This is a genomic window from Stenotrophomonas maltophilia group sp. Smal17 (assembly GCF_030237045.1).
Lineage (GTDB): Bacteria > Pseudomonadota > Gammaproteobacteria > Xanthomonadales > Xanthomonadaceae > Stenotrophomonas > Stenotrophomonas forensis.
On record NZ_JASJSU010000037.1, the window covers coordinates 1 to 43,821 of the forward strand.

The 43,821-nt window shown below is 66.8% G+C and carries 40 protein-coding genes and 1 riboswitch; of the genes, 13 read left to right on the forward strand and 27 right to left on the reverse strand.

Features of this window, described 5'->3' with window-relative positions; all coding sequences use genetic code 11:
• Positions 1–79 precede the first annotated feature (79 nt).
• Complete coding sequence (gene ribB / locus QRO93_RS11655; protein ID WP_285304221.1) at positions 80–1,180, reverse strand: 3,4-dihydroxy-2-butanone-4-phosphate synthase; 1,101 nt, start codon at positions 1,178–1,180, stop codon at positions 80–82.
• Complete coding sequence (locus QRO93_RS11660; RefSeq protein ID WP_180878748.1) at positions 1,177–1,812, reverse strand: riboflavin synthase; 636 nt, start codon at positions 1,810–1,812, stop codon at positions 1,177–1,179. Before QRO93_RS11660 ends, ribB begins: the two co-directional genes overlap by 4 nt.
• Before the next feature lie 74 nt (positions 1,813–1,886).
• Positions 1,887–2,031: riboswitch (FMN riboswitch) on the reverse strand.
• A gap of 230 nt (positions 2,032–2,261) precedes the next feature.
• Between QRO93_RS11660 and QRO93_RS11665 the strand changes: the two genes are divergently transcribed.
• The 6 genes from QRO93_RS11665 to QRO93_RS11690 all read left to right on the forward strand — a co-directional run bounded on the left by QRO93_RS11665 (position 2,262) and on the right by QRO93_RS11690 (position 7,005).
• A complete protein-coding gene (locus tag QRO93_RS11665; protein WP_053448782.1) occupies positions 2,262–2,882 on the forward strand; it encodes a hypothetical protein in 621 nt (206 codons plus the stop codon).
• 269 nt (positions 2,883–3,151) lie between these two features.
• Positions 3,152–3,598, forward strand: a complete 447-nt coding sequence (locus QRO93_RS11670; protein ID WP_258010928.1) for a PAAR domain-containing protein — start codon at positions 3,152–3,154, stop codon at positions 3,596–3,598.
• Positions 3,595–4,428, forward strand: coding sequence for a DUF4123 domain-containing protein (locus QRO93_RS11675; RefSeq protein WP_285304222.1), 834 nt, complete (start codon positions 3,595–3,597; stop codon positions 4,426–4,428). Before QRO93_RS11670 ends, QRO93_RS11675 begins: the two co-directional genes overlap by 4 nt.
• A gap of 12 nt (positions 4,429–4,440) precedes the next feature.
• Positions 4,441–5,193, forward strand: coding sequence for a Tox-REase-5 domain-containing protein (locus QRO93_RS11680; RefSeq protein ID WP_180878749.1), 753 nt, complete (start codon positions 4,441–4,443; stop codon positions 5,191–5,193).
• Positions 5,190–5,951, forward strand: a complete 762-nt coding sequence (locus tag QRO93_RS11685; protein WP_180878750.1) for an Imm52 family immunity protein — start codon at positions 5,190–5,192, stop codon at positions 5,949–5,951. Before QRO93_RS11680 ends, QRO93_RS11685 begins: the two co-directional genes overlap by 4 nt.
• Positions 5,952–6,120: 169 nt before the next feature.
• On the forward strand, positions 6,121–7,005 hold the full coding sequence (locus QRO93_RS11690) for a hypothetical protein (RefSeq protein ID WP_180878751.1): 885 nt from the start codon (positions 6,121–6,123) through the stop codon (positions 7,003–7,005).
• Positions 7,006–7,046: 41 nt separating this feature from the next.
• Here QRO93_RS11690 and QRO93_RS11695 read toward each other — a convergent pair whose 3' ends face one another.
• Entirely contained in the window at positions 7,047–8,144 is a 1,098-nt protein-coding gene (locus tag QRO93_RS11695; RefSeq protein WP_180878752.1) for a hypothetical protein, read from the reverse strand.
• A gap of 521 nt (positions 8,145–8,665) precedes the next feature.
• Between QRO93_RS11695 and QRO93_RS11700 the strand changes: the two genes are divergently transcribed.
• From QRO93_RS11700 to QRO93_RS11710, 3 genes are all read left to right on the forward strand, one after another.
• Positions 8,666–8,992, forward strand: a complete 327-nt coding sequence (locus tag QRO93_RS11700; protein WP_219626160.1) for an energy transducer TonB — start codon at positions 8,666–8,668, stop codon at positions 8,990–8,992.
• Between the two features lie 104 nt (positions 8,993–9,096).
• Positions 9,097–9,759 (forward strand): hypothetical protein, encoded by a 663-nt coding sequence (locus QRO93_RS11705; protein ID WP_180878753.1) that lies wholly within the window; start codon positions 9,097–9,099, stop codon positions 9,757–9,759.
• Complete coding sequence (locus QRO93_RS11710; protein ID WP_053448776.1) at positions 9,756–10,529, forward strand: hypothetical protein; 774 nt, start codon at positions 9,756–9,758, stop codon at positions 10,527–10,529. Before QRO93_RS11705 ends, QRO93_RS11710 begins: the two co-directional genes overlap by 4 nt.
• A 39-nt stretch (positions 10,530–10,568) precedes the next feature.
• Here QRO93_RS11710 and ribD read toward each other — a convergent pair whose 3' ends face one another.
• From ribD to QRO93_RS11750, 8 genes are all read right to left on the reverse strand, one after another.
• Complete coding sequence (ribD, locus tag QRO93_RS11715) at positions 10,569–11,687, reverse strand: bifunctional diaminohydroxyphosphoribosylaminopyrimidine deaminase/5-amino-6-(5-phosphoribosylamino)uracil reductase RibD (RefSeq protein ID WP_258010930.1); 1,119 nt, start codon at positions 11,685–11,687, stop codon at positions 10,569–10,571.
• A gap of 45 nt (positions 11,688–11,732) precedes the next feature.
• Complete coding sequence (gene nrdR, locus QRO93_RS11720) at positions 11,733–12,254, reverse strand: transcriptional regulator NrdR (protein WP_004154186.1); 522 nt, start codon at positions 12,252–12,254, stop codon at positions 11,733–11,735.
• Positions 12,255–12,348: 94 nt separating this feature from the next.
• Complete coding sequence (locus QRO93_RS11725) at positions 12,349–12,780, reverse strand: hypothetical protein (protein ID WP_180878754.1); 432 nt, start codon at positions 12,778–12,780, stop codon at positions 12,349–12,351.
• 113 nt (positions 12,781–12,893) lie between these two features.
• Positions 12,894–13,331 (reverse strand): hypothetical protein, encoded by a 438-nt coding sequence (locus tag QRO93_RS11730; RefSeq protein WP_180878755.1) that lies wholly within the window; start codon positions 13,329–13,331, stop codon positions 12,894–12,896.
• A 96-nt stretch (positions 13,332–13,427) separates the two neighbouring features.
• Positions 13,428–13,850, reverse strand: a complete 423-nt coding sequence (locus QRO93_RS11735; protein WP_180878756.1) for a hypothetical protein — start codon at positions 13,848–13,850, stop codon at positions 13,428–13,430.
• A 27-nt stretch (positions 13,851–13,877) separates the two neighbouring features.
• Positions 13,878–14,297, reverse strand: coding sequence for a hypothetical protein (locus tag QRO93_RS11740; protein WP_164087430.1), 420 nt, complete (start codon positions 14,295–14,297; stop codon positions 13,878–13,880).
• Between the two features lie 67 nt (positions 14,298–14,364).
• Positions 14,365–15,618, reverse strand: coding sequence for a serine hydroxymethyltransferase (gene glyA, locus QRO93_RS11745; RefSeq protein WP_053509807.1), 1,254 nt, complete (start codon positions 15,616–15,618; stop codon positions 14,365–14,367).
• A 173-nt stretch (positions 15,619–15,791) separates the two neighbouring features.
• Positions 15,792–16,265 (reverse strand): RcnB family protein, encoded by a 474-nt coding sequence (locus QRO93_RS11750; protein WP_008267952.1) that lies wholly within the window; start codon positions 16,263–16,265, stop codon positions 15,792–15,794.
• Between the two features lie 256 nt (positions 16,266–16,521).
• Here QRO93_RS11750 and ettA point away from each other — a divergent pair, with 256 nt between their 5' ends.
• From ettA to QRO93_RS11765, 3 genes are all read left to right on the forward strand, one after another.
• Positions 16,522–18,186, forward strand: coding sequence for an energy-dependent translational throttle protein EttA (gene ettA / locus QRO93_RS11755; RefSeq protein WP_005412220.1), 1,665 nt, complete (start codon positions 16,522–16,524; stop codon positions 18,184–18,186).
• A 243-nt stretch (positions 18,187–18,429) separates the two neighbouring features.
• A complete protein-coding gene (locus tag QRO93_RS11760; protein ID WP_164087429.1) occupies positions 18,430–19,119 on the forward strand; it encodes an outer membrane protein in 690 nt (229 codons plus the stop codon).
• 63 nt (positions 19,120–19,182) lie between these two features.
• Positions 19,183–20,499, forward strand: a complete 1,317-nt coding sequence (locus QRO93_RS11765; protein WP_164087428.1) for an NCS2 family permease — start codon at positions 19,183–19,185, stop codon at positions 20,497–20,499.
• A 39-nt stretch (positions 20,500–20,538) separates the two neighbouring features.
• Here the strand turns inward: QRO93_RS11765 and bcsZ are convergent, their stop codons facing one another.
• From bcsZ to QRO93_RS11830, 13 genes are all read right to left on the reverse strand, one after another.
• The gene (bcsZ, locus tag QRO93_RS11770) at positions 20,539–21,681 is read right to left on the reverse strand and encodes a cellulose synthase complex periplasmic endoglucanase BcsZ (RefSeq protein WP_180878757.1); all 1,143 of its coding nucleotides are present in this window, start codon (positions 21,679–21,681) and stop codon (positions 20,539–20,541) included.
• Complete coding sequence (gene bcsC / locus QRO93_RS11775; protein ID WP_180878758.1) at positions 21,665–25,246, reverse strand: cellulose synthase complex outer membrane protein BcsC; 3,582 nt, start codon at positions 25,244–25,246, stop codon at positions 21,665–21,667. Before bcsC ends, bcsZ begins: the two co-directional genes overlap by 17 nt.
• Positions 25,246–27,615, reverse strand: coding sequence for a cellulose biosynthesis cyclic di-GMP-binding regulatory protein BcsB (gene bcsB, locus QRO93_RS11780; RefSeq protein ID WP_180878759.1), 2,370 nt, complete (start codon positions 27,613–27,615; stop codon positions 25,246–25,248). Before bcsB ends, bcsC begins: the two co-directional genes overlap by 1 nt.
• The gene (bcsA, locus tag QRO93_RS11785; protein ID WP_180878760.1) at positions 27,612–30,236 is read right to left on the reverse strand and encodes a UDP-forming cellulose synthase catalytic subunit; all 2,625 of its coding nucleotides are present in this window, start codon (positions 30,234–30,236) and stop codon (positions 27,612–27,614) included. The genes bcsB and bcsA overlap by 4 nt, the downstream gene beginning before the upstream one ends.
• The gene (gene bcsQ / locus QRO93_RS11790) at positions 30,236–30,991 is read right to left on the reverse strand and encodes a cellulose biosynthesis protein BcsQ (protein ID WP_180878761.1); all 756 of its coding nucleotides are present in this window, start codon (positions 30,989–30,991) and stop codon (positions 30,236–30,238) included. Before bcsQ ends, bcsA begins: the two co-directional genes overlap by 1 nt.
• Positions 30,988–31,167, reverse strand: coding sequence for a cellulose biosynthesis protein BcsR (bcsR, locus tag QRO93_RS11795; protein WP_040008936.1), 180 nt, complete (start codon positions 31,165–31,167; stop codon positions 30,988–30,990). Before bcsR ends, bcsQ begins: the two co-directional genes overlap by 4 nt.
• Positions 31,167–32,798 carry a cellulose biosynthesis protein BcsG gene (bcsG, locus tag QRO93_RS11800; RefSeq protein WP_040008938.1) on the reverse strand — a complete coding sequence of 544 codons (1,632 nt, stop codon included), beginning with the start codon at positions 32,796–32,798 and terminating at the stop codon, positions 31,167–31,169. The genes bcsR and bcsG overlap by 1 nt, the downstream gene beginning before the upstream one ends.
• Entirely contained in the window at positions 32,795–32,974 is a 180-nt protein-coding gene (bcsF, locus tag QRO93_RS11805; RefSeq protein ID WP_180878762.1) for a cellulose biosynthesis protein BcsF, read from the reverse strand. The genes bcsG and bcsF overlap by 4 nt, the downstream gene beginning before the upstream one ends.
• The gene (bcsE, locus tag QRO93_RS11810; protein WP_180878763.1) at positions 32,971–34,509 is read right to left on the reverse strand and encodes a cellulose biosynthesis protein BcsE; all 1,539 of its coding nucleotides are present in this window, start codon (positions 34,507–34,509) and stop codon (positions 32,971–32,973) included. The genes bcsF and bcsE overlap by 4 nt, the downstream gene beginning before the upstream one ends.
• Before the next feature lie 213 nt (positions 34,510–34,722).
• Positions 34,723–35,760, reverse strand: a complete 1,038-nt coding sequence (locus QRO93_RS11815) for a fimbrial protein (protein WP_164087420.1) — start codon at positions 35,758–35,760, stop codon at positions 34,723–34,725.
• A complete protein-coding gene (locus QRO93_RS11820; protein ID WP_053448764.1) occupies positions 35,751–38,315 on the reverse strand; it encodes a fimbria/pilus outer membrane usher protein in 2,565 nt (854 codons plus the stop codon). Before QRO93_RS11820 ends, QRO93_RS11815 begins: the two co-directional genes overlap by 10 nt.
• Before the next feature lie 92 nt (positions 38,316–38,407).
• Positions 38,408–39,139 (reverse strand): molecular chaperone, encoded by a 732-nt coding sequence (locus QRO93_RS11825; protein ID WP_180878764.1) that lies wholly within the window; start codon positions 39,137–39,139, stop codon positions 38,408–38,410.
• 85 nt (positions 39,140–39,224) lie between these two features.
• A complete protein-coding gene (locus QRO93_RS11830) occupies positions 39,225–39,764 on the reverse strand; it encodes a fimbrial protein (protein ID WP_004154162.1) in 540 nt (179 codons plus the stop codon).
• A 459-nt stretch (positions 39,765–40,223) separates the two neighbouring features.
• Between QRO93_RS11830 and QRO93_RS11835 the strand changes: the two genes are divergently transcribed.
• Positions 40,224–40,589 carry a hypothetical protein gene (locus QRO93_RS11835; RefSeq protein WP_053448763.1) on the forward strand — a complete coding sequence of 122 codons (366 nt, stop codon included), beginning with the start codon at positions 40,224–40,226 and terminating at the stop codon, positions 40,587–40,589.
• 22 nt (positions 40,590–40,611) lie between these two features.
• On the opposite strand, the gene pncB is transcribed toward QRO93_RS11835, so the two are convergent.
• The 3 genes from pncB to QRO93_RS11850 all read right to left on the reverse strand — a co-directional run bounded on the left by pncB (position 40,612) and on the right by QRO93_RS11850 (position 43,588).
• Positions 40,612–41,793, reverse strand: coding sequence for a nicotinate phosphoribosyltransferase (gene pncB / locus QRO93_RS11840; protein WP_008264910.1), 1,182 nt, complete (start codon positions 41,791–41,793; stop codon positions 40,612–40,614).
• 107 nt (positions 41,794–41,900) lie between these two features.
• A complete protein-coding gene (locus QRO93_RS11845; RefSeq protein WP_180878765.1) occupies positions 41,901–42,740 on the reverse strand; it encodes a glycosyltransferase family 2 protein in 840 nt (279 codons plus the stop codon).
• Positions 42,737–43,588: a glycosyltransferase family 2 protein gene (locus tag QRO93_RS11850; protein WP_049456281.1), complete on the reverse strand. Its 852-nt coding sequence runs from the start codon at positions 43,586–43,588 to the stop codon at positions 42,737–42,739. The genes QRO93_RS11845 and QRO93_RS11850 overlap by 4 nt, the downstream gene beginning before the upstream one ends.
• Between the last annotated feature and the right edge of the window lie 233 nt (positions 43,589–43,821).

Consider the following 43,821-nt stretch of genomic DNA (forward strand, 5'->3'; position numbering starts at 1 on the left):
GTCGGCACCCACCGGTAGTGCCGGCCGCTGGCCGGCACTACCGGGGATGCGGTTGCCGGCCAACGGCCGGCACTACCCATTACAGGGTGACCGTCTCCACCACTTCCAGGCCGTACCCGGCCAGGCCGACCTGGCGGCGTGGGGTGCCCAGCACGCGCAGCTTGCCCAGGCCCAGGGCGGACAGGATCTGCGCGCCGGCACCGTTGCGGCGCCACTGGCCCACATCCTTGTCCTTGCCCGGCACCACCGGCGCCGGCTGCTGGCGCAGGCGGGCCAGCAGGGCCTCGCCGTCGCGCGGGGCCGACAGCACCACCATCACGCCCGCCCCTTCGGCATCGATCGCACGCAGGGCATCGGTGGCGGCCACGCCGAAATCGTCGCGGCGCCAGTGCAGCAGGTCAGCCAGCGGGTTTTCCACCTGCACGCGCACCAGCGTGGGGCTTTCCGCGTCCGGGGTGCCGCGGACCAGGGCGAAATGCAGGTCGTGGGCGATGCGGTCGCGGTAGGTGACCAGCTTGAACGGGCCGAATTCGGTGTCGATGTCGCGCTCATCGACGCGCTCGACGGTCTTTTCGGTGGCCAGCCGGTAGGCAATCAGATCGGCGATGGAGCCCATCTTCAGGCCATGCTCGCGGGCGAACACTTCCAGCTCCGGGCGGCGCGCCATGCTGCCATCCGGGTTCAGGATCTCCACCAGCACGCCGGCCGGCTCCAGCCCGGCCAGCATGGCCAGGTCGACGCCGGCTTCGGTGTGGCCGGCACGGGTCAGCACGCCACCCGGCTGGGCGATCAGCGGGAAGATGTGGCCCGGCTGGTGCAGGTCGGCCGGCTTGGCATTCGGCTTCACCGCAGTACGGATGGTGTGCGCGCGGTCGTGCGCCGAGATGCCGGTGGTGACACCCTCGGCGGCCTCGATGCTGACCGTGAAGTTGGTCTGGAACTGCGCGGTATTGGCCTGCACCATCGGCGCCAGGCCGAGGTCGGCGGCGCGGGTACGGGTAAGCGGCAGGCACACCAGGCCACGGCCGTGGGTGACCATGAAGTTGATGTCCGACGGCTTGACCAGCTCGGCGGCCATGATCAGGTCGCCTTCGTTCTCGCGGTCTTCGTCATCGACGATGACCACCATGCGGCCCAGGCGGATCTCTTCCAGGATTTCCGGAATCGGGGCGAAATTCATGCGGCATCTCCCTCTTCAGACGGTAGCTGCCGGCCGCTGGCCGGCAGGCTGACAAGCCTTTCCACATATCGAGCCACCAGGTCGATTTCCAGGTTCACCGCGCTGCCCACGCCCGAGGCGGAGAAGGCGGTGTTGGCCACGGTGTGCGGGATCAGGGCGACTTCAAAACCTTCGTCATCCACTTCGTTGACGGTAAGGCTGACGCCGTCCACGCAGATCGAACCCTTCTTGGCGATGTAGCGGCGCAGCGAGGCCGGCGCGGCGAAGCGCCAGCGCTGGGCGCGCGCGTCTTCGTGGATGGACAGCACCTGGCCGAGGCCATCGACGTGGCCGCTGACCAGATGGCCACCGAGGCGGTCGGTCGGGCGCATGGCGCGCTCCAGGTTGATGACCGCGCCCTCGTCCAGCTGGCCCAGCGTGGTCAGGCCCAGGGTTTCGGTGGAGGCATCGGCCTGGAAGCTGCTGGCGTCAAAAGCAATGACGGTGAGGCAGACGCCGTTGATGGCGATGCTCTCGCCCATCTGCACGTGGTCGAACGGCAGATTCCCGACATTGAAGGTGAAGCGGACATCGCCGCCGATGGACTCGCGTGCGGCCAGACGGCCGACGCCTTCGATGATTCCAGTAAACAAGTAACGTTCTCCGCGAAAAGTGAGCGAAAAACGCCGCAAGGCAAACAGGCGCGCGCAGGGCATGAGCCCTGTGGCACCGTCTTCTTTCATCCGGACTATGACCGTCGGCTCCGGCATTGGACCGGATCTGCTGACCCCCGGCGTGGGCCGGGGCGCTCGCGGGCTCGTGCTTGCGCACCTACCGCCGGTGGGGAATTGCACCCCGCCCTGAAGACGTTTGTGTACCGGCGAACCGGCACCGGTAGTGTACCAGTCGCCTTGCCGGGGTCGCGCAGGGCCGGGCCATCCCTCGTTCAGCTGTGACCGGCGTCGCGTTGCTGGCCACGGCTTCGCCCCGCAGCTCGCATTCTGTAAAATTTTCATTAAAATCCGTCGCCGGACGACATGAGGTCGCCACGGGCCGCCCGCAGGGCCGGCTCGCCAATGGACTGAAATTCACAGGAATTCCCATGCGCAAGATCCTGATCGTGGCCGCTCTGCTGGCCGCCGCCCCCTTCTCGGCTTCGGCTGACGCCCTGAGCTACACCTATGTGGAAGGCGGCTGGACGCAGGTCAAGGTTGACGACAACGCACTGGACGACCCCAAGGTCGACGGCGCCTATCTGCGCGGTTCGTTCGCACTCTCCGAGCAGGTGCACGTGTTCGGCGGCTGGTCGCGTACCCGCAAGACCTACCACTACAACGACGGTTCGCTGAAGCTGGAACTGGACCAGCCGGAGCTGGGCATCGGCTACCACATGCCGTGGACCGACCGCGTCGACTTCACCGCCGACGCCGCCTGGGTGCGCCAGAACGTTGAGCTGACCGATCGTTACTACGGCTACTCCGAGCGCTTCAAGGACCACACCAACCTGGGCCGCGTCACCGTGGGCCTGCGCGGCAAGCCCTCGCCCAAGACCGAAGCCTGGGTCAAGACCGGCTACATGGATGGCGGCAACAACTTCAAGGGCACCTGGGTGGGCACCCTGGGCGGCCAGATCAACTTCACCAGGACCTGGGGCCTGGTGGGCGAGATCTCCGGCTACCGTGACGTCACCCAGTACTCGGCCGGCGTGCGCGCCAGCTTCTGATCCAACGATCGCTCCTCGTCGTGCGATCGAACGGGCCCCGCAAGGGGCCCGTTTTTTTTGGCCTCCACCGCGACGCCGCGGTACGAGACGAAACGTGTGTCGCTTTCCGCAGCCCTGCACGCGCACTGCACTGAGCGGCGCTAGGAATAGTACGAAAGGCATTGCGGGCCACCGCGACGTGGCATTGCGGAAGACTTCAATGATCTCGGCACGTTAGCGATGTTGGCGACGCCTCTGGAGACATCACGGCAAACCGACGGCCTTGTCTGATGCCCACGCGGCGCCGCATGTTCTGCCGCAGGCAACGCAACCCGCATCGCGTCATGAAAAGACACTGGATCGTCGTAGGCGACAGCACCCGCAGCAACGGGCGCGTCATCACCGGATCGCCGCATACCGATATCGAAGGCAAGGCGGTAGCACGCGAAGGTGACCGCGCGACCTGCCCGCTGCATCAAGGCATCTTTCCGATCGTGCAGGGTGACCCTACCCTGCTCATCGACGGACATCCCGTCGCGCTGCACGGGCACCACCTCGCCTGCGGCTGTCCGCTGATTTCGACCCAGCAGCGATTGGTGTATGTCACCGATGCCACCTTCCGCGATGAACCCTCCACCCCGGCACCGATACAGCTGTCTGCGTTGAAACCTGCGGTCTGTCTGGAATGTCTGCGGGCTGCGGCCAGCAGTGCCGCCCCATTGCTGGTGCGTGCGTGAGCGGCCAATACGCTTATGCACTGCTGGACTGTGCGCCGGACGAGGGCCGCGAAGCGCAGCTGCATCACCATGCCGCGCAGAACGCATTGATGCATCGCTCACTGTTCACAGGACAACCCGAAGAAGACCTCCCATTCGCTTCACCGTATCTGCTCGAACTACCGATAGGCGCCATCGAACGGCCCATCCATCACTGGTTGCGGCAGCTCGGCCGGCAGCGTGCAGGGTCGACCTGCCTGTTCTCGGACGCACCGTTCGAGGAGCTCTTCCACCATCTGCACGCACAGCTCGACATCGCCCTTCCCGATGGATCGCTGGCGCTGATGCGCTACTACGACCCGCGCGCGTGGCTGCGTTACCGCGACGTACTGACGACGCAGCAACAACGGCAACTATTCGGACCGATCAACTCGTGGCAGATCACCATGGGCGGCCTGACATGGACGCTGGCCCGCAGCGAACTGGAGCTGCAGGCGCCAATGATGCTGACACTGAGCGTTGAACAGTACGCGATGCTCTGTCTGCCGGACGCGGCCACATTCTGCAGACCACTCTCGGACGAGACACGTAGCGAATTTCCCGATGAAACTGCACATCTGAACGATGCAGCGCTCATGCAGGCGGTGTACGCAAGCTACCGCCATGCGGTGACGTCACTGCATATCACCCATCTGCCCACGGTAGTGCGATGGGTGAAGGCCGACGTGGCCTGGGCACCAGGACTTCGCAACCACGCGGTGACCGCCGTATGGTTCAAGCGGACCCTCCATGCCAATGCAACGGCAGCCGATCTGCTGGCGCTGCTTGCCTCCCGCTTTCTGGCCGACTGAAAGGAGCCGACCATGGGCGCCCTCCCATTACCACTGCCCTTGCCCCCGGTAACAACCCCGGGTGGCTGGGACCCCACTCAGGATGTTCCCGGGCACGCGCCTGGCGGGCCGCCTGGGAATATCGCAGACAGCCCTACCCTCGGCCAGGTCTGGCACAGCATCAAGGAAGCAGCAGGTACCAGCGTCGATTCCAGGACCGAGCCACGGGTGGAGTCCAGCGACACCGACTGCTCGCAGACCCGCAACCAGAACGACTGCAATGCCTGCAAGCTGGCGCAGGGCTTTCTGGTACCTGCCAACTATACGATCCCGTTGAAGCAGTACCGCGACTTCGACTACCAGCTGCGCATCGCCAATCACCTGGCAGGTCCGGAAGTGTTCACCTATACCTACGGCGGCACTGGACTGGACCGCGCTCGTCTGAGACTGACGGGTCGCAAGGGCAAGAACGAAATTACCGTTACCGAGTGGAACCACGGCGGTATCCGCTTTGATGGGTTCTGGCGGAGCCGATGCACCGTTGTGGAGGCGAAGGGGCACTACAAGCAGTTCTTTGATGAGGAAGGAAAGCTGCACCGTTGGGCATCGTCGAGCAGGCCCACAGTCTTGGAAAGTTGGGCGCGACAGCTCAACTCTCAAAGGCGACATATCCAGTCTCTTGGCAAACCCGCCAAGCTTGAATGGCATTTTCTTGAAGCCGAGTGCTTCTCCGCGGCACAAAAATCCTTCAGGGCCTTCTCAAGCCATCTCAGGCACACACCATGAACAGCATGTACAGATGCGAGATCTACTGCTCAATACCTGATGAAACACTAGACGCCCCAACAGTCTACGAACGACTCAGCGAAGTGCTCCATGCGCTTTCCGAGGTCAGTCCTGCATTGAATGGTTGGGTGGAACATTCACGCGGGAATGGCCCAGTTCCATTCTCCGAAAAATCGCGGTTCATCGAGATGCTTGCAATCAACGCGCGGCAGGACGGTGATGAGTACCCGACAGACCCCTCTGCAGCGGGCGCAGGCGCCAACCTGACCACCGCGAGAACGCACAAGGAATGGAAGGCTCCGGGGTGTGCCACGATCAACTATTGGCCCTGGTTTGGCCAGTTGACGATGGAGATCGATGCTCCGATCAAAGCATTCGGTGAGTCCGAAGCACCCATCATCGTACGTAGGTGCGTTGCGGCGATAGCGCAGGCAATCGAAGTCGAGTTCATCTCAACGGATGTCGTGGGACCGAAGCCTGAAGGCAAGGGATATGAAACCTACTACCTCAACCACAGGCTGTTCCCCCACCGCCGTTGGCTGGGCTGGATGGGCTTCGTCCCTGAGCTGGTGCCACGCAGGTTCATTCCGGAAGCCGCCGTCATCGAAGTGGTGAAAGGCAGGGGCACGATCATCGTGGCTGTAGATGCACCCTTCGACCTGCACAACCCGGACCACCTCAAGCGCGTGCACCAGGTGGAACTGCGCATGGCCAACGCGGGGCTGCTGGATGTCATCGATCCGTCGCTGCTTGAGTGAGGCGTCCGACGGCGGCGGGTAGCCGTGGCATGGAGACCTGGCATTTGCCAACGATCCACCGCCGAGAATGCGCGAATTCCATTCATTTCTACTGGGCCGCGAAGGATGCCCGTTGGACCGCATGCAAAGTGCGCTAGGCTTGCGCGCCTCTGGAACAGGAAACTCCGTCATGAAGACCCCTATCCGCACGCTGCTGGCCAGCGCCCTGCTGTGCACCCCGCTGTTTGCCACCGCCGCCCCGGCCACGCTGTCGCCCGAGCAGGCCTTCGACCTGTATGCACGCGTGCTGCTGGAAGACGACGCCGCCGCCACCCGCACGCTCAACGATGCGCTGAAGCCCGCGTTCGAAGGCCAGGACGCCGTGACCCCGACCCCGGGCGCGCTGGCCAAGGCACTGGCCGAACCCTGGCAGACCGTGCTGGCCAGCACCGGCGCCAAGGTGGACGCTGCCGCCACCGAAGCGCTGTATGCCAAGGCCCTGCGTGATTCGAAGTGCCGCGCCACCCAGAGCGTGATCGAAGACAACGAATACGTGGAAGACCAGAAGCTGGCGCGGATCAGTTTCAGCTGCCAGGTGCCCGACCTGGGCAAGGTACGCCCGCTGTTCGCCGCCAGCCTGGCCGCCGATGCCAGCCCGGCCGTGCGCAAGCAGTTCATCGATGCCTACACGCAGGCGCTGCAGACGGGCGCGCGCGTGCCGGTCAGTGGCACCTTCACCCTGTACCCGGCCAAGGACAACGGCTACTGGTACAGCGGCAATTTCGATGATCTGGTCGGCACCGTAGCCGGTGCACTGGCGCCGTTCGAGGACTGGATGCAGGACGCGCAGGCGGCCAGCGCACCGAAGGTGACCGGCGTGCCCAGCTGCGACCTGCTGCTGCAGCAGCACCGCAGCTGCGTGGCGAAGATCGCCCCGGACCAGATCAGCGGCGTGGACGCGATGGCCGAGGAACTGAAGGCCAAGGCACAGGTGCAATCGGCCGATGAAATGACGCAGGAGTGCAAGGCTCTGCGCCCGATCGCCGAGATGATGTGGACCGACACGTGCGCGTGAGCCGGTAACGCCGGGCATTGCCCGGCGATTCCCAGCTGCCGTCATGCTTCGTCATCGTCGTCCGGATGTTCGCCGAACTCCGGACGATTCTGCTGGTACTCGCAGCCGTGCAGGGTTTTGCCCTGTCCCCAGGCACGTACGATGCGCGCGCGGTCTTCCAGCCACCCGTCGGCAGCGGTGTCGGTATCGTGGAAGCCGACAAAGGCGGCTTCGTCCCAGCCATCGTAAGAGGGAAGAGCCCACTCTTCTGCCAGCGCCGGGGCGATGTCTCCGTCGAGTTCCGCGTACAGGGTCAAGCCCACCTTCACGAAGCGTGAGACGGGCCTGCCGGCGATCATCACCGGCGCCGGCGGCGTCCACCAGCGATAGCCCTCTTTGTCCTCCCCATCCTTCCAGCCCTTGAAGCGCGCGTCAGTGGTGTGCGCTGACATGCCTACCGCCCAGCCCGCCGTGTAGTTGCGCAGCGCATCGGCCCTGCAGGTCAGCACGTCATCGAGCTCGGTGGCAACATCCACCCCCGAAGCAAACACCACGTCAGGTTCCTTGCCGCGCCTGCGCAACTGCTCCATGCGTGTGTCGTAGCGATCCTCACAACCGAGCAGCACCGCATTGGGGTGGCTGGAAATGCGCGATGCGGTCAGCGAGCGTACCTGGAATCCGATGTCGCCCCTGTTGCGAAGTGACAGCTCCCGCACGTGGATGTGCGGCGCCACCGTTGCACTCAGTGGCCGCATCTCCAGCTGACGCGACATCTCCTCCAGCGTGACGCCCTCGATGATTGCCATCACTGCCTCGGAAAGAACAGCAATGCGCGTGGTTGAGTGACCGAACACCGTGATCGGTTCGGGCAGGGCCACCTCGTGCAGTGACGCGTTGGGCTGCTCGACAACAGCCCATGTATCGAATGGGCGTGTGACCTCGTTGCCCAACGCGACCGCCCACAAGTGGGGCGACAACTGCTTCGGCACCGAAGCAGGCGCACGGCATTCGATGATGGCGGTCAGGTCCTGCAGGGCCTGTGCCTGTGTGAAGGCACGCGCGGGAGCCGGCGCTTCCTCATCTGCGGACACGACAGGCGAAGCTGACACGCCGAGCAGAAGCAGCGCCGAAAGCAGCAGATTGCGGTTTGGGTGCAGCATGACAGTTACCGACGGGAGACAGCCGGTGACTGTGCGTGCGTAGTGCACGGTTTGATATGAAGATTGTTGCAAATAACGGCATCAAGATCGGCGTGACGTCGCCCGGTCATTTTCAGACGTGTTGCATGGTCAAGTGGAATTCGCCGCTGCATGCTGCCTGATCGATTCACAGCACTGCCTTGCCCTGTACATGCCTCTATTCGCCACAGCGGTCGCCGTCACGCTCTGCCAGGATGCCCATGAACACACCCACGCCTGGAAGGCTCATACCGGAGATGGTCATGCCACCTAACGCGCGATGGACTGGACTTCTACCAGCGCTGTTTGCGTTAACCGCCTGCCTGCAGCAAGCGGACAGCGACGTCGCGCGCGAGCCTGCACGCAGCAGGCTGCAGACCGATGCCCCGCGTTGCACGGAGGATGACGACATCGTGGCCTGCCTGCGACGGTACGCCTCTCCCCCGCGCAAGGTATTCACAGCACGAGCTGACTGCAGTGTGTTCACCCAGCGGGGTGACTCGGTGGCGATCGAACCCACGACCCAGGCTGCCCACCCGGCGCGTTTTCCCGACAGGGTGCGCAGCAGCGGCAAGGTACACCTGCAGATGCGGGTGGAGGCCACTGGCCGACTGGCCGGAATCCGTGTACTGGAGTCCAGCGGCCATCCCCAGCTTGCCGAGGCGGCGATGGCCGCTGCCAGGGACTGGTGCTATCTGCCCGCACACCGCGACGGCCGCGACACCGGCGGCGATGTGGAGGCATGGTTCCACTTCAACGTCGTGACTTGGCCGCAGAGCGGCAAAGCGCCACAGGCAGAGGCGTCTGCGCCTCGGTCTCCACCTCGTTGATGCCGCGCCTGGCCAGCGGCCACAGGCCATGCCTTTCGTACTTATTGCATGGATCCTGCCCGATTCCGAGGTGAGGCTGGCAGTCCTTCCAACGGGACGTTCCAATGCGGATTCCGTGCCTCCTGCTCCTGCTCTTCATCCCCTTTGCTTCACATGCAACGCCGACCGGAAAGCTCAGCCCTGAGCAGGCGTTCGACCTGTTTGCCAGGGCACTGCTTGAAAGTGATGCTGAGGCGGGCGACACCCTCCACCGTGCCATGCACGCTGCCCAGCATGGCGACGCCCTGCTCGCAGTCAAGGCTGCGCGCCTCGTTCCAGAAATGGTTGAGGCGCTTGCGAAGGGCGAGATTGACGACGACGTCCCGCCCGAGTTCGCCGCGGCGCTCGGAAAAGTGATCAGGTCGACGTACCTGCGCAGCCACTGCCGCGCGACGTCGGCAGTGCCTGTCAATGAAAGCGCGCAGGGCCTCCAGCAGGTGACGTTGTCATTCCGCTGCCAGGTTCCGGACTGGGACGCGGCGGCACCTCCGTTGACCGACGAAGTCATCAGCAGAATGAGGGCCGACGCATCATTCGCCTATGGGCTGATTACAACCACGGTGCCAACGCTGCCCCGACGCTCGATTACCGATACCGTCACTCTCACGGCTGATGCAAACGGCAACTACTTTTTCGTCGATGGGCAAGCGCTGCTTACTCCGCTGATCCAGTCCACGATGCCGATGCTGTTGCTGGCCGGTCACACCCGATCGCAGGGTCAGCCATGACAGCCGCCCGGACCGCTGATGTCAGCCAACAGGATCAGGCCAGCGCACCCAACACGCACGTCGCCCTGCCTGTTGCCAGGGCAATCATGCGAACACTGTGCGTTCCCCTCGCTCTGTGCATCGCAGTTGCCGGGCATGCTGCGGCAGAGCCCTCGATCAGCCCCGAACAGGCGTTCGAGCTTTTTACCAAGGCGGTACTGGAAAGTGACGCCGATGCGAGTGCAAAGCTGCATCGCTCAATGGTGGACATCAATCACTACGAGGCGGAATCGGTAGCGGACCTGCATCAGTATGCTCCGGCACTTGTCCAGTCAATGGTAGACGGGCTGGTCCAGTTCAAACTCTTCTCTGCCAAGTCCGCCCATGAGTACGGCACGTTGATGACCGATGCGTATGCAGGCACCCAATGCAGGGCAACGGGGACACGAGCGGCTTCGCAGTATTTGCGGGAAAAAGAGAAAGTCACGGAGATCATGGTGCAGTTCAGCTGCCAGGTGCCGGCTTTCAACACTGAGAGCGGTGAGGTGACGGATGCGGCCATTCTGAGAAAGATGCGCAAAAGCACGAAATATGCCTTCCGCACATGGGCGGCAATGCTCAAAAGCGGCGAGAAGCGCACGATGACGGGTGAGGCGATGCTGACTGGAGATCCTGATACCGGTTACTTCCCCGACGCCTACAACCTGAGATCCCTGACATCAGTGCTGTACTCGGCACTACCAGCAGAACGGGTGGATCCCTTTGCTGAGATGGAGCGGGATGCGGAGTAAAGGCCTCAGTGCCGACCAAGGTCGGCACCTACCAGAGCATTACGCGCGCAGCAGCAACCGCAGGTCCTCGCCCACCTGGCGCTGATCGACCACGCGCAGGCGGCGCTGCTGGTCCATCGCATCGATGCCGAGGCCGGCCAGCAGCGGGCGGCCGCTGTCACCCAGCAACGTGGGCGCCAGGTACAACAGCAGTTCGTCTACCCAGCCACCGCGCAGCAGCGCGCCAGCCAGGGTCGCGCCCGCTTCGGTGTGCACTTCGTTGATGCCGCGCTCGGCCAGCAGCGCCAGTACCGCGCCCAGATCGAGATGCCCATGGCGCAGCGCCACGCTGGCGAATAAGGCGTCGGCCGCATCAGGGGGACTGACGACCGCGTTGTGCAGGTACAGCGTGGGTGCCCCGCCCTCGCGCACGCGGCTGCATTCCAGCGAACGCAGGCGCGAATCGAGCACGACGCGCAGCGGTGGCATCACTTCGGCATCGGCCAGGCGCACGGTCAGCATCGGGTCGTCGGCCAGCACGGTGTCGGCGCCGGTGAGGATGGCGCCCGCACGTGCGCGCCAGTGCTGCACGTCTTCGCGCGCCGCCGCGCCGGTGATCCACTTCGATGTGCCGTCGGCCATCGCGGTGCGGCCATCCAGGCTGGCGGCCAGCTTCACCCGCAACCACGGACGGTTGCGCTCCACGCGCGACAGGAAGCCCTTGTTGAGCTCGCGTGCCTGCGCGGCCATCAAACCCTCGGCCACGTCGATGCCGGCCTCGCGCAGCAGATCGAAGCCACCGCCATCGACCTTCGGGAACGGATCGCGCATCGCCGCGACCACGCGCGATACGCCAGCCTCAATCAGGGCCAGGGCGCAGGGCGGTGTACGCCCGTAGTGCGCGCAGGGTTCCAGCGTGACGTAGGCGGTGGCACCGCGCGCTTCGCTGCCGGCCTCGCGCAGCGCGAATACTTCGGCATGCGGCCCACCGGCACGCTGGTGCCAGCCCTGCCCGACCACGCGTTCACCATGGGCGATGACGCAGCCAACCATCGGGTTGGGACGGGTGGTATAGGCACCGCGCTCGGCCAGACGCAACGCGTTGGCCATGTGCAGGTGGTCGAGGACGGAGAACGGGGTGGTCATGCCACCATGGTAACGCCGCCAGCGTGGATCCATGCCATGCGGTCTCTGTGCCAACCAAGGTTGGCACCCACCAGCGCGTCAGCCCTTCTTCTTCTTGGTCAGGGCGATCACATCGCCCAGCAGCTGCAGCTGTTCGGTGCTGGAAGGCAGCTCGCGCTCCAGCTTCTCGATCTCCTCGCGGAAATCGGCCACATCCTCGAAGCTGCGGTACACCGAGGCGAAACGCACATAGCCCACATGGTCGAGCTTGCGCAGTTCGTTCATCACGAACTCGCCGACCTTGATGGAAGGCACTTCGCGTTCGCCACTGATGCGCAGCTGGTGGACCACGGCGCGCACCGCTGCTTCGATTTTCTCTTCGGGCACGGCGCGCTTCTGCAGCGCGCGGTCGAAGCCGGCGCGCACCTTGCGCTGGTCGAAGGCCTCGCGGGTGCCATCACTCTTGACGATGGCCGGCAGCTTCAGCTCGACCGTTTCCAAGGTGCTGAAGCGTTCGTTGCAGGCCTCGCACTCGCGCCGACGACGGATCGTCGCGCCGTCTTCGGAGACGCGCGAGTCGATGACCCGGGTATCGGCATGCTGGCAGAAGGGGCAATACATGGAACGCCTGGCTCGCGAGAAGACCTGCGGCCACGGTCGTGGCAGCGTCGCAAAGGTACCTGAGAAGGGGCGCAGCAGCAATCTCCGCGCTTCTTCACTCAGGCCCGCCGCCCTTTGCCAGCCATCGGAAGTGGCAGGCAAGGCTGAGCCAGGGAGCTCCCCAACCCATCGCCAACACCAGCAGAATCGGCTCCCATCCAAAGCCCGGGACCGTCATGATCAATGCGGACACAACCTGAGCGGCAGACAGCAGAAACAGCGCCACCAGCATTGGCGCGGCCGCTTTCAATCCGTCTGGTCCACGCATCTGCCATGTATTTGCCAGCCAGACAACAAGAATGCACGCTGCCACGGACAGCACACCCCAAGCCGCACCCCATGCGAGAAATGCTCCCTTACCGCTGCCATGTGCCCATCCCCACAGCAGCACTAGCAGGCCCGCCAGGCCAGCCAATGCGCAGGGAATGGAGAATAACAAGCTATGAAGAAGCAGATAGAGGCCGTGTCGACGGCGCACGGTGCGCATTGGGGTGTCCATGCAGGAAACCTAGGCCGGCTTTCCCCAGCAAACCATGCAATTTCTTTGAAACCGCGGGTCGTGCTGTCCCAGCGGCAATGACGACACGCACGCCGAAGGCTTTACTCCTCCTGCCTTGAAAGCCACCGCATATGCCAGCTCAAACTGGCCCATGGGGCGCAAATAGTCATCAGGAAGGGGGTATACAGCAGAGCTGCTGGCTCCCACCCAATGGCCGTGAACAGCATCGCCACGGCCGCCGCGGCCTGGAAGGCAGAAACGATGGGCAGCGCCTCCAGCAAGCCTGCATGCGAATGTAGCCCTTCCACACCCGCAGTCCGCCAGCTGTCGCCCAGCACTACAGCTGCATAGGCACTCCAGACCGACATCACCACCCAGTTGGCGGCAGCCATCAGGAACGCTTCGGATGGCTGCGGCCTGGCGAGCCACACCATAAAGAGCGCGCATGTGGCCAGCACGCCAACCAACGCGCACGGAATGGAAAACAGCAACAGATGCCACCGCAACCTGACGTGCGCAAGGCGACCCAGCGGATTCATGGGGTATCCCAACCGTGAAGACCGCTGGGAGCTTAGGCAGGTCGCGCGCCCACTACCATGCAACTTGTCTTAAAAATCGGCGCGCGGATAACCGGCTCACGTCCCCCAGCGCAACCACGCCAGGTGTGCGGCCGGCAACAGGAACGGCGGCCCCAGGCCCAGGTAGCTCAACAGCGCGAATTCGCCGTCCTTGAACGCCAGATGCAGCGTGACGGCGACCACAGCCAGCGCGGCGAGGACGCCCAGCAGCAAGCCCACCCACGCCACGGGCGACGATTGCCGCAGGCCATCGCAGCCGCGCCGCAGGAATACACCGCTCAGCCACAGCCATGACAGCAGGCCGATGATCCCGCCCAGCGACCACAGCAGCAGCAACGTGGGTTCGTTGCCAGACAGGTACTTGCCGTCCATCGCGACCATCAGCCCCAGCACCGCGACGGTTCCGCCGGCAGCAAGTGCAGGCAGGCCAAGCACGAGACCGCCCACCGCAACCATCCGTTTGTGCAGATGCTCATCCATGCATCCGGTCTCCTTCCATGGGCCTCATCATGCGCGGCGTTTGAGCCACACCAGCATCGCGGCCGGCACCAGCAGCGACGGGCCCAGCATCAGCACTTCCAACGCCGAGCCGACCTCCTGCCATCCGATCCACGCGGCCAGCCAGATGACCGGTAGTGCGGCCAGGCCACCGGCCAGCAGCAGCCACCACCACACCGCGCGCACCTGCAGTCCGGCCCGCCCCTGCAGCAGATAGCCCGCGCTGAGCCACAGCCAGGCCAGGCAGCCGGCAATGCCGGCCAGGCCCCACAGCGGCATCACGGTCACCGAGGCCAAGGTGCCATGGCCGAACTGGCCCAGCCCCATCAGCAGCAGCATCGTCGCCGCCGCGCCGCCCATCAACAGGCTGGGCAGGCCGAACACCGCCGCAAGAGCGGCATACAGGTACTTGAGGCGGCGCTCGTCCATGCGCGGGTGCTCCGATGCCGGGGTCAGAGCCCTTCCCGCGGGAAGGGTTCCGACCCCACGGGACCGATCAGCCGTAGACCGGGTACTTGCGGCACTGCGCGCTGACGGCGTCGCGCACGCGGGCGATGACCGCTTCATCGGCCGGAGCATCGAGCACGTCGGCGATCCAGTTGGCCAGGTCCACGCAATCCTGTTCGACGTAACCGCGGGTGGTCACCGCCGGGGTGCCCAGGCGCAGGCCCGAGGTCACGAACGGCGAACGCGGGTCGTTCGGCACCGAGTTCTTGTTGACGGTGATGTGGGCCTTGCCCAGCGCGGCTTCCGCGTCCTTGCCGGACACGTCCTTGCCGATCATGTCGACCAGCATCAGGTGGTTCTGGGTGCCGCCGGAAACGATCTTGTAGCCACGTGCGATGAGCGTGTTGGCCATCGCCTGGGCGTTCTTCACCACCTGCTGCTGGTAGGCCTTGAAGCCCGGCTCCAGCGCTTCCTTGAAGGCCACGGCCTTGCCGGCGATGACGTGCATCAGCGGACCGCCCTGGATGCCCGGGAACACGATCGACTGCAGCTTCTTGACCAGGTCTTCGTCGGCGCCCTTGGCCACGATGATGCCGCCGCGCGGGCCGCGCAGGGTCTTGTGGGTGGTCGAGGTGACCACGTGGGCGTGTTCCAGCGGGCTCGGGTAGACGCCAGCGGCGACCAGGCCGGCCACGTGGGCCATGTCGACGAACAGGTAGGCACCGACCTTGTCGGCGATGGCGCGGAAGCGCGCCCAGTCGATCACCTGCGAGTAGGCCGAGAAGCCGGCCACGACCATCTTCGGCTTGTGCTCCAGGGCCAGGCGCTCGACTTCGTCGTAATCGATCAGGCCCTGGTCGTTCACGCCGTACTGCACGGCGTTGAACAGCTTGCCGGAAGCATTCACCTTGGCACCGTGGGTGAGGTGACCACCGTGGGCCAGGCTCATGCCGAGGATGGTGTCGCCCGGCTGCAGCAGGGCGAAGTACACGGCCTGGTTGGCCTGCGAGCCGCTGTGCGGCTGCACGTTGGCGTAGTCGGCACCGAACAGCTGCTTGAGGCGGTCGATGGCCAGCTGCTCGGCGATGTCCACGTATTCGCAGCCACCGTAGTAGCGCTTGCCCGGGTAGCCTTCGGCGTACTTGTTGGTCAGCTGGCTGCCCTGGGCCTCCATCACCGCCGGGCTGGTGTAGTTCTCGCTGGCGATCAGCTCGACGTGGTCTTCCTGGCGCTGGGTCTCAGCGGCAATGGCCTTGGCCAGTTCGGGATCGTAGGATTCGATGCGGACGTCACGCGGGAACATCGGGTACTCCAGCAGGCAGGGAAAGGGGGTACGACTCAGCCCTCGATTGTAGCCCCGCACCGGCCTGCTGGGGCCGAAACGGACGGGGCCGGCATCCCCGAAGGAATCCGGCCCCGTATGGTTTCGCCTGCCGTATCGGCTGATCCACGCCATGCGTGGACCAGACCGCCGGCTCAGCGCCCGCTGAGCACGTACTGGGCGATCACGCCGGTGGCGATGGCCACCAGCAGCATGTTGCCGCGGTCATCGCGGATCCAGTGGTGGCCATAGGGCGGGCGGCGCAGGTGGTAGCGCGGGTAGTCGTTCACCACATAGACCGGGCCGGAGTAGTAGTTGCGATAGGGCGAACCGACGCGCCAGCCGTAGCTGCCATAGCGCGGCGGCGGTGCCGGCCGATAGACCACCCGCGGCGGTGCCGGGCGGTAGTAGCGGTCGTGGTCGCGGTGCCAGTCGCGGCGGTCACGCTCCCAGTCGCGGCGGGCCTCGCGGCGGTCGCGCTCCCAGTCGCGGCGGTCCTGGCGCCACTCGCGGCGGTCTTCGCGCCACTCACGGCGGTCGCGGTGGTCGTTGTCGGCGAAGGCCGGGGCGACGGCACCCAACGCCAGCACAGAGGCCACGGCGCCGGCCATTACTCGATTGATGCGCATGTCAGACCTCTGCTTGAGTGGGTGGTGGTGAGCCCATATTGCGCACTTGATCTGAACCGTTTCCAGCTGGAAACGCTTCCCGTTTCAGGACTGTGACCGGGTATTCAGGCGATAGCCAGCCCGGCGCCCCCTGCCCGGCGCGGCCCGGAACCGGTTCCGGCTATAATTGGCAGTACACCTTTTCAGTCTGTGCCCGCTGCCGCAACGGGATGTTCCCGTGACGGACCGGGCGCAGGGCCGCGCCTACGGAGACCTCATGTCCTCGCAATACATCTACACCATGAACCGCGTGTCCAAGGTGGTCCCGCCCAAGCGGCAGATCATCAAGGACATCTCGCTGTCCTTCTTCCCGGGCGCGAAGATCGGCCTGCTGGGCCTGAACGGCGCCGGCAAGTCCACTGTGCTGAAGATCATGGCCGGCGTGGACACCGATTTCGAGGGCGAAGCCCGCCCGCAGCCGGGCATCAAGGTCGGCTACCTGGCGCAGGAACCGGAACTGGACCCGACCAAGACCGTGCGTGAAGCGGTCGAGGAAGGCGTGGGCGAAGTGCTGCAGGCCCAGGCCGCGCTGGACGCGGTGTACCTGGCCTATGCCGAGGAAGGCGCCGACTTCGACGCGCTGGCCAAGGAACAGGAACGCCTGGAGGCGATCCTGGCCGCCGGCGACGCGCACACCCTGGAAAACCAGCTGGACGTGGCCGCCGATGCGCTGCGCCTGCCGCCGTGGGATGCCGTGGTCGGCAAGCTGTCCGGTGGTGAGAAGCGCCGCGTGGCGCTGTGCCGCCTGCTGCTGCAGAAGCCGGACATGCTGCTGCTCGACGAACCGACCAACCACCTCGACGCCGAGTCGGTGGAGTGGCTGGAACAGTTCCTGGCGCGCTACACCGGCACCGTCGTGGCGGTCACCCATGATCGCTACTTCCTGGACAACGCCGCCGAGTGGATCCTGGAACTGGACCGCGGCCGCGGCATCCCGTGGAAGGGCAACTACACCGACTGGCTGACCCAGAAGGACGAGCGCCTGAAGCAGGAAGACAACCAGGAAAAGGCTCGCCAGAAGGCGATCCAGAAGGAACTGGAATGGTCGCGCCAGAACGCCAAGGGCGGCCGCACCAAGGGCAAGGCCCGTCTGGCCCGCCTGGAAGAGCTGCAGTCGGTCGATTACCAGAAGCGCAACGAGACCAATGAGATCTTCATCCCGCCGGGCGAGCGCCTGGGCAATGCGGTGATGGAGTTCAAGAACGTCTCCAAGAAGTTCGGCGACCGCCTGCTGTTCGACAACCTGAGCTTCCTGGTGCCGGCCGGCGCCATCGTCGGCATCATCGGCCCCAACGGTGCCGGTAAGTCGACCCTGTTCAAGATGATCACCGGCCAGGAAAAGCCGGATACCGGCGAGATCGTGGTCGGCCCGACCGTGAAGCTGTCCTACGTGGACCAGAGCCGCGACGCGCTGGAAGGCAACCACAACGTCTTCCAGGAAATCGCGGGCGGCCTGGACATCCTCAACATCAACGGCATCGAGATCCAGTCGCGCGCCTACATCGGCCGCTTCAACTTCAAGGGCCAGGACCAGCAGAAGATGGTCGGTTCGCTGTCCGGTGGTGAGCGTGGCCGCCTGCACATGGCCAAGACCCTGCTGCAGGGTGGCAACGTGCTGTTGCTCGACGAACCGTCCAACGACCTGGACATCGAAACCCTGCGTGCGCTGGAAGATGCGCTGCTGGAGTTCCCGGGCAACACCTTCGTCATTTCGCATGACCGCTGGTTCCTGGATCGCATCGCGACCCACATCCTGGCGTTCGAAGGCGACTCGCACGTGGAGTTCTTCCAGGGCAACTACCGCGAGTACGAAGAAGACAAGCGCCGCCGCATGGGCGACGACGCTGCGCCGAAGCGCCTGCGCTTCAAGGCGCTGAAGTAACGGTTCCTGCAGGAAACGAAAGGCCGCGCTCGCGCGGCCTTTCGTCATTCAAGAGGACCTATCGCCACGCATTGTCGTTTTCAGCCGCCCTGGCCCACCGACTCCAGCCACGCTGGACCGCCTCGCCCTCAACCGGCCTTGCTGCACCCGGCACCCACCGCACTTTGCAACTCGTTGTATGTTTCCGCCCGCGCTCATCGGGTTTCCTACGCCCCGCTTCATCCCCCAACGTAGGAAACCGCAATGAAAACTCTGATCATCACCACGGCCGCCCTGCTGCTGTCGGGCACTGCCACGGCCGCCACCCCTGACTGGGACGGCTTCTACCTGGGTGCGCAGGCCTCGCATGGCGAGGGGCACAGCAAGGACCGCAGCAATGCCAGCGCCTCGGAAAAGAGCGTGCGCGGCTTCAGTGGCGGCGTGCAGGGTGGGCGTCGCTGGCAGTTCGACAACAACATCGTGGTCGGCGTTGAAGGCGCGCTGTCGTTCGGCAACATCACGCGTGACTGGAAGGATCGCGAGCAGCACCGGTACAGCCCGTACTACGGCAAGGATGCGGTGACCCGTTCGGGCACCTTCGATGTGACGCTGGGCCGAGCGATGGGTCGCTGGCTGCCCTACCTCGGCGCCGGCGTGACAGTGGCCCAGCAGGCATTCACGCTGGGCTGCGACAAATCGCTGGTGGAAGCCACCAACGGCTGCCGCGTGGCCGAGTTCGAGACCCGTGCCTCGCACCTGTCCACCGGCGCCAACGCCACGGCAGGCGTGCTGTACCGCTTCAACGACCGGCTTTCCGCCGGTGCCGAGTACCGCTACACCCACCTGGGTTCCAGCCCGGTGACGCTCGACGATCCCAACTACCCGGCCGCGGCCCGCCGCAGCTTCCATACCGACTACAGCAGCGCTACGCTGAAGTTGAACTACCACTTCTAACCGCCTGACGACGCACCTGCGGCACCTTCGGGCGGCAGGGCGCGCAGGCATGAGAGATCTGCGATGCCCCTGTTCGAACGCCTGTTCCAGCTGCAGCAGCACGGCACCACCGTGCGCACCGAGCTGCTGGCCGGTGTCACCACCTTCCTGACGATGTCCTACATCGTCTTCGTGAACCCCGAGATCCTCGGCACCACCGGCATGGATGCCGGTGCAGTGTTCGTGGCCACCTGCCTGGCCGCCGCGCTGGGTTCGGCGGTGATGGCACTGGCCGCCAACTTCCCGGTTGGCATGGCGCCGGGCATGGGCCTGAACGCGTTCTTTGCCTTCACCGTGGTCGGCGCTGCCGGCCTGCCGTGGCAGCAGGCGCTGGGTGCGGTGTTCATCTCCGGCCTGGTGTTCCTGGTGCTGTCGCTGACCGGCGTGCGCGCGTGGCTGGTGTCGGGCATTCCGGCATCACTGCGTTCGGCGATCGTGGCCGGCATCGGCCTGTTCCTGGCGATCATCGCGCTGCAGAAATCCGGCGTGATCGTCGGCAATGAAGACACGCTGGTGGCGCTGGGCCCGTTGAACACCGCGCCGCCGCTGCTGGCACTGGCCGGCTTCCTGCTGATCGCGGTGCTGGAAGCACGCCGCATCCGTGGCGCGATCCTGATCGGCATCCTGGCGGTGACGGCCGCAGGCTGGGCACTGGGTGATGTGCAGTATCAGGGCCTGGTGTCGCTGCCACCGAGCCTGGCCCCGACCTTCCTGCAGCTGGACCTGCCGGGCCTGCTGCACCACGACGGCGGCGCGCCGATCGCGGTGCTGCTGCAGGTGGTGCTGGTGTTCGTGCTGGTGGAAGTGTTCGATGCCACCGGCACGTTGTATGGCGTGGTCGGCCGCGCCGGCCTGCTGAAGCTGCCGGGCGCACAGAAGCGTTTCGGTCGCGCACTGCTGGCCGACAGCACGGCGATCGTCGCCGGTTCGATGCTCGGCACCAGCAGCACCACCGCCTTCGCCGAAAGCGCCTCGGGCGTGCAGGTGGGCGGCCGTACCGGCCTGACAGCGCTGGTGGTGTCGGCGTTGTTCCTGGCCGCCCTGCTCTTCTCGCCGCTGGCGGCGATGGTGCCCAGCTATGCCACTGCGCCGGCGCTGCTGTTCGTGGCCGGATTGATGCTGCGCGAACTGGTGGAAGTGGACTGGAGCGACCTGACCGAATCGGTACCCGCCGCGCTGTGTGCGCTGGCGATGCCGTTCACCTACTCGATTGCCAACGGCCTGGCGTTTGGTTTCATCGCCTACGCCGCGCTGAAGGCGGGCACCGGCCGCTGGCGCGAAGTGCACCCGGCGGTGTGGCTGGTGGCGGTGCTGTTCACCCTGCGCTACGCGCTGGAGTAAGCGGGGCCGGCATGCACCCGGCGCTGCAGTGCGCGCGGTTCACCAGCGCGGCTGCAGCCTGCCGTCGGCGTTGAAGCGCCAGCGCCCTTCGGCCCAGCCCAGCCCGAACAGGCTGAGCATCTGCGAGTAGTAGGCCGGGGCATCGGCGCGCTGCTGCTCGGCGCTGGGCAGGCTGGCCTGCAGTGCACGGGCGCGCTCGTTTTCTCCCTGGGCCAGCAGATACGGCAGCAACGCCGCGCGGAAGCCGTAGTTGCCTTCGCCCTGCCCCTGCCCGCTGCGGGTGTCGATCTTTTCCCACATGGCAGCGCCGCTGCGCAGGCGCTGCAGCGGGCCGGACAACGCAGCCAGCTGCGGCCGGAACAGCGGATCGCGCGGCGCGGTCATGCCGGCCCACGCGTAGCAGCGGATCGCATCGTAGCTGCCGACCGCCCCCTTCACCGGGTCGGCCACGAAACCGCCGGCCTGCCAGGCCGTCCAGTCCGGCGCGAAACCGTGCGGGCTGCTCTGCTGCAGCATCCGCACCGTGTTTGCCGCCAATGCCGGCCACGGTCCCTTGCGGTCAACCGATGCAAACCGTCGCAGCAGTGGCAACGGCAGATAGCTGGGATTGATCCGGGTCGCATCGCCTTCGACGAAGCCCTGCGGGCCGGGCAGCAGCATCGGCCCCAGTTCCGGCAACTGCACGATCTCGCGCGCGCGCACCTGCTGCAGCATGCCTTCGGCGATAGCCTGCAACGCCGGACGCCGCCACAGGCGCGCACCTTCCAGCAGCGCATAGGCCAGCCACAGATCCGAGTCAGAGGCAGGGTTGCTGTCCAGTACCTGCCAGCCCCCCTTGGCATCCCGTCCCCACAACCAGGCCGGCAGGTGCTGGCGCATGTCACCGCCGGCCAGGTTGTCCTGCGTCCAGGCCAGGATGCGATCGAACAGGGCCTGGTCGTTGGCCACCAGCGCAAAGAACAGTGCATAGGACTGCCCTTCGGAGGTGCTGCGCTGATCGTCCTGGCTGCGATCGATCATGCGCCCGTCGCGGCTCAGGCTGCTGTCGAGCAGCACCTGCCACGCCGGCCAGCGCGATGCCGGTGGCGCCGGTTGCGCCTGCGCGGCACCCCAGCCGAGCAACGGCAGGGCCACGGCCGCCTGCAGCAGGCGCCGGCGGTGCAGGTCAGCGGAATTCGCCATAGGGCACCAACGGAGAGACCGGCAACGGCAGGTTGCCCTGCCAGGGTTTGAAGGTATAGCGCAGGTAGAGCTGGAACGAGTTCGGCGAGAAGTCGCGGCTGCGCTGCAGGGTACCGGCGGCGCCGAGTACGAAGTGGTCACCCAGCCGGCGCTCCACCGCACCGTACAGGCGGTAGCCGGTGCCGGTGCTCTTGCTGTCGCCGGTGTACAGGCCCGCCTGGTCCAGTGTCAGCGGGCCGTACTGCGGTTCCAGCTGCGCGATCACGCGTTCGATCAGTGCCTGATCCGGGTAACGGCTGATCGAGGACGTCCGCGCACTGGACACGCTGACCGATCCGTCCAGGCGTACCGACCAGTTGTCGTTGCGCCAGGCGAAGCTGACCGGCAGGCTCAGCGATGCGTAGCGCTGCGGGCTGTAATAGCCGCCCTGGCCCAGCGAGTAGCCGCCCAGGTCCTTCTGGTAACGCCAGTACATCGCGGTGGTACCGACATCCAGGCGCATGTCGGTGCGCTGGATCAGCTTGTGGTACCAGCCAACCATCGCACGGGCGCGCGTGTTGTCCACCACGTTCTCGCCGGTCAGGCGATGCCAGCTCCAGTTCGACCAGACGCCATTGCGGCCGCCCTGGTCGTAGCCCAGGCTGAAGGTCAGGCCATTGGCGGTGACACCGCCCCAGCGGATGCCGCTGCGCGGATCGTATGCACCGGCCTGCGACAGCAGCGAATTGGTCATCGGCCGCCGCGATACGGTGGCTCCCCAGCCGAAACGGCCCAGGTCTCCATTGAAGGTAAGGCCGCCGAGCCAGTTGCCGACCGCATAGTTGGACGGCGTGTGGCCGATATCGAAATTCCAGCGATCGTCCAGCGTGCGCCAACCGACGGCGAAGCCGGCACCGGACGTGCGTTGCTGATGCACGAACCGGGTGCAGCCCGGTGCACGCAGGCGCGTGCCGTCGGCCTGGATCAGGTCCAGATCGCAGCTGCCGAAGTCTTCGTCGTAGGCGCCGTTGGCATTAGTTTGGAAGCGACCGGCATCGAACTGCACCTGCTCGATGCGCGCCCAGCCCAGCCCGCCGGCGAACGGCGCGTCGAGGTGCGCGATGCGGGTATCACGCGACAGCCGCGAGATGCCCGGCGTGCCATCGCTGCGGCGCCCCGTATCCTGCATCACGGTCAGGGTGGGATTCTCCTGCTGGTACAGGGTTTCGACATCACTGCGCAGGCTGCGACGCAGCCAGTCGTCGCCTGCGGTCTCGCGGCTGGCCAGCGTCAGCGCGCGGTTGTCGCGCGGTGCTGCCTGTGCCGGTGCCAGCAGCCCATTGTCAGCCATCGCCTGCGCGTACATGTCCAACGCCTGCTGCGGATCGTCACGGCGGACCAGCCGTGCCGCGTCGCGCCAGGACTGTGCATCGGGCGCGGTCCTGCGTGCCAGCAGCGCACGCAGGATCGCAAGCGCCTTCGCGTCCTCGCGCAGGTCGGTCCAGATGGTGGCGAGCTGGCGCTGCTGCCCCGTCGCCTCATCGGCAACCTGGGGCGGTGCATCCTGCATCTGGCGGCGTGCGCTGGCCAGGTCGCCGCTGCCGATCCAGGCCTGGATCCGGCCCAGCTGCGCATCGACGTTGTCCGGCTGCGCGGCCAGCACGCGCTGGTAGTAGTGCAGAGCCTGCGCGTGATCACCGCGCAGGCGGGCCCACTCGGCCAGCAGCATGTCGTTGTCGGTGCTGGGCGGTTGCTGCAGCAGCAGGGCGATGGCCTCGGCCTCCCTGCCCTGCGCGCGCAGCTCCCAAAGATGGTCGGTCAGCTGCTGACGGTGCAGGCGTGCCGACAGCGCGCGTATGTCATCGTCCCACTGCGCCTGGGGCAATGCATCGAGCACGGCCAGCGCCTGCGGCAGGCGATCGGACCCGGACAGGTACAGCGCCTGCGCATAGCGCGCCTCTGCACTGCCGTTGCGCCGGGCCATGTCGGCCACCACGGCATCGGCCTCCTGCTCCCGGCCCGCCGCACGCAGCTCGTTGCCGAGGGCATAGGCCAGCCAGGCATCATCAGGCAGTTCCGCGCGCAGCTGCGTTCCCAGTTCGATGGCGGTGGCGGCGTCACCGGCGGCCAGCGCCTGCTCGCGGCGCTCGCGCAGCCGCGTGATCTGCAGCTGGCGCAGGTCTTCGGCATACAGCTTGCGCTGTGCGGCAGGCAGCGCGTTGATGAAGGCCTCCAGCCGCTGCGGATCGGTGCGGCCATACAGCTGCACCAGCTTGCGCACCACGTTGGCATCGTTGGGCGCGATCCGCCGCGCGCTCTGCAGCTGGCGTTCGGCAGCCGCATCGTCACCGCGCGCGACGGCGACGTCGACCAGCCCCAGCGCGGCATTGACGTCGCGCGGCTGCTGCCGCCGTGCCTGCGCGTACAGGCGCTCGGCCTCGTCCAGGCGGCCCGCCTTCAGCGCGGCATCGGCCTGGTCCAGCTGCAGCCAGTAGCGGGTGCTGGCGATCAGGTCGCGCCACTTGTCATTGCTGTCGCCGACCGGTGTCGCCTGCACCGCGCGCTGGAAGTAGGTGATGGCCTGCTCGCGGCGGCCCTGGCGCATCAACGCCATGCCCAGCCCGCCAAGCAGGCCTGGCTCGCGCGGATATCCTCGCAGCGCCTGCAGGAAGGCGCGCTCGGCGTCTTCATTGCGGCCCGCGTCCAGTAGTTGCTGGCCGCGCAGCCCGGCACGCCAGGCCGGATCACTCACCCGCTTGTGCTGGTCCGCGTAGCGCTCGCGCACCAGTGCGATGTCGGTAAATGTGGGATTGCGGGTGATGAAGTCCTGCAGGCGGCGCACGCTGCGCTCGTCGGCCGGCTGGTCCTTCAGATAGGCCCATTCGGCGTCGGCGGCCATGCCGCGTGCTTCCGGATTGCGCCCCATGCGCTGCAGTGCCGCCAGTGCCTCGCTGTCGCGGCCGGCGGCGAACAGCAGCTGCGACAGTGCCTGCAGCAGGGTAACATTGCCCGGGTAGCTGCGATCGAGCTCGGTGAGCGCACGGATCGCCGGTGCACGGCCTTCGGCCTGGGTACCGCGAAGCCGCCAGTATTCCAGGCCCAGCTGCAGGCCCGGCGGATCGTCGTTGAACAGGCGGCGGTAGATCGCCAGTGCTTCCTCGCTGCGACCACCGGCGGCGAACAGGCGGGCCTGCTGCAGTTCCTGCTGCAGGTCGCCGCGATAGGCCTGCCACAGGCGTTCGCCCGCCGCCAGCTCGCGGCTGCCTGCGCCGATCTGGCGCAGCCGTGCCAGCGTGGCTTCGGCATCGTCCAGCTTCTGCTGCGACAACTGCACTTCCAGGATCGCCACCAGCGTGCCGCGATCATCCGGTGCCAGCATCCGCAGCCGCGCCAACGCGTCTTCGATCAGGCTCTGGCGGCCGGTGGCCTCGCCGATGCGCACCTGCTGCAGCAGCCACTGGCGTTGCTCGGCCACCGTGCCACCCGGTGTGGCCGGCAACGCCTGCGCCGCGCACGGGCCGGCACCGGCCAGTCCCAGCAGGACCAGCCCCGACGCCGTCACCAGCGGGTGCCGCGTGCGCGCCATCAGTGCCCCGGATCCAGGCGCTTGGCCGCCACCCAGCGCAGCGTGCGCCACAGCAGGAAGGCGAACATCAGCACCACCAGCGTGGCCAGCACCGCCAGCAATGCGGGATGGTCGGCCAGGTGGTACCACAGCAGCAGCCACCACGGCAGCGCGCCAACGTAGTAGTGCTCACCCACGAACTGGCTGTGGATGCCGGATGTGCGCAGGATCGCCACCGAGCCGGCAATCGCCTCGCGCTTGCCGGTATCGCTGAGCGCGTCGTCGAGCAGGCCATAGTCCGCGGCATTGCTGGCGGCCAGCGAGACGATGCTGCGCTGGGCATGATGCGGCGACTGCATACCGATGATCGCGGCAAAGGGTGCCTGCGCGGTCACCGCAACCTCGGTCACCGCAGGGTCGCCATCACGGCTGCCACGTCGTGCCTGCTCCATCGCCTGCTGCGGCGAAGGCGACTGGCCGTTCAGCAGCCGCGTGCGCTGGTCATCGATCAGCAGCGAAAGCTGCTGGCTGCCGCGCAGCTCGGCCGGCAAGGCGCCCAGCATCAGCAGGTCCGCATCCAGTGCGCTGGCCTGCTTCCAGTCATCGGACAGGCGCAGGCCGTAGGCGGGGTAGCCGGTCTGCACGCCCAGGCCGCCCACCAGGTTCAGCAGCAGGCTGACCTGCGCCTCGCTGGCAGCGGGCGGCACCAGCACGGCGGTCTCGGACAGGTCGGCCATGCGGGTGAACGGGAAACCGCTCAGGGCGAATGCAGACAGGTCCGGCAGGCCCATGTAGTGATGGAAGCCAGAGAAGTCGATGGTTGAATCTTCCTCGATCGCCGCCTGCAGGTTCGGTGGCAGCACGGTCTGGCAATGATCGCGCTGCGCGCTGCCCATCACGCTGGCGAAGTTGAAGTCGAAGCGCAGCTGGTTGCGGTCACCCAGCTTGAGTGCAGGAATCAGCAGGCGGCCATCGTCGGCACCGGCGTCACCGGCCAGCACCGGCAGACGGATCTCTTCCAGGCCCTGCTTGCCGGTGCGCCGCACCAGCGGGAAGCTGGAAATGAACTGATCGTTGATCGCAACGCCCAGCCGCGACTCGTCGCTGCCGAAGGGCGGCGTGTAGCGGTAGCGCAGGTTCAGCGGAATGCCCTGGTTGCGCCAGATGAACAGATCCGGCGGCAGGTTGAGGTTGACCGTGATCGGCTGCGGCGACACGCCGTTGGCATGCAGCTGCTGCGGATAGTCCAGCAGTTCGGCCAGGCGCACGGCGCGGTCGGTGCGCACCCAGTTCGGGGCGTCGTACGGCTTGCGCGGGGCCAGTGGCTTGATCTCGTCAATGCTGACCTGGCGCCCGCGGAACAGCGCGTTGCCGGCCGCCATCGCGGCCACTGCCTTCTGCAGGTCGTCATCGTTGCGGCCCAGCACCAGCAGCAGCTTGCGTTGCGGGTCGTCCGGCAGTGCCATCAACTCGATCACCGGGCCCTTCACCGGCGCGTGGTTGCCGATCACCGCGGGGAATTTCCCGTTCACGGCCAGCACCACTGCGTGGCCCTTCTCGGGCAGCGCGCCGAAGCTCACCGGGAACCGCGCCTGCCGCCACCAGCCGGCGAGGCTGCCGAAGTACGACGACATCACCGCCGCCGCGCGCTGCTGTGCCAGGCTCGGGGTACCGGCGAACACCACCGGCAGTTCGAGCCGCGCGGTGTCGCGCGGATCGAAGAACGGCAGCGGAAAGTTCGCCAGGTCGTCCTGCATCGCCAGCGGCTGCCCGCCCAGGCGCAGGGTGCTGTTGCTGGACAGGTTGACCCACAGCGAACTGTGCGTGGGTTCTTCGCAGATGTCGGTGTAGTGGCCGACGAACTCCAGCCGCACCTGGTTGAAGTCGGCGATCAGCCGCGCGTCCAGCGGCAGCTTGGCCTGCACCGGGCGGCCCAGCTGATCGTTGCTGATCGGCACCACGCCCATCATCGCGTCGTTGAGGTAGACCCGCAGATGCGACAGGGTCGGCAGCAACGACGGCGAAGGCGTGAAGCTCAGGTCCAGCTCCGCATCGCGCACCAGGCGGTCGCGGCGAACCTGGAACTCGAACGTGGTGGCGTTGCGCACGCCGGACAGCAGGGTGTCCTGGCGGCGCCCCAGCTGGGCGAACGTGCTCTGCCGCTGCCAGGGCCAGGCGCTGCCGGCCCAGGTCTGGGTCAGCGCCGCTGCCTCGGCCGGAACCGCGGGGGTGGCCGAGGTCGCGGGCAGCGCAGGCGGCGCTGCCACCGGCGGGGCATTCGCCGGTGCGGGCGGCGGCACCGGAACCGGCGCAGGTGCGCTGTTGCCGGATGCCACCGGCAGGGCCAGCAGGGGCAACAGCAGCCAGCGCAGAGAAGACGGAATGCTCATGGACGAAGCCCTGGATCAGCGGCTGGGTCAGCCGGGTGGGAAGGAAGCGGACGTTGCGGGGCAAAGCTGGCGAGCCATCGCAGCAGGCGACGATTCCAGTGTGCCGGGCGGTCGAGGTCGAACGGAGTGAAATCGCCCATCCGGCGGTAACCGCGCCAGCCCAGGACCAGCACGCTCCACAGGCTGCGCGGCAGGCTCTTGGGTTGATAGCCGGCATGCCAGTCCAGCCACGCGTCCGCGCGTGCGAACGTGCACTGGGCGAACTCCACGCGCTGGCGCTCGTCCTCGAACAGCAGCAGCAGGCCCAAGCGGTGGCCGACGGTGCGCTGCACGCGCGCCGGGAAAGCGAATTCACGCCGGCCACGCCCCAGCAGCACCTGTACCTGCTGGCCTTCGGCGAGCTGGGCATCTTCGCCCAGCTCGACGCCAACGCCATCGTTGGAGTAGTCCTGCAGCACGCCACGCAGGCGCCGGCCATCGGGAATCTCCAGCGCCATCGGCAGGCGGGTGGTGACGCGATGGGTGCGCCGCACCTGCTGCACTTCGGCGGCCACGGCCAGCGCTCCGCCGATGATCAGCAGGTTGTACAGCACCCACAGCGAGCTGACGACCACCGTGCCGCGTTCATCGGCCGGCCCGTGCATGAACCGCCACACCGCAAAGCACAGGCCCAGCACGTTCAGCAGTGCCAGCACCAGATAGGGCCGCGCCACCCGCCAGTCGAAGCGGTCACCGGCCTGGGTGCCGCCCTTGTCGGTGACGTTGAACTTGCCGCGCCCCGGGCTGAACAGTGCCACCGTGGTGGGACGCGCGATGTACCAGGCCAGCACGGTCTCATACACCTCACCCCAGAACGGGCGGCGGTACTTGCCCTGGATGCGGGCATTGGTGAGGCTGGCATGGGCCATGTGCGGCACCACGAACAGCAGGATGGCCAGCGCCGGCGCGTAGATGATGTAGACGTGCAGCAGCAGGAACGCCAGCGGCGCGGTCAGGAACACCAGCCGCGGGATGCCGGCAAGGAAATGCAGCATGGCGTTGGCATAGCAGAAGCGCTGGAACAGGCTCAGCCCCTTGCCCAGCAATGGGTTGTCGATGCGGAAGATCTGCACCATGCCGCGCGCCCAGCGGATGCGCTGGTTGACGTGCGCGCCGAGGCTGTCGGTGGCCAGCCCGGCCGCCTGCGGGATGCGCAGGTAAGCCGAATTCCAGCCCTTGCGGTGCAGGCGCAGGGCGGTATGCGCATCTTCGGTGACGGTCTCGGTGGCAAAGCCGCCGATCGCATCGATGGCCTCGCGCCGCAGCACCGCGCAGGAGCCACAGAAGAAGGCCGCGTTCCACAGATCGTTGCCGTCCTGCACCAGCCCGTAGAACAGCTCGCCCTCGTTGGGATCGCTGCGGAACACCTGCAGGTTGCGCTCGAACGGGTCGGCGGAGAAGAAGTGATGCGGGGTCTGCACCAGCGCCAGCTTCGGGTCACGCAGGAACCAGCCACAGGTGATCTGCAGGAACGAGCGCACCGGCAGATGGTCACTGTCGAAGATCGCCACCAGCTCGCCATCGATCAGGGTAAGCGCATGGTTGAGATTGCCGGCCTTGGCGTGGCGGTTGTCGGTACGGGTGATGTAGTTCACCCCGGCGCGCTCGGCGAAGGCACGGAACTCCTCGCGCTTGCCGTCATCCAGGATGTGGATGCGCAGTTTGTCCGCAGGCCAGTCCAGGCCCATCGCGGCGTATACGGTATGCCGTACCAGCGTCAGGTCTTCGTTGTAGGTGGGAATCAGCACGTCCACCGTCGGCCATTGCCGTACGTCGGCCGGCAGCGGCGCAGGTCGCCTGCGCAACGGCCAGGCGACCTGCACGTAGCCCAGCATCAGCACCAGCCAGGAGTAGGTTTCCGCAGCCAGCAGGATCACGCCGCAGATCAGGTCGAAGGTGCTGTTCCAGTTCAGGGTGGCGGTGTAGCGCCACCACAGGTAGCGGCAGGAGACGGTGATCGACAGCACCACCAGCACCAGCGTGGCGTAGCGGCCCTGCATGCGCCGCACCAGCAGGGCGATGACCCACAGCAGCAACACGAACACGAACTGCGCGACGTAGGTGAACGGTTGGGTGATGCACAGCGCCGCCAGCCCGAGCGTGATCAAGCCGATCAGCAGCGTCAGCAGATGCCGCGAGCGCGGCGACAGGGCGCGGACGCGCTGCCCGAACCAGCCTGCGAAACGGCTGTTCCAGAATTCGCTGGGCGCATCGCTCATCGCCCGCAGATAGCGCAGGCGGCCTCGGCCTGCGGCGCCGCGAAGCTCGGCAATCCGCTGGCGGTTGGCTTCGGCCAGGCGCTGCCGCCGCTTCGACGCCTTCGGCACCAGCCGCACCAGTGACAGCCAGGCGGCCTGGATCAGCAGGCGCAGCGGATCACCCGGACGCCAGCGACGGTCACCCTGGATCTGCGGGAAGGCGTTGCGCAGGCGCGGCGCGATCGACTGCCAGGCCGGTCCCTCCAGGCGCAGGAAGGCCCACCCGGTCCATTGCAGCAACCACAGCAGCGCCCGCGTCGGCCAGGACGCATGCACCCGCTCGCGCAGGCGCCCCCAGCCCAGGTAGTAGACCCGGGCGCCCATCAGGGGCCGCCTTCGCGGTGCTGCCGCCGCGCCGCTTCAGCCAGGCACCACAGCACCAGGCCATCGACGTCGGCCGCGGCCAGCGAGTTCGCCGCGTAACGCCCCAGCGGTTGCTTGCTGGCGAGTGCGGCCGGCACCCGCGCATCCTCATGCAACGGCTGCGGCACCAGCCGCCTGGCATGGGTGTGCAGCCACAGCTGCATCAGATCGCGCTGCACCGGAACGGCCGGGTCGTAGCGGTTGGCCAGCACCAGGCGCTCGTCATCCGGCTGCCGTTGCAGGAACACATGACTGACCGGATCGACGCAGGCCAGGCGCAGCGGCAGGGTGCAGCGCGCGTGCTGGTTGATGGCTGCCGCATGTGCCGGCAGGCGCTGCGGCAGATCGAACAGCACCCAGTCGAACTGGGCCTGCAGCAGCGGCAGGCGATCGGCCCAGGTCGAAGGCGCCTGGCGCAGCTGCTGCTCGATCTGCATCGCGCCCCCGGCATCCACCCGGCCATAGGGCAGCACGGCCAAGCCGGGCGCGATGGCATAGGCGGCATCGCGCCAGTCGCTGCCGTCCAGCTGTGCACGCGCCCAGCCACCTTCGACATCGGCGGGCAGGCCCAGATGCAGGCCGAGCATCTGGTCGGGACTGCATTCCACCAGCAGCACGCGCTGGCCCTGGGCATGCAGGCCTTGCCCCAGCGCGGCCAGCACCGTGGTCACGCCGGTACCGCCGTGGACGCCCTGCAGGGACAACAGGTTGCTCATCCGCGCCGCTCCAGTTCCGCCAGCAACGGCCAGCGCGCCAGCGCCTGGGCACGTTCATGCTGGGCCGAGAAATCCACGTAGGGCAGCTCCGGCATGTCCAGGCTGCGGCGCAGCAGATCGATGTCGTCCTCTTCCACGGACAGGGTGGCAGGCACGGCAAGAATGTCGGCAGGCATCAGCGCGCATCCTCCGGGTAGGGGCTCCAGGTCTGGCTGCCCTGCAACTGCAGCCAGGGTTTGCCGCCGTAGTCGATGACCTTGGCGCCTTCGTTCTCCGACACCGAGGGCGTCTGCGGCAGGCCCTTGAGCAGGCTGTCCCAGTTGCGCTCGCTCGGCGGCGACTGCGCGTTGAGTGCGTAGACGCGCGAGACCAGCTCGGACACGGCCAGGTAGCTGCTTGGCTCGGGGATGTGGCGCGGGCCACCGGCCGCCGGTGCGCCCATCCCGACCAGCTTGACGCCCACCGGCACGTGGGTGATCGACGGGCTGGGAATCTCGCGCATGCCCGGAATCTGCATGCGGTCACCGTGCAGCGCGGCGCCATGTTCGGGGACCACCACGATCATCGCGCGCCGGCCGCTCTTTTCCACCGCATCGACAAAACCGGCCATGTCACCCAGCACCATTTCCGCGCGCGCCTTGTAGTCGGCCGCGTTGGAACGACCATCGGCACCGACGATGCGATTGCCGTCATGCAGCGAGATCGTGTTGTAGAACAGCGCCACCTGCTGCGGGGCTTCGGCCAGCCGTTGTTTCCACCAGGCCATCAGCACGTCGCCATCGCGGCGCAGTGGCGACTTGTCGAACGCCACCAACGCCTTCGGGAAGGCGCTGATATCCATCGGCTGTGCCTGCAGCCCACCGTACTGGTGCAGCTCGCCGATGAAGTCGTCGAAGTGGCCATCGTGGTTCATCGCCAGCTCGCTCTGGAAGCCCAGCCGCTGCAGGTTCGAGAACAGCTGGCACTCGGCAGGCACCGGGTCGAACAGCTTGGTATGCGAGGTCTGGCCACAGCTGGCGCGCAGCAGGCGGATCGCTGCCGGGCCGCTGTAGGCGGTGGCCGAATTGAAATCGTCGAACACCACGTCCATGTGGTCGAGCAGGTTGTTCTGGCGCAGCCCGACTTCATCCAGGTCGCTCCACGCCAGCGAGCAGATGTTGAGGATGATGACGTCGAACGGAGCACCGCTGGCCGGCGCCGGGAAGCTGGTCTTCAGGCTGGCCTGCTGCTGGTAGAAACTGGTCAGCCACGCATTGAGCGTGTCGTTGTTGGCCGGCGGCAGTCCCCCTGTCGTCGCCCCAGCGGTCCCTGTGCTGGCCGCCGTGGCAGTGCCCTGCCCCCAGTTCCAGCCCGCCGGCATCGGTATCGCCATGACGGCAAGGCCAAGCATGCCCAGCACGCTCAGGGTGGTGATGCGCAGCCACGGTTTGAGCAGGAAGTAGGCCACCAGCAGCAGCGCGAGCACCGCCACCATCTGCCAGTTGATGAAGCGCTGGGCCAGTTCGAGCCAGTAGTCCGCCGAGAAATCCAGCACGCCCGGTTGCACCAGCAGGCGCTGGAACGGTGGCCACCAGGTGTCCTGGTAATAGAGCGCCACGCCCACCGGCACGGCCACGACGGTGCGTGCGATGCGTGCCCAGCGCCAACGCAGCGGCACCAGCAGCGCGCCCAGGAACAACAGGTTGGGCAGGATCTTCAGGTCCAGCGCGCCCATCCAGGCCAGCACCACCTTGGACAGGAAATACAGGTTCCAGCCACGCAGGTCGGCCCATGCGAACGGAGATGCGGGAACGTTCTGCGGACTCATGCAGCGCTCTGCGGCGCACGTTGGCGTACGCCGGCGCGGCGCAGATGGCGGGGCGGCAACCAGCGCGTGGCACGGCGGCGCAGCCCGCGCCACAGGGTGCCCAGCATGGCCCCGAAGGGAATCATCACGACCGCGCAGGCGACGATCAGGGTCCAGAGTTGCTGGTCGGTGGTCATGCGGTATCTCCCAGCCGCAGCGGCTTCGGGGCAACGACGGCAGGCGCTTCCCGCACCGGAGCCACTGCGGGCAAGGCAACCGGCGCCTCGGGCAGCAGCTCGGCGTCCGGATCACTGCCGCTCGGGTTCATGGCGGCGATGTCGTACTCGGCAAGGCGCTGATAGCCGTCAAACAGTTCGCGCCAAGGCAGGCGGAACAGGTTGCCCAGCGCCTGCTCGACCGCATCGCGGCGACAGCCGAACAGGAACAGGCGGACCTGCCCGCGATAGACACAGGCAAGATCACCCTGGCGGCGGATGCGCAGCTGTTGCAGGGTCTGTTCGGCGCGCAGGCCGGCAACCGGCTGCAGGGCCAGCACTGCGCTTTCCACCGCGCTGCCGTCCTGGTCGATGCGTTCTGCGGCGATCTGGCGGAAACGTGCGGCATTGACCAGGCCGCTCAACGACGGCGGCCGATGGGCGCGGATCAGCGGCTCCGGGTCATCGGCCAGCTGGCCCTGCCAGCGCTGCCGCTGCACCGTTTCCAGCAGCGTCAGCAGGCGTGGCAGCGGCGTGTCGGCCGGCACCACCAGGCTGCACCCGCACTGCATCAGCAGGCGTTCGTCGGCGTAACGCAGGCAGGGCTGAAGCTCGCGCACGACCAGTTTCAGGGCGGTGCCGCGCTCGCGGCGCAGGCGGTGCAGCAGCCGCGCCAGCGCGTCCACCTGGGCGTTCTCGTTGATGGCCAGCACCACCGTGGCCTCGCGCGCCTGCAGTGCGGCCGGGAGCAGACCGGCCCAGCCCTCGTAGAGGCGCCATGCGGCGGACAGCGGCGGCGCGCCCTCCAGCACGTTGGCCTGGGCGAGGAAGACGTCGCGATCACTTCCGCTGGCAAGGCTGGCAGCCTCGTCAGCAGTATCGGCCTCGGCCACGTGGCGCAGGCCCGTCCCTTCCTGCAGCACGGCAAAAGAACGCTGCGCGACCACGCCATGGCTGTTCGACCAGTAGTGCAGCAGCAGCTGCAGGGCGCCGCGATGCGGGTGCAGCTGGGCCACGCCGGCGCAGGCGCGGTTCAAGGGCAGCAGGCGCGGTGCCAGGGTGGCGACTTCGCCATGGCAGAGCAGCAGCACGATCTGGCCGGTCTGCCCGGCCCAGCGTTGCAGCCGCTCGCACCAGCGCGCCAGGCGCGTGTCATCCCAGCCATCCAGCGCGGCAACCGGAAACTGCACCAGGCTGAGCCCGGTGGCGGCGGACGCCACCCGCGGCAGGTCCTGCGGCAAGCCGCGCAACGCCTGCTGCATGCCGTGGTGGGAACGCTGGAACAGGCGCAGGCGCAGCGGCCCCTGATCGTCCGCCAGCAGCGACAGCATCGGCTCGGCGCCACGGCCCAGCGTCACCAGAACGGCGTCCTGCAGTGCGGCGGCGGTGGACAGCACGCCGGCGCCGAGCAGGTCGGTCGGCGCACTGCCGGCCGCGACGACCCAGTACAGGCCGCCCCCGCGCATCTCAACGAACTCCGAAGGCAATCCGGCAATGGCAAGGTGGGCTGCTGTCACGCCGGGTCCTTTCAACGCCCCTCAACCGGGTGGAAGGCCCGATGGCGGAGACGCTGCGGTGAAGGGAAGGTCATTTCCATGACGCACATCACATTCATGTTTCTGTACGGTCATGATAGCTCCGATCTTCACGTTTGCGGCATCAAGACGCAGTCAACGCCGCCTGCGGAACAGGCGACGTGCGGGGCAGTGCTCAGCGATGGAAAAACGCTGTTACTCGTACTGGATCGTGAACGTTGCCTGCCCGTTGGCGACACCGGCACCGACGGTCCCGGCCTGGGTCTGCACATAGCGGGCCCGCAGCGGCAGGCTCATGACACTGGTACCCGGCGCGGTGGTGCCGACATTGATGGCCTGGCCGAAGCGGACTTCGCGTTCGGTGCTGCCATCACGCTGCACCATCTGGATGCCGATGCGGGTCGCACTGTTGGTGGCCGCGCTCAGCTTCAGCACGCCGGGCATGTTCGAACTGTCCTGGTCGGCGTCGAGGCGGATGCCGATCTTGCTCTGGTAAGACGCAACGTTGCTGCCCTGGCAGTTCAGGCGGATCTCGAAGTCACGATCGACCGCACGCGAGCCGACGCCGGTGAAGCTGGTGTTGGGCACGCTGCCGAAATCAACGGCGATGTTGCGGCTGCCGGCCTGCACTTCGCAGGTCGGGCTGACCACGGTGGTGCCCGAACCGCGGAAGGTCGAGGTCAGCACCGGGCGGCTGGGGCCGTCGCCATCGAAGTAGTAGGTGGTGAAGCGGCCGTTCGGCGCGATCACGCCCGAACCGGTCTGTGCGGCGGTCTTGATCAGCTGGATGCGGAACTGGCCACCGATCAGCGAGATGGTGGAGTTGGCGCCGAAGTTGATGGAATGCGGGTAATAGGTCTGGATCGCGCCGGAGTCGCGGAACAGGCGGATGCCCACACCGGCAACGCCGGTCTCGTAGACGTTGGCGAAGCCGGCCACCGGCCGCTTCTGCGGCGCATTGACGTACTCACCGGTCGAGCTGCCGCCGTACCAGTAGTCACAACGGGCGACGTTGTTCTGCTGGTTGATCGGCACGCTGAGTTCCTTGATCACACCACCCACCGGCGTGCTGGGCAGGATCACGATCTGGCCCATGTCCATCTGCACATCCTGGGCGACGAAACCGTTGATCTGGATGCGGCAGGCGGCGCTGGCCTGCTGCGCCAGCAGCGCGCCACCGAGCAGGGCCAGCGTGGCCAGCAGCCTGCGGCCACGGAAAGGAATCATCGGCATGCTGCCTCCAGCGGAATGAAGCCGGTCTTGGACGCGTCGGCGCCCGCCGGAACCTGGTAATCAATGGTGCAGCGCTGATCGGCACCGGCGCCCCACTCCACCAGCAGGCGGCCCTGGTTCTGTTCGCTGCGCACGTACAGGCGGCCACCCTGGCTGACCATGCCCACCGGCTGGCCCTGCTCATCCTTGACCTGCGCGCCGAACGGCATGCTGCGGCCATCGGGGTTGCGGACCTGGATCAGCAGCGCGTTGCCCTTGCGGGTGTCGAAACGCAGGTAGCTGATGGCACCGGCGAACGGCGCGACCGACTGGCTGGTGCTTTCCAGCTCGACGTCGTGGGCCATGCCCTGCGGGTCGAGGGTGACGGTGTTGAGGCGGTACGGCGACACGTACGGCACCACCGCGTAGCCGCGGCCGTCCACGCGCAGGCCCGGGGCGTTGCTGACGATGGCATCGCGCGCGCCCGGTGCTTCGACCAGCACCATGGTGTCGCCGCGCTGCGGGGTGAAGGTGAAACCGCCCGGATGCACGACCACGCTGCCGTTGGCACCGACCGAGGCCTGGCGGAAATCACGCGAATGGCTGTAGGTCGCGTTCAGTGCCGAGTAGCGGCTGCGGTACTCGACATTGCCGACCGCGGTGGTGCCACCCTCGCGCGAATCGGACAGGGCCGCGCCGTAGCTGAAGTTGTTGTCGACACCGGCAGAACCGGTGATGCCGACGCGGCTGTTGTCGTAGCCGCCGCGGTCGCGCATGCCGAGGTCGGCACTGAACGACACCGGGTGGGTGCCACGGCCCAGCGGCACGCTCATCGACAGCAGGTACTGGGTGTCGGAACGACCGAGCACGCCTTCTTCGGTACGCAGTGCGGAGAAACCGAAGTTCACCGAACGCCAGGCGTTGTTGTAGCCGACCTGGTACTGCTTGGACGTACCGGCACGATCGTAGAAGTCACGCACCGAGCCGGTCACGTACAGCGCGCCGCCGCGACGGCCCAGCGGCTGGTTCAGGGTCAGCTGGAACTGGCTGCGCTGGCGGCCACGGGTGGTCGGATCGATGCCGCGCTTGTCCGAGTCGCGGCCATACAGCGCGTCCTGCAGGCTGTAGAAGCCTTCGGTCGAATAGCGGTACGCGGCCAGGGTCAGGTTGGTCCCGGTCTCGCCGATCATGTTGCTGTAGCTCAAGCGCACGCTGGCACCGGTGTGGTTGCCGTAGTGATCGAACGAGGTGCGCGCATGGGTGACGTCGGCCGCGAACGCACCGACCGGCGTGGACAGGCCAACGCCGTACAGCAGCGACAGGTAACCATCGCTCAGCGCACTGCCGCCGTACAGGGTCAGCTGGTTGCCGATGCCGCGCTGGTAGGTACCCTGCACCAGCCACGGCTCATCGGCCAGCAGCTTGTTGCGTACCTGGCCGGCGGTCAGCGCGTAGCGCGATACGCCTTCGCGCAGCATCTGCGGCACCGAGCCGAATGGCACCTTGAATTCGCGGCGGCGGCCATCGGCCTCGATCACGCTCACTTCCAGGTCGCCGCCGTAGCCGGTCGGGTACAGGTCGTCGATGACGAAGCTGCCCGGCGACACGGTGGAGGAATAGATCAGCTGCTGGTTCTGGCGCACTTCAACGCGCGCGTTGGTTTCGGCGATGCCGCGCACGACCGGCGCGTAGCCGCGCAGCGAGTCGGGCAGCATGCGGTCGTCGCTGGCCAGGCTGGCGCCGCGGTAGCCGATCGAATCGAACAGTTCGCCGGTGGTGTAGGCCTCACCGATGGTGAGCATGCCACGCACCTGCGGGATGCCGCGCTGCGCGTAGGTGGCAATGCTCTGCCAGTGGCGGCCATCGCCCTCGGACCAGGTCAGGTTCGAGTCGTGGCGGAACTGCCAGCCGCCCAGGTTCAGGCCGGCATTGAGGCCGAGGTAGGCGCTGCGGTTGCGCTGGCCACCTTCGACGCGGCTGTCGCTGTCGATGGCATTGAAGCTGTAGCCGACGAAGCCGGCGTTGATGCCACGGTCCCACAGGGCCGGGTTGACGTAGCCGCGTGCTTCGCGGCGCAGGAACACCTGCGGAATGCTGAGGTCGTAGCGCAGGTTGCCACTGTCATAGATGCCGTAGGCATTGGCCATGCGCTTCTGCACCGGCACGCAGCTGGTCTTGTCGGTCGGCAGCGTCGGGTCCTGCTGCAGCAGCACGGCCTCGCTGTCCACGCCCATCTCTTCCAGCATCGGCAGCGGCAGGCATGCATCGACATGGCCCTGCGCGTCGGCCTTGAACTGCAGGTCGCGACGGCCCTGCCAGCCACCGTTGACGTAGACGTCGACGCGGTAGGTGCCGGCCACCATCGGGTTGCCATTGCTGAAGGCCGCCAGGTCGACCTGCTTGGCCTGGCCGGACAGGAAGCTGGAATTGAACTGGGCCGATTCCGGGGCACGCGCATTGGCTGCGCCGCTCTGCGCCATCAGCGCCTGCTCGCCCAGATTGGCCGGCGCTGCCAGTGCCCATCCTGGGCAGGCCACGCCAGCAGCCAACAGGCAGATCGCCTGGTGGATCGACAATGTCAATCTGTTTCCGATCACACTGACATTCCTTCAATTCGCCGCGCGGCGGCGGTGGCGGGATGCGCTGGCCCTGGGCCGGCGCGGCGCGTTCAGCCCCCGGTGCTGCCGAGGCGGATCGTGTGTCCCACCCGACCGCCGTAATCGTTGATGGTGATGAAGCGCACCTGGTCGGTGCCCGCCGGCGCGGCGAACTCCAGGCTCTGCTTCGGCGCGACCATTGCGCCCTTGTCCTCGACGGCCTTTTCGCTGCTGCCGGTCACGGCATGCACTTCGGCCAGCGTGACGTGGAACGGACTGGGGTTTTCCACGCGCAGGCGGTCGCCCGTGCGGGTCCAGCGCAGCGCTGCCGGTGCGTCGTTGGCAACGCCCTTCAGGCCCTGCGGCCGGTAAAAGAGCTTCAGGCGCGAACGGAACGCGACCTGCAGGTAATTCTGTTCGCCCGTGTTGTCGGCGTTGTCCGGCGACGGCGGCACATCCAGCACGTTCAGCCAGAACACCGACTCACGGTCGGCCGGCAGTTGCGCACCGGAGAAGATCACGCGCAGCGCCTGGCTGCGGCCCGGCTCGACGCGCGCGATCGGCGGCGTCAGCACGAACGGGGCATCACTGGTATCGGCGGTCTGGTTGGCATCGCCACTGTCGATCCAGGCCTGCACCAGGGCCGGCGAGTCGCCCACGTTGTCGACCTGCACGGTGACTTCGCGCGCCTGCGCCGGGTAGATCACCCGCGTGCCATTGACCACCACGCCGGCCAGTGCGTCCTGGCAGAAGGGCAGCGTGAACGCTGCCAGCAGCAGCGCCCGGGGAAAGAATGCTTTCATCGGAAGTACTACGCTCGAGAGGTGTGGCCAGGGGCCGCGGAGCATTGGCCGGCGCGTACGCCGGCCAATGCGGGTACGACGACGATCAGTTGTAGATGATCGTGTACTTGACGCTGCTGGTGACGTCGCCCGGGGTGGCGGCGGCCGTGGCGTAGTACTCAGCGTAGTAGTTCAGGTCGGCCGAGCCGTCGGTGCCGACGGTGACCCACTGCGAGTTGGTCTGGGCCAGGCCAGCGCCGGCAGCCTTGATCGGCAGGAACTGGTTGTTGGAGCCCAGCAGCTGCAGCTGCACGTTGGTGGCAGCGTTGGCCGAGGCCTGGTTGACCAGGCGGCCGCTGTTGAAGTCGACGGTCGAACCCGGCTCGAAGTAGGTGGCGACGTTGCCGGCGCTGCACTTGGTCAGGTTGATGGCGAACGGGGTACGGCCCGCAACGGCACCGGCGGTGGCCAGGGTGTTCTTGGACACGGTCGGCAGGTTGACGGCGAAGTCCTTGCCGCCCGGGGTCGAGATGGTGCAGGTCTTGTCGGTGACCTTGCCATTGAAGGTGATGGTGCCGTCGGCGGCGTTGGCGGCCAGCGGAGCGGCGGCCAGCATCAGAGCGGCGATGAGAGTGTTCTTGTGCATTCGCTTTTACCTAACCCTACTGAAGAGATGAGAAGTAGAGGAGGAAGCAAGGAGCACTGCCGGGCTAACAAGACCCATCCTTGCGTCTCACCTGTGGCCGGACTCGGACATACCTTCCCCTGAATCCGTGACGCAAGTATAGGCACAAGTGTGATGAAAGTCTCATTATTTTTATGAACGCCAATTTATTGACGGCACAAATGTGACGTGCTAAGCGAAATGGAACCCAGGGGCGCGTGGGGGATTTGACGCGGGCCCAGGCAGGCCGCAAACGACGTTCGATGACGTATCGAGTGACGCATCCGGCATGCAGGGAATCCGGCCTTTTTCAGGCGGAAATCAGCTTCTTTGATGCGCATCACTCTTTCTTGGTGATGGCCCTAGCAGATTCGAACTCGTCCTATTAAAGGCTGATCGAAGCTGTCGCTAACTAGGACACACCGAACCAGAGAACGTGTCATGAGGAACTCCATTCTGCTGTGCGTGGCCCTGATGTCCGTCAGTGCGCTGGCCCAGGCCAGCAGCGGCAGCATCCGTTTCAGCGGCCGCATCGCCGAGCCGGGCTGCACGACGAACCTGTCCCAGGGCGAACTGAGCCTGGCGGCCTGCCCGCCGTCGGCCAAGGGTTCGACGGTGGAAGTGACCGCGCTGGCCGATGGCCAGGCTGCGACGCTGCGCGACGGCAAGCGCCAGGGCAAGAAGCTGTCGGTGTCGGCCAGCGCGATGCGCGCCGGCGATATCGCCTTCTCCGAACGCTACCGCGTCCAGGCTTCGCAGCAGCAGCCGCTGCAGGGCGCCTATCTGGTGGTCGTCGACTACCTGTAAGCACCCGCCCCCACCGGGCCGGTCATTCCGGCTGCGGCAACTCGAAGACCTGGCGCAGGTAAGCCAGGTAACCCGGGTCGTCGCACATGCTCTTGCCCGGCGAATCGCTGAGCTTGGCCACCGGCTGGCCATTGCAGCGGACCATCTTGATGACGATGTTGAGCGGCGTCGGGCCCAGATCATTGGTCAGGTGGGTGCCGACGCCGAATGCGACCTGGCAGCGACCGCGGAAGTAGTCGTACAGGCGCATCACCTTGGGAATGTCGAGCCCATCGCTGAACACCAGCACCTTGCTGCGCGGATCGACGCGGCGCTGCTGGAAATGCGCCAGCATGCGGTCGCCCCAGTCGAACGGATCGCCCGAATCATGGCGGACGCCGTCGAACAGCTTGCAGAAGTACATGTCGAAGTCGCGCAGGAACGCGTCCAGGCCGACCACGTCGGACAGCGCGATGCCGAGGTCGCCGCGGTACTCGCGCGCCCACGATTCCAGCGCCGCCACCTGTGAGTCGCGCAGGCGCGGGCCCAGCGCCTGGAACGCCTGCAGGTACTCATGGGCCATGGTGCCGTGCGGGGTCATGCCATACAGCCGCGCGAAGTGCACGTTGCTGGTGCCGACCAGCTGCGGGCCAAGGGCATCGCGCAGCAACGGCAGCAGGCGCGCGTGCCAGTCACGCGAGTAACGGCGGCGGCTGCCGTAGTCGGCAATGCGGCATTGTTCGAAGCCGGGGGTATCGCGCAGCAGCGCGGCCTTGGCCTGCAGCCGGCGCTCGCCCTCGGCGAAGTCGGCCGTGGTGGTGTTGCGGAACCAGACTTCGTTGATGATCGCCAGCAGCGGCACTTCGAACAGGATGGTGTGCAGCCACGGCCCGGTGATGTCCAGCTCGATCTCGCCAGGCACCGCCTTCGACGCGCGCAGCTGGATGTACTTGCGGTCGAGATGGAACAGGCCGAGGAAATCGGCGAAGTCCGGCTTTACGAAACGCAGGCCCCGCATGTAGTCCAGCTCTGCGTCACTGAAGCGCAGGGTGCACAGGTGGTCGATTTCTTCGTCGATCTGGTCGATGTAGCGGGCCAGGTCGATGCCGGGGGTGCGGCACTTGAACCGGTACTGCACCTGGGCGCCGGGATGCTGATGGAGCACCGCCTGCATCATGGTGAACTTGTACAGGTCGGTGTCGAGCAGGGACTGGATGATAGGCATGGGGCGGATTATGCGCCCGCCGGGGTGAACCGGGGGGCCTGCCCCCCGTCTGTAGAGCCGAGCCATGCTCGGCTGGATCGTTGCCTGAGCCGAGCGTGGGCGCACCTCTACAGCGACCTGCGCAGCAGGCGCGGCACCAGCATCAGCGCATGCGCCCAGATCGCCGCCCATACCGCAGCGCGCACCGGCAGCGGGCGCTGCTTCGCCTCGAATTTCTGGAAGTAGCGCCACAGGCCCTTGTGCTTGTGCCATTCGACGAAGAACGGCCGCGAGCGGCTGGAGACACCGCGCACGTGGGTCACCTGCAGATCGTTGGCGATCGCCACCACCGCGCCGGCCTCGCGCGCACGGCGGCACAGGTCCAGGTCTTCGGCATGCAGACGGTAGCCCGCATCCCAACCGCCGATGCGGTCGAACAGGACGCGCGGCATCATCAGCAACGCACCGGACAGCGCCGGCACCCGCTGCAGGGCCTGGTGCGGATCGCGCGGCACCGCCAGTTTCGAACCCTGGCCGGGCGACCGCAGCATCAACAGGAAATCGGGATCGCGACGGCGTACCGCCGCGTCGGCCTGGCCATGCTCGTCCAGCTGCTCGACGCCGAGCAGGCAATCGCCCAGCGCCTCGGCACGGCGGCGCAGCTCGGCCAGGGTATCCGCTTCGACCATCAGGTCCGGGTTGATGAAGGCCAGCCACGGGCTGGCCGAGTCGGCCACGCCCTGGTTGTTGGCGGCAGCAAAACCGGGATTGTCCGGATTGCCGACGAAACGCACGCGGGCATCATGGCTGGCATGCCGCTGCACGATGTCCAGCGTGCCATCCAGCGAACCATTGTCGATCACCCGGATCTCGGCCACATCCTGCGCCTGGCGCAGGCGCGAGAGGCAGGCATCGATGGTGCTGCCACTCTGGTAGGTGACGACGATGGCGGCAATGGCAACATTCAAGCGGGTGGCTCCGGCGCGGGCGGGACGAACAGGTCGCCCTGTTCGCGCGGCATTATCGCCTGCTGCATGCGCTGTTGCAGATCGGCACGCAGTCCATGCAGCGGATCATGCATCAGGAAGTCGGCCAGCCGTGGCACCCAGCCCGGCCAGCGCGCGGCTAGCGCTTCAAGGTCACCGTCGCGGCTGATCGCCTCCCCTGCCCGGCTGACGAAGGCGGTCTCGCACAGCACGTTGCGCCATCCCAGCCCGGCCATGCGCAGGCTGAGATCGACCAGTGCGGCGTTCCAGCCGGCGTAGCTGTCCACGTCCAGGCCACCGGCGCGACGGCGCGCATTGCCGCGCACCAGTACCGCATGGGTGACCGCCGAAGGCAGTTCCGGATGCAGCGTCGGCAGTGTGGCACAAGTGTGCGCCAGCACGGCCGGGTCCTGGGGTTCGGGATTGATCTCGCCCAGCCGAGGCCAGGCCGCCGTTTCCCCGGCATTGCACCACGGCGTCGCGGTGGCGATGGCGGCATCGCGGGCGAAGGCGTCCTGCAGCTGCTGCAGCCAACCCGGCGCCGGCACGCTGTCCGGCGCCAGCACCGCCACGTCCAGGCCATCGCAGGCCCGCAGCATTTCATCAAGGTGGGCGACTTCGCCCAGTGGCCGTGCACGCCGGGTGTATTCGGCCTGCAGCGGCGTATGTGCCAACCAGTGCTCCACCACGGCCTGTGCACGCGGACCGGTCTGCGCATCGTCGGCCAGCCAGACCGCGGTACCCGGTGCGGTGCCGGCATCCAGCGCCGCCAGGCAGCGGTCGAGCGCAGCGTCGTCCACGCACAGCGGCAACAACACGATCGCCCCCATCCCGCCTCCGTGGTTGTCGGTGCCCACAGCCTAGCACTGGCAGGGTATCGGCCGGGTTGCACCCGGCACCTGCAGAGGCCAGAGCCGAAGCAAGAGCCAGAGCGGGTTCCTGGGATTGGCGGGGTGGGTCCGGTTGCGGGGGACGCCGTAAATCCCCCTCCGGGGTCCGGCCCAGCCGCTGGCGGCTGTGCGTTCGGGCGCTTGCGAAGCAGTGCTTCGCAAGCAAAGCGCCC

What these genes read in the sequence shown, in the direction of transcription:
- ribB (WP_285304221.1), bottom strand. Translation starts at nt 1,180, where the DNA reads ATGAATTTCGCCCCGATTCCGGAAATCCTGGAAGAGATCCGCCTGGGC.
- QRO93_RS11665 (WP_053448782.1), top strand. Translation starts at nt 2,262, where the DNA reads ATGCGCAAGATCCTGATCGTGGCCGCTCTGCTGGCCGCCGCCCCCTTC.
- QRO93_RS11670 (WP_258010928.1), top strand. Translation starts at nt 3,152, where the DNA reads ATGCCCACGCGGCGCCGCATGTTCTGCCGCAGGCAACGCAACCCGCAT.
- QRO93_RS11680 (WP_180878749.1), top strand. Translation starts at nt 4,441, where the DNA reads ATGGGCGCCCTCCCATTACCACTGCCCTTGCCCCCGGTAACAACCCCG.
- QRO93_RS11685 (WP_180878750.1), top strand. Translation starts at nt 5,190, where the DNA reads ATGAACAGCATGTACAGATGCGAGATCTACTGCTCAATACCTGATGAA.
- QRO93_RS11690 (WP_180878751.1), top strand. Translation starts at nt 6,121, where the DNA reads ATGAAGACCCCTATCCGCACGCTGCTGGCCAGCGCCCTGCTGTGCACC.
- QRO93_RS11695 (WP_180878752.1), bottom strand. Translation starts at nt 8,144, where the DNA reads ATGCTGCACCCAAACCGCAATCTGCTGCTTTCGGCGCTGCTTCTGCTC.
- QRO93_RS11705 (WP_180878753.1), top strand. Translation starts at nt 9,097, where the DNA reads ATGCGGATTCCGTGCCTCCTGCTCCTGCTCTTCATCCCCTTTGCTTCA.
- QRO93_RS11710 (WP_053448776.1), top strand. Translation starts at nt 9,756, where the DNA reads ATGACAGCCGCCCGGACCGCTGATGTCAGCCAACAGGATCAGGCCAGC.
- ribD (WP_258010930.1), bottom strand. Translation starts at nt 11,687, where the DNA reads ATGGATCCACGCTGGCGGCGTTACCATGGTGGCATGACCACCCCGTTC.
- nrdR (WP_004154186.1), bottom strand. Translation starts at nt 12,254, where the DNA reads ATGTATTGCCCCTTCTGCCAGCATGCCGATACCCGGGTCATCGACTCG.
- QRO93_RS11725 (WP_180878754.1), bottom strand. Translation starts at nt 12,780, where the DNA reads ATGCGCACCGTGCGCCGTCGACACGGCCTCTATCTGCTTCTTCATAGC.
- QRO93_RS11730 (WP_180878755.1), bottom strand. Translation starts at nt 13,331, where the DNA reads ATGAATCCGCTGGGTCGCCTTGCGCACGTCAGGTTGCGGTGGCATCTG.
- QRO93_RS11735 (WP_180878756.1), bottom strand. Translation starts at nt 13,850, where the DNA reads ATGGATGAGCATCTGCACAAACGGATGGTTGCGGTGGGCGGTCTCGTG.
- QRO93_RS11740 (WP_164087430.1), bottom strand. Translation starts at nt 14,297, where the DNA reads ATGGACGAGCGCCGCCTCAAGTACCTGTATGCCGCTCTTGCGGCGGTG.
- glyA (WP_053509807.1), bottom strand. Translation starts at nt 15,618, where the DNA reads ATGTTCCCGCGTGACGTCCGCATCGAATCCTACGATCCCGAACTGGCC.
- QRO93_RS11750 (WP_008267952.1), bottom strand. Translation starts at nt 16,265, where the DNA reads ATGCGCATCAATCGAGTAATGGCCGGCGCCGTGGCCTCTGTGCTGGCG.
- ettA (WP_005412220.1), top strand. Translation starts at nt 16,522, where the DNA reads ATGTCCTCGCAATACATCTACACCATGAACCGCGTGTCCAAGGTGGTC.
- QRO93_RS11760 (WP_164087429.1), top strand. Translation starts at nt 18,430, where the DNA reads ATGAAAACTCTGATCATCACCACGGCCGCCCTGCTGCTGTCGGGCACT.
- QRO93_RS11765 (WP_164087428.1), top strand. Translation starts at nt 19,183, where the DNA reads ATGCCCCTGTTCGAACGCCTGTTCCAGCTGCAGCAGCACGGCACCACC.
- bcsZ (WP_180878757.1), bottom strand. Translation starts at nt 21,681, where the DNA reads ATGGCGAATTCCGCTGACCTGCACCGCCGGCGCCTGCTGCAGGCGGCC.
- bcsC (WP_180878758.1), bottom strand. Translation starts at nt 25,246, where the DNA reads ATGGCGCGCACGCGGCACCCGCTGGTGACGGCGTCGGGGCTGGTCCTG.
- bcsB (WP_180878759.1), bottom strand. Translation starts at nt 27,615, where the DNA reads ATGAGCATTCCGTCTTCTCTGCGCTGGCTGCTGTTGCCCCTGCTGGCC.
- bcsA (WP_180878760.1), bottom strand. Translation starts at nt 30,236, where the DNA reads ATGGGCGCCCGGGTCTACTACCTGGGCTGGGGGCGCCTGCGCGAGCGG.
- bcsQ (WP_180878761.1), bottom strand. Translation starts at nt 30,991, where the DNA reads ATGAGCAACCTGTTGTCCCTGCAGGGCGTCCACGGCGGTACCGGCGTG.
- bcsR (WP_040008936.1), bottom strand. Translation starts at nt 31,167, where the DNA reads ATGCCTGCCGACATTCTTGCCGTGCCTGCCACCCTGTCCGTGGAAGAG.
- bcsG (WP_040008938.1), bottom strand. Translation starts at nt 32,798, where the DNA reads ATGAGTCCGCAGAACGTTCCCGCATCTCCGTTCGCATGGGCCGACCTG.
- bcsF (WP_180878762.1), bottom strand. Translation starts at nt 32,974, where the DNA reads ATGACCACCGACCAGCAACTCTGGACCCTGATCGTCGCCTGCGCGGTC.
- QRO93_RS11815 (WP_164087420.1), bottom strand. Translation starts at nt 35,760, where the DNA reads ATGCCGATGATTCCTTTCCGTGGCCGCAGGCTGCTGGCCACGCTGGCC.
- QRO93_RS11825 (WP_180878764.1), bottom strand. Translation starts at nt 39,139, where the DNA reads ATGAAAGCATTCTTTCCCCGGGCGCTGCTGCTGGCAGCGTTCACGCTG.
- QRO93_RS11830 (WP_004154162.1), bottom strand. Translation starts at nt 39,764, where the DNA reads ATGCACAAGAACACTCTCATCGCCGCTCTGATGCTGGCCGCCGCTCCG.
- QRO93_RS11835 (WP_053448763.1), top strand. Translation starts at nt 40,224, where the DNA reads ATGAGGAACTCCATTCTGCTGTGCGTGGCCCTGATGTCCGTCAGTGCG.
- pncB (WP_008264910.1), bottom strand. Translation starts at nt 41,793, where the DNA reads ATGCCTATCATCCAGTCCCTGCTCGACACCGACCTGTACAAGTTCACC.
- QRO93_RS11850 (WP_049456281.1), bottom strand. Translation starts at nt 43,588, where the DNA reads ATGGGGGCGATCGTGTTGTTGCCGCTGTGCGTGGACGACGCTGCGCTC.